The organism is Robertmurraya sp. FSL R5-0851, assembly GCF_038002965.1.
Taxonomy (GTDB): Bacteria; Bacillota; Bacilli; order Bacillales; family Cytobacillaceae; genus Robertmurraya_A; species Robertmurraya_A beringensis.
This window is the reverse complement of sequence record NZ_JBBOOE010000001.1, coordinates 3684772-3742442: the sequence shown is the minus strand read 5'-3', so window position 1 is coordinate 3742442 and position 57671 is coordinate 3684772. Positions and strand designations below refer to the sequence as shown.

Genomic DNA, 57671 nt, shown 5'->3' with positions numbered 1-57671 from the left:
TAAAGAGAGTGCGGAAGAGTTCCGCCAAACGCAGGAAGCAGCCTTTAAGGCGGAGCGTGAGAGCTGGAAAGAGCTAGGTCTTGCTGAGTATATTTCGGAACAATCCGTGTCTGAAACGGTTGAAGAAGAATTGCCAAAAGGAGTAGAAGCGGTTCGTTGTACGATGCCAGGCAGCGTCTGGAAAGTGCTGGTTTCTCCTGGTGATGTGGTAAAGGAAGGCGACGTATTAATGATTGAGGAAAGTATGAAGATGGAATTTCCTCAACATGCTCCGTTTGATGGACGTGTTCAATCGGTCCACGTGTCGCCAGGTGATGAAGTTCATGCGGGACAACTGTTTGTCTCCATTACAAAAGAAAAGCGGGGGATAGCCAATGAAAACGATGAACACGCCAAAGCAACTATCCATTCATAATCTAAGAGAAAAATATAAGTCTAACGAATTAACACCAGAAAAGCTGATTCAAGAGATTATCCGACGAAGTGAAGCTGACAAAGAGATGAATATTTGGATCACACCACCATCAATGGAATGGATCCAGCCTTACTTAGATAACTTGAAAAAAATGGCCCCAGAGAAAGCTCCTCTCTGGGGAATCCCCTTTGCGATTAAAGATAATATCGACCTAGCGGGTGTACCAACAACAGCGGGTTGTGCGGAGTTTGCTTATACTCCTGTAGAACATGCGACAGTAGTAAGACGACTGATCGACGCTGGGGCCATCCCGGTTGGAAAAGCAAATCTCGATCAATTCGCTACCGGACTTGTCGGAACTAGAAGTCCATATGGCGAAACAAAGAACGCTCTGAATCCAGAATTAATTAGTGGAGGGTCTAGTTCAGGTTCTGCCGTTTCAGTTGCCAGAGGTCAAGTAGCTTTTGCTCTTGGCACGGATACAGCAGGATCCGGTCGTGTACCAGCTGCGCTTAATCGATTGATAGGATTTAAGCCAAGTCTCGGTGCATGGCCAACGAAAGGGGTAGTTCCCGCTTGTGCGAGTTTGGATTGTGTTACGGTGTTTGCAAACGACTTGTCCGATGTAGAGATGGTTGACCAAGTGGTAAGAGGGTTAGATAAGTGTGATCCATGGTCAAAAAATATCAACCGCCAGGCAAATGTGTTACCTGAAAAAATCTATTTAATGAAGGAGCCACCAATCTTTTTTGGACCGTTCGCAGAAAAGTATGAAAATGCTTGGAAAGCGGCTATTGTAGGATTAGAAAAACTAAATATTCCTATTGAGTACATTGATGGAGGCTACTTATCAGAGGCAGCTAGTGTTTTATACGATGGTCCATGGGTGGCAGAACGATGGTCCGACTTAGGTGCATTCATTTCGGAGAATAAAGGTGTTGCATTTCCTGTAACTGAGGCCGTTTTGCGTTCAGGGGCAAAGCCAGAATATGATGCGGCATCCGTTTTTCAAGCAATGCATAAATTACAAGCATTCAAGCAAACGGCTCACCAGCAGTTTAAAGATGGAGTGTTGGTGATGCCTACCTCTGGGGGCACATGGACAAGAGATGAGGTACGAAGCAACCCGATTGCGACTAACAGTGCGATGGGCTTTTACACGAATCATTGCAATCTATTAGATCTGAGTGCTATTAATATCCCAACCCTGGATGCTGAAGAGAACCTACCATTTGGGATAACATTTTTCTCAACAAATCAAAATGAGCATTTCATCCTTGGGCTAGCCGATCTCATGCTAAATAATAAACAAACTGAACCCCAAAAAACGACAACGCTAGTAGCGGTGTGTGGGTTGCACATGAGAGGCTTTCCTCTTGAGAAGCAAATGGTAGAACATCAGGCTACGTTTGTTAAAGAAGCAAAAACAGCTCCAACCTACAAACTAGTGAAACTGGATACCATACCGGCAAAGCCGGGACTTATACGCTCCAATCATGACGGAGCTTCTATTGAGCTTGAACTTTGGGAAATGCCTGTTTCAGAATTTGGTAAATTTACCTTACTCATCCCAGCTCCTCTGGGCATGGGAAAAGTTCAACTTGAAGACGGAACGGAAGTACCTGGGTTTGTGTGTGAGGCAAATGAGATGCTAAAAGGGGATGATATAACTCAATTGGGCGGCTGGCGCTATCAACGTTGATGTCCCAAAGGTAGGAGAATACCTTGCGATTTCGCAAGGTATTTTTATATGAAATAATTAACAAATACACATTGGTAAACATGTATAACTATTCACCGATAAGAATAGTAAAACATATAAAGGAGAAGAGTATGAGTATCAGAAATAAATTATTACTAGGTTTTACTTCAGTGTTGGTATTCACCACCGTAGGGTTTTTAGTGCTTTACTATTCATTACAAACTATAGGGGATTCCTATAAAAACCTTGCTGAGAAAGAGGTAGTTAAATTAAATTTAGCGCAAGATATCCGCTTTGAAGATTTAATGCTTGCTGATGCTATAAAGGGTATTATTATTGATCCTCAAAGTGAGACACAGCTAAAATTGTATAATGAGTATGCTGAAAAAATCAATAATGATATAACATCCGTAAGAAAATTAATTAAAGATGAACGAGCAGTTAAAATATTTAAAGAAATAGATGATAATAACCAGCAACTGATTGATTTAGAGAGTCAGATGATGGAGTTGGCTGGGACGGATCGTGAAAAAACATTAGAAATTCATAATGGTGATTATCAAGAAGTTAGAGAGATTTTCTCAAGGAATCTTGAGGATTTTGAAAAGATACAAGAGGAAATCATGGAAACAGAAGTACAGGATGGAATGCAAGTAATTGAACAAAGATCAACGATCAGTATAATAGTTATTTTCTTATCCATTATATTAAGCATAGTGATTTCATTAATGATTTCTCGAATGATTACAAAGCCACTTCACACAGTGGTTAATAGATTAGTCGAGCTTTCAAGCAATGAAGGGGACTTAACTGCTAGACTCTTTATTAATAGTAAAGATGAGTTTGGAAAACTCTCTAATGCGTTTAATACGATGATTGGAAATATACAACAGATTATCAAACATGTGCAAAAGACGACTTCAGAAGTTGCAGCATCTTCTGAAGAACTGTACTCAAGCTCCGAGCAAAACTCAGAGGCAACCAACCAAATTACCATGTCGATCCAAGAAATTGCTGCTGGGGCTGATAAACAAGTAGTGAGTACACAGGAAAGCTTAACGGCTTTAAGCGAAATTACAATGGGTATTCAGAAAGTAGCAAATTCTTCTCAAAGTGTGGAAGAGTCAACTCGTGGGACTTCGGAAAAAGCGGAAAATGGAAACTTGGTTATTACCAAAACCCTTAAGCAAATGGAAACCATACAGAGCACAGTAGCGGATGCAGGTGCTAAGGTTCAAGAGCTAGGGGAATTATCTAATCAGGTAGGGCAGATTGTGGAAGTGATTACAGCTATAGCCGATCAAACCAATCTTTTAGCTCTTAACGCAGCTATTGAAGCCGCACGAGCTGGGGAATCTGGAAAGGGATTTGCGGTAGTGGCTGACGAAGTAAGAAAACTAGCGGAGCAATCCAAGGATTCAGCAGCGAAGATCAAGACTCTAATTTCTTCTATTCAATTAAATACATCACTTGCAGTAGAATCTACTAATAAAGGAATTAATGAGGTAAATCAGGGAATCCATGTAGTGAATGAGGCGAGTCTTGCCTTTCATGCAATCTTACATTCTATTAGAGAGGTAGCTAACCAAATTCAAGAAGTAGCAGCTTCTTCTCAACAAATGACTGCTGGAGCTGAACAAGTAACGAATATAATTGATGAACTCTCAAACATTTCCAAAGAGGCTTCAAACAGTTCACAGATGGTCGCCGCGGCATCTGAACAACAGTTAGCATCAATGGAGGAAATTGCCGCTTCTGCGGAGAACTTATCAAAAATGTCTAGTGATCTAGAAGAAGTAGTGGGGAAGTTTAAGGTATAAACGACTACAAGATAAAAGGATATATTTTTACTTTAAGCCTAGTTAATGAATGCTAACTAGGCTATTTCCTATTATCCTGTTTGTGATATGATGCCTAAAAGAGTCTTGTAGAGGAGGCATCTATTTGAACAAACAAGGAATTATTTCATTGGGAGAAGCAATTGTAGATTTTGTTGCTACTGGTCTTACAAATACAAATTATCAGCGCTTTTTAGGTGGGGCTACGGTTAATGTAGCAGTTGCAGTAAAGAGGCAAGAGATCCCTTCCGTTTATTTGTGTAAACTAGGTGAGGATGAATTGAGCCAGTTTGTGGCAGAAGAATTAAGAAGAGAGAATGTAGATATATCGTATAGTACCTTTAGCAAGACAAAAAAGATGTGTTCTGTATTTATTCATGAAAATGAACAAGGCGACCGTTATTTTCATTCCTATGTGAATGAAACACCTGATGACTGGCTCACAGCAGTAGAACTTAATAAACAGCCGTTTATCCAAAGTAAAGTTTTCTACTTTGGCTCGGGCACTCTTTTTCACCCGGTAGCAAGAAAAACGACGGATCAAGCTCTTGCTTTTGCTTGGGAGATGAATATGCAAGTAGCTTTTGACACCAACATCCGATTGAAACGTTGGGAAAGTGAAGAGCAATGCAGAAAAACCATTCTTTCTTACATGAAAAGGACAGATATCGTAAAGATGGCAGAGGATGAATTATTGTTCTTAACCAGATCGGACACATTGGAGCAAGGACTAGAAAGCATATCAACCATGAATATTCCTTTTGTATTTATCACGAGAGGAAAAGAAGGAGCAGTTGCTTTACATGAAAAAATTGTGGTAAGTGTTCCTGCGATGGATGTGAAGGTGGTGGACACAACAGGAGCTGGTGATGCGTTCTTGGCAGCCCTCTTAGTTGAATTTCATACTCATGGCTTGCCGAAAACAAGAGACCAATTAGAAAGATATACTCAAATTGCTAATGAGGCAGCAGCGCTTTCTACAACGAAGCTTGGTTCGTTATAATAAAAACGTTAAAATCCCTCCTTGAGGAATTTAAAAAGTAAATGTCCTTAACACCAAAAGAATATAAGAATCTCTTCTTATGTCAGGACCAATAAAAAACGCCAATATCCTGATTCGATATTGGCGTTTGTCCCTTACTTTTTACTTAGTCTATCAATTTCAACCTCTGGCACTAACGAATTACTCACTTCTTCTACAATAATATCTTTATCGACTTTGAATGTTGCTGTCCCTTTAATATTCTCTGAAGAAGCACCGACCTTCACTGTGTAAACGCCTTTTTCTACGATCCATTGATTTTTCTCTTCATCAAAGGAAGCGAGGTCCTTCGCATTCAAATTAAACTTTAATAGTTCAGTTTGATTTGGCTTTAATTCTTTTGTTTTTCCGAATGCCTTTAATTCAATTTCAGGTTTTTCTAGCTTACCATCCGGGGCAGAGACATACACTTGAACCGCTTCTTTACCAGAGACTTTCCCTGTATTCTTTATATTAGCAAATACGGTAATTTGATCTTTGAATTTACCTCCCTGATTCACTCGAATATTACTGTAATCAAAGTTTGTATAAGACAACCCATATCCAAATTCATAGGCAGGTTTGACATCAAAGGTTGAGTAATAGCGATAACCAACATAAATGTCTTCTTCATACACAACCTGAGTAGGGTTCTCTGCTGGTGTTCCAGGGAAGTTTTCAGAAGAAGGAACATCCTCATATTTCACAGGGAAGGTGGTTGCTAGCTTTCCTGAAGGATTCACTGCTCCAGATAATACATCGGCTACCGCATCTCCTGCTTCCTGTCCTGGTTGCCATGCTAGAAGGATGGAATCTACTTGATCTCTCCAACTTGCTACTTCGACAGGTCCACCGATATTCAGAACAACCGCCACTTTCTTTCCAGCATCATGATAGGCTTTGGATACGTTTTGAATCATCGCTTTTTCCGTATCTGTTAGAAGGTAATCACCTTTTACATTTTGACGATCCACACCTTCACCAGAATTTCTTCCAATCACAATGACACCAATATCGGATTCACCCTCGATTGTTTCAATCTGGTTTGTATCTAACACCATCTCAGGAATGACAGGTATTTCTTTTCCAAAGTCCTCACCCCATGGGCTCGGCTTAATTTTGTATTGTTCCATTTGTCTTAACTCACTAATGTAGTTGCTATATTGATTCACAAGGTCTTCATGGAGTGAATATCCTGCATGCTTTAATCCGTCTACAATAGACACGGTATAGGCTGCGTTTACATCTCCACTACCCGTTCCACCTTTCACCGTTTCAATCTGTGCGGTACCAAATAGCGCCACTTTGTTTTCTTTCTTAAGTGGAAGTGCCTTTTGATCATTCTTTAATAAAACCATTCCATCTGCTGCCGCCTGACGAGCCACTTTAGCATGTGCTTGCAGGTCTGGATTGTCAGAATGGTTATAGTTTTTAAAACTAGGAGATTCGACGACGAAGTTTAAGATGTTCTTCACATTTCGATCCAATAGCTTTTCGTCTAAGCTTCCGTCTTTTACAGCATTAGCAATTTGTTCGGAGCTTTGAGGGAAACCAGGCATAATTTGATCATTTCCTGCTCTCATTTGGGCAACAGGATCAGTTCCAGCAAACCAGTCAGTCATCACATAGCCATCGTAGCCCCAGTCTCCTCTTAAGACAGTTGTCAGCAATTCTTCGTTCTGTGAAGCCGGTGTACCATTTATCAGATTATAGGAACTCATAACAGCCTTCGGATGAGATTCCTTTACAGCAATCTCAAAGCCTTTCAAATATAACTCTCTTAAAGCTCTTTCTGAGACGATTGTATCAATGGTAAAACGATTGGTTTCCTGATTATTGGCTGCAAAGTGCTTGATGGTAGCACCTACTCCATTTGATTGGACCCCATTTACCAAAGCAGCAGTCATCTTACCTGAAATCAACGGATCTTCAGAAAAATATTCGAAGTTTCTTCCAGTTAATATGTTACGGTGAAGGTTTAGAGCAGGTGCTAGCAATACATCGACACCATATTCCTTTACTTCATTCCCTTGCGCTTGGCCAACCTTATTTACCACATTCGTATCCCAGGTGGATGCTAACGAGGTAGCAATTGGAAAAGCAGTGGTATAATACGTTTTTGACTCTCCAGGACGTGTTGGACTAATTCTCAATCCAGCCGGTCCATCCGCATAATACATGGCAGGAATTCCTAATCTTTCAATCGCAGGCGTTCCTCCAACCGCACCTTGAACCGGAAGTTTCGGTATTGTCATTCCAGGCATGCCCACCCCTACGACAAGTTTAGCTTTTTCCTCTACGGTCATAGCCGCGATAACAGCATCAATGGAGGCTTTGTCTACTAATTGTGGCACCTCGTTTTGGTTTATTTGTTCCGTCTTCGGAGCTCCTTGCTCTGCAGCAAATACGCTGTTTGAAAACTTAATCCGGATAAAGCAATACCTGTTGCTAGTGCAATGGAAGTTAATTGTCTTCTTCGTTTCTTCATCTTTTTTAACATCTTTTATCCCCCCCATAAAATGGCGCTAAATCATTTTTGGTAACGCTTCCGTAAACGATTTTACCAATTAAAGTGTGAATTTTCAGAGATTTTAAAAAGGATTATTTTAGTATTACTAGTAATTTTTCAAGGCAAAAACTACTGAAAATGGCCATACGACAACGTTCACTTTTAATCGACAGAGTCATCGTCTTATTTTTACCGAAAACTAAGATAATATGGGGAATTTCTTTTTGAGTTTCAAGTAAATGAAAATAAGCAGAGCACAATACAGTAAAGGGTTCCGTTTTCGGGTACTTTCTAATTAAAATAAACAAGAATTGGGATACGTCTTTCTTATATTTATTAGCGTTTCTACAATTGACCTAGCAATTGACTCATTATTAAGCCAGACAATAAGTATTGTACAATTAAAAAGAGGATCAAAACTTATGTCATTTGCAGTACCGTTTTGAGTACCGATTTTATTGATCTTGATAAGCGGTCGATAAAAAGTTGCTGTTTTCCACATCTAGGTTCAAGAGGGTCCCGCACTTATCGGTTGGGGATCAGATTAAGAATTCGAGCTGATCAATAGACGGAGAAATTCCGCTTAATTAGAAATTCTTTTTAAAAAAGGCTTAAATAGACGGAGAGATTCCGCCTATTGGCTCGAAAAATACGAAAATAGGAGATTTTGCTTTGCTTTAGCGGAAAAACTCCCCTTATTTACCCCAAAACAAGGCTCCATTCTGCAACTAACCGGAAATTCTCCGCTTAGTTTTACTTTTGCTAGTTACACGATTAAGGACAAAACATCTTACTTTATAAAGGTGTGAGTTTAATCTAAAAATCCACGAAAAACCTCATTTTGATGCATTAGGGTGAACCGTATCACAGGTAAGTGAGGTTTTAAATAAATTTTGTTTTTGTATTCATAATAAAGAAACTCACCAATTATGATCTGCCTCGTAAATATTAGATACCATTCTGTCATTTCGTACGTATTTTAAGAAAAGCACTTCAAAACGGAACTCTTTAACAATACAGTGTCTGCTTTATCTGTTTAATTTTCTTTTACCTCTGAAAGCTTTACCTTCTCCTGTCGTATCCAAAATGTCCCCGAAACTAAGAAAACCCCACTAACCAAAAACACAGACATGATACCAGCCGAGGCACCAATCACTCCAAATAATAGAGGAGCAATCAGCTGTGATAAGCGATTCGTTGTTAATCGTAGCCCGAGAACTTCTCCGGTCCTTGATTTAGGGGATGCATTATACGTCGTCGTCATGGAGAGTGGTTGACCACAACCCAACCCCAATCCCATAAGGGAGCTCAAAATACCCATGAAAATCACATTCTCTGAAAAAGGCATTAGTAGGAAGGAGGTTCCAGCAACAATGATAGAAGTAAGAAGAACCCTGTCCCTACCCATTCCTTCAATTAATTTTGGTAGAAACACCCGTACAACAATCATCGCTAATCCTTGGACAGCTATAATGATTCCGATGGTCGAGTCAGACATATGGAAGCTTTTCGCATACAAAGGAAAATACGCAACAAAAATATCTCTTGAGTACAATACTAGCGCACTTGAAAATAAGGCTTTTTGTAATAATGGATTTTGTAATAGCTTGATAGAAGATAGCATTCCATAATGATTAGCAGAACCTTGCCTTTTCATGACTGGCAGGAAAAAAGTGAAAATCACTGGGACGAGCCCAATAATTATGGAAAGCAGAAAAGAAAACGAATAAGATATATGCTCTGTAACAAATCCCCCGATAATAGGCCCAATTAATGCACCAGTTGCTACTGCCATGCCAAGCATACTAAAGTAGTGGTCCCGATTCTCCTTTGTTGCACTATTTCCAAGCACATTCTGTAAGGAAACAGGGATAAATACACTTCCGATTCCTACAAAAAACTGGCTCACAAACAAGGCCCACATGCTTGGAAAAGTAAGCGGAATAGCCATTCCCACAATAATGGAAAATAATCCGATAAAAACAGGAATGCGATCTCCGAGTTTATCCGCTAGTTTACCAGCTTGAATCGCAAATAGGAGTGGAAACAAGGCAAAGGCTGACGTAAGGATCCCTATTTCAAGAGGAGATGCTCCAAGCTCTGAGGCATATAACGTGATGACAGGTCTCGTCATATTAATAACGGTCTGAAATCCTAATGTAATGATAAATACAATTCTTAAAACCAACCCAATCACCTCGATCTAAAAAAACATCACTGTGGTCTAAGACATACTTTAAGTATACTGTTCATCTAACATAGTAAAAATTAGGAAAAACCTATCAAGGATGATAAATAAAATGAATCCACTTTACTCTGTCTTAAAAATGTGTACACAATTGTAAAAATCACTCACTATCGTTGAATGGTAGATAGAGATTAAACTATTTTTATAGGAGACCGGTCCCTCCAAGTATGAAAGCGCTTAAAAATATCTGAGAGGATGTGCTGTGTTGAAAAAAACCCGTCTTTCCAGAATTGGGAGAAAGTCGCTGTCCGTATTGCTTATTACTTCGTTAACCGCGAGTATGGTTGGGTTTAAAGCTCCAGAAAAACAAGCAGAAGAGAAAATCGTATTTAAACATCAAGTGGGTGGGGTATTTGATGGGATGCCGCTGTTTGACGGAGTTCCAGACCACCTAGAAGAATATGTTGATGCTTATTTTGAATACACTGGTCTAGAAGGACCGGCCGTTTATGCAACTGGTTCAAGAAACCATTACACCTTACAGGGTGGAGCCAATAAAGGCAAGGTGATTCCTGGTGCTCTATCAGCTGCAGATAATGTTCAGGGGGTATCAACTGATTTCCCTGCATTAGTAGGAATGGGACAAACCTGGAACAAAGAACTTCTTACGGATATTGGTAAAGTAGTAGGAAGTGAAAAAATTAGTACCTTAAAAGTGAAGCAAGGGGAGTCAAATATTCACGGTGGAACAGATCCTTCTGCGACTGTTGCCTTTACGGTTGTGAGCGATATGCGTATACATCCGTTAAGTGGTCGTTTTGATGAAGGGTTTTCTGAAGATGTTCACATGGCTTCTACGATGATCGATAATATGGCAGCAGGTCTGAGTGGAACAGATCAAGAAAAGAGTGAAGATGGATTTTGGATGCGTGCAGCTGTTGGGACGAAGCATTACTCCGTATATAATGCACAGTGGTTCCGTCAAACGGCTAATAATAGTGCTGGTGCTAGATCTATTTTCGAATATCAGACGAAAAGTCCTTTGAAAGCATTAAGCTCTGGTTCTGTTGCAGGGGTCATGACGTCATTTGGACGTACGAATGGAATTCCGAATATCCTTTCACCTTATCAAATTCATGCTAATAATCATTCTAAATACGGTGTTTACAGCTCTCCAGATTTTAATGGAGATGCCCACGTTTTTGGAGCAAATGCGCAAGGAAATGGTTATGACACTCAATATGCAACAGATCGAACAGCTGCAACCATCTTAATGATTTTAGCTGATGCGAATGCCGGACGTCCTGGACCAAATCCTCAAAATGCATTAGACGATGTGGCCGCTGTAGTTGACGCAGTTGAAAAAGGGAAATACGGTGTGACAAAAGAGGATTTAATCGATGCAGCTCGTCCGCATGTGAATCAAATGGTACGTGTGGGTATTTTTAATGAAGTTGATGAAAACGGAATTCCGAAGAACTATCCGTTTGCCGAAGAGGCGAAAGATGTAAGGGAAGAACTAGGTACATATAGTGTTCCTGAACATCAAGAAATTGCATTAAGGGCTGCTCAGGAAAGTATCGTCCTTCTAAAGAATGATGGGGCATTGCCATTAGAGAAAAACAAGAAGGCGTCCGTTTCAGGAGTGTATGCAGATTCAAGGTTTAAAACCACCTACTCAGCAAGAACAACACCAAACATTGACAACTCTGGAATCTCACCACTATTAGCCATTATCAAGGCGAATGGTTCCAATAATGTTTCATACGACCCAGCGGTAGAAGTAGTGTCATTAAAATCAAAGCTTAACGGACAGACAGTTACAGCCGACGAGAGTGCAGCTGATGTAACAAAGGGCTCTCAGCTTGTAACTACAACTGAACCATTAGATAGGAATAACCCTGCTCAATTATTTGAAGTGTATGATTGGGGCCAAAAAGGGTATAGCCTACGTTCGGTATTAAACGGAAAATGGTTAACGTCACCTACAGCTGCTAATGCATCTGTTGAAAATACAAATGCAACGGCATTAAACTTAACCAATAATGACTGGGATCTTGCCCAAATGTTAGGAAATACAAGTGCGATTCCACCAACCATCCGAGTGGAGGAAAATGCAGATCAGACCGTATCCCTTGTGGCAAGTGGATACAGAACAGGATTCTCAGGTGATTTCACCAACTGGTATTATTCAAATGGAAGAGTGATTACAACAGACTCTGATGGAAAATTAAAAACTGCATCATCAACCATTGGAAACGCTGAAAATGTAACTAATCGAAATGATGATGTGAAGTTTGAACAAACAGTGGTAAAAGAGGTAGGAGCCGAAGCGGTCAATCGTGCGAAAACGGATGACTATGCTGTTGTGTTTGTAGGTGCCATTCCACGCCATAGTGCGGGAGAAGGAAATGACCGCTCTGACTTAAATATGGGAGATGCGGATTACGAGTTGGTTGAGAAAGTGTCGGCTGCTTTTGCTGCGGAAGGGAAAAAGACGGTTGTTGTTGTTAAGTCTAGCTTCCCAGTCGGAATGGAACCTATTCAAAATAACCCGAACGTATCAGCCATTGTTTATCAACCATATGGAGGTCAGTATGATTCACATGCATTGGCTCAAGTACTATACGGGGACTATGCTCCAACAGGTCGTCTTTCTTCTACATGGTATGCAGATATGTCTAGCTTCCCAGAAATCAGTAAGTATTCCATTCCAGAAGGAAATACAAGCATAACAATGGAGGATATTGATCCAAGATTTACACTAGATATGACAAATGCCGATCCGATTGAACAAGAATTAACCTATATGTACACAAAAGCTCCAGTCACATACCCATTTGGTTACGGATTATCATATAGTAACTTTACGTATAGTGGCTTTAAAGCGCCAAAAAAGGCTAGCGATCAGTCTTCTTTTGAAGTATCCGTACAGGTGAAAAATGAAGGTAAAGTGAATACTTCTGAGGTTGTTCAGCTGTATGCCAAAAATAATAAATCTGCTTACGGGGAATATGCTCCTCAAAAGCAACTCGTAGCTTTTGAGAAAGTATCTTTGCAAGCTGGTGAGACAAAGAAGGTTACACTCAAGGTCGATCCAAAGGACTTAGCCGTTTGGGATGTAAATGCAGGGGATTTCCTTGTAGAGGAAGGAAACTATGTATTGATGATGGGATCTTCTTCTGAAGATGTGAAAGCAGAAAGTACAATTGCCATTGATGGAGAGTCACTTGCGGCTTTGCCAACCAATAAGCCTTTTAATGTGTTCGACCACTCCTTTGCATCAAATGAAGTTGTTTATCATGAAGTCTCCAAAGCAAGAACAGCTGAAAGTTTAAAGGCAGAAAAGGTTGTTGGAGAATATCATGCCGTTCGATCGAAACAAAATGGTTCATGGGTAGCTCTACCAAAAGTAGTATTAACAGGTTCAAAACAAGTAACCGCTAGTGTTGCTTCCGATGTGACAGGAGGAAAAATCACTTTGCACTCGGGATCTGTTACTAGCGAACCTTTTGCAGAATTTGAAGTACCGAAAACAGGAAAGAACTCATACACCATCGAGAATGCAGGGGTTCCTGTAAATGAGTTGGGCTACACAGATGTGACTGTTGATCTAGAAGGAAAATTGCCGAAGGGGCCAAACACAGTATATGTCGTGTTCCATTCACCAGATCTTCGAATCGATCGTTTATCTTTTGAAGGTGGTAAACCCAATAAGAAATAAATCACAAGAAGGGATCACAGCCTGTCGATTAGACGGTTGTGGTCTCTTTTTTGGTTTCGTCCTAAAAAAAGCAGACATCAACCAAAAAGATAGCGTTTTCAGAATCTTGAAAAACTTAGTAAAATAAAAGTATAGAAAAATGAAATCTATCTCCTACTGTTCTTCTTTAATAAACATCTAGTAGTTATCCTCCAAAATGATTTTGACTATTCCAGAAATCGATTTAACCCGTTTCTATTCAATCTCTGTAAAATTCTATGGATAAGGAGTTGAAAAATGTAATGGTTAAGGCATCCGCTTTCGAACTTGAGTGTAAGGTATTAACGGAAAAGGAACTTACACAAAGAAAACAATCACTTCTACGTAGTCTCCGCATGCTTGAACGTGAGACTTTTTTTCAAAAAATAGAGGAATTTAATTGTTCGATGATAGAACAGAAATTAGATCCTGAAGTAGTAAAAGGAAAAATGCTTAGACTTATTTACCTAAGTATGGAAGTGGCTAAAGAAAGTCTTTGGAATAAAGGATATTTGCCGCATATGGAAGTTGCCAACCTACACTCCACGATCGATTTATGTTATTGGTTTCAACAGCAAATGGAACAAATTTTTCAATGCGTGAAGAATAATCAGGTCGAGCCTAAACATATCGCTATTGAGAGTGCACTTCGTTTTATTCAATCCAATTACGATAAAGAGCTTAGTCTCCAAGAAGTTTCTGATCATTCAAATATGAGTAGCACCTATTTTAGTGTGTTATTTAAGGAACAAATGGGCGAGTCATACATAAAGTATGTCACAAAATTGAGAATTGAACATGCAAAGAAATTGCTAATGAACGGAGCGAAGGTAAACGAAGTTAGTGAAAAAGTAGGTTATTATAATTATCGCCACTTCTCGGAGTTATTTAAAAGACATGTGGGAATGACACCAGGGCATTATCGAGATAGACAATCACATGCTTAGTGATTAGAAAAAGCAGAGCTACCTATAGTGGCAGCTCGTTATATTTATTCACTAACCATTTTTTGTTTCTTATGCACACTGTGTTTCACGCCCCAATCATGCATAGCTCTCAATATGGGCTCTAAGCTTTTCCCGTAGTCCGTCATCGAGTACTCCACCTTTGGGGGACTTGTGGATAAACGACACGTTGTACGATGTCTTCCTCTTCTAAATCACGTAACTGATTTGTTAGCATCTTCTGGGTGATTCCAGGCATATTTCTCTTTAACTCACTAAATCGTTGAGTTCCTTTTGTTAGAAGATGTAATAAGATAATGGGTTTCCATTTCCCCGTTAAAATTCCTAAAGCATCGTCGACACGACATAACTCAGGCTTTATTTCCAATCTCAATTCCTCCTTTAGGTAAAAATTAACTGGCTATGTGAAGGTGAGCGCTAAAGCAATAGTATACATTTTGATACTATACCACTTTTAAGTGCGTACTTAACAATCATTTGACTCTGATTATAATAATTATAGTTAGGTAGTTAGTGTAGCTAGCCTAACAAAGAAGGAAATAGAGGAGAGAATATCAATGAATGTTTTAGTAGTAAAAGCAAATAACCGCCCTGCTTCTGAGGCGATTTCTAGTAAGATGTATGAAACGTTTATGGCCGAATTAGAAGGGAAAGACGTAAACGTTACTACATATGATGTGTTTGAAGAGGATACACCATATTTTGGACAGGAACTTTTTGATGCATTTGGTAAGGTACAAAATGGTGGAGAACTAACTGACATTGAATCACGTTTGTTAGCTGCGAAACAAAAAGCAATGGATGTACTTTCAAGCGCAGATGTGGTTGTATTTGCATTTCCATTATGGAATTTAACGATCCCTGCTAAATTGCAAACATTTATTGATTATGTATACGCAGCTGGTTTTGCATTTAAATATGATGCATCTGGAAACCTAGTAAGCTTAATGCCAGAAAAGAAAGCAATTTTCTTAAATGCACGAGGAGGAGTTTATTCAGCGCCTGAAGCAGCACCGATGGAAATGGCTGTGAACTATATGCGTAATGTTTTCGGTGGAGTGTTCGGAATGCAAATCATTGATGAAGTGGTTATTGAAGGACATAATGCTATGCCAGATAAAGCACAAGAAATCATTGCTGCTGGTTTAGAAGAAGTAAAAGCATCTGCACGTCGTGTAGTTGAATTAGCGGTAAAAGCATAAATAGAGTTGAAGTCATAGACCCTTGCAATCATGCAAGGGTTTTTTAATACGGAAAAAACTTTTATTTTGTATAAATACTTAATCTATCAAATAGAAAATCCCTCTTAATGACAACAAAGAATATTAATTCTTTTTTGAGAAAAAATACTTTTGTCTCTTTATGAACGACAAAGTTGGTTTTTCACTTTGTTGATAGTGTTAACTATGTAGGATAACATGTGAAGGTACAAATTTTAGACAGGAGATCGAACATGACACAATCAAATATAAAAGTGGCTGTACAAAAATTTGGTAATTTCCTAAGTTCTATGGTCATGCCAAATATTTCAGCATTTATTGCTTGGGGGCTTATTACAGCTCTATTTATTCCTACAGGTTTTTTTCCAAATGAAAACCTTGCCAAAATGGTTACCCCAATGGTTACCTATTTACTACCTATTTTAATTGGATATACAGGTGGAAAACTTGTTCATCAAGAACGTGGAGCAGTTGTTGGTGCAATTGCAACGATGGGTGTGATTGCAGGAGCAGACATACCAATGTTTCTTGGTGCGATGATCATTGGTCCGTTAGGCGGCTTTGTCATTAAGAAATTTGACCAGTTAATTGAAGGGAAAGTTAAAGCTGGTTTTGAAATGCTTGTAAACAATTTTTCTGCGGGTATTCTAGGAGCGATCCTTGCCATTCTAGCATTTTTAGGCGTTGGACCTGCAGTCGATGTGTTTACCGGATGGCTTGTATCAGGAGTTGACTGGTTGGTTGGAACAGGACTGCTTCCATTAACTAGTATTCTAATTGAACCAGCAAAAGTATTGTTCTTAAATAATGCGATTAATCACGGAGTTCTATCACCAATTGGTGTGGAACAGGTGAAACAAACGGGACAATCTATTTTGTTCCTTCTTGAAGCAAACCCAGGTCCTGGGATCGGTGTTCTACTAGCGTATATGTTTTTTGGAAAAGGAACGGCAAAGAAATCAGCACCCGGTGCAGGAATCATTCACTTTTTCGGTGGAATTCATGAGATTTATTTCCCATATATCTTAATGCGCCCTATGTTATTTTTTGCTGTCATCCTAGGTGGAATGAGTGGAGTATTTACATTGGTTCTATTAGGTGGTGGATTATTTGCTCCATCATCACCAGGTAGTATTCTTGCGATTACTGCGGTTACCCCACATCATGCAAGTGCATATATGGCAAACTTTGCTGGTGTAATCGTGGCTGCAGCTGTTTCATTTATTGTTTCTTCTTTTATTTTGAAAACGGGGAAACAGGGTGGAGATGACCTTGAAGCAGCCGCTCAAAAAATGCAAGAAATGAAAGGGAAGAAAAGCTCTGTATCAAATGTACTTACAGATCAAGGAGCACTTCCTGACAATGTTACAAAGATTATCTTTGCATGTGATGCAGGAATGGGTTCAAGCGCAATGGGAGCATCGTTGTTACGTAAAAAAGTAAAAGAAGCGGGAATGGATATCGGGGTTACCAATATGGCTATTAGTAATCTTCCAGCGGACGCTCAAATTGTCATTACACAGGAGGAGCTAACTCCTAGAGCAAAAAACAAAGTACCAAACGCTTATCATATTTCTGTTGATAATTTCCTTTCAAGTCCTGAGTACGATAAGCTCATTAGTGAGTTGCAATTTCCAGCAAGTTCCACTCTTCATGAAGTCGTTGAAGATGCAGAAGAGAATGCTACGGATCATTTGAATGAAGAAAAATCACATAACGATGATTTGCTTCGTCCTGAAAATGTCTTTATCAATCAGGAGTTTGCCAATAAGGAAGAAGCCATTCGCTTTGCCGGTCAAGCATTAAAGAATGCAGGTTACGTCGATGAAAGCTATATCGAAGCGATGATTGAGAGAGATAACATGACTTCTACGTATATGGGAAATGATGTTGCGATTCCCCATGGAACAGAAGAAGCGAAGAAGGCAGTTATTAGATCAGGTTTTACTGTCCTTCAGGTTCCGAATGGCGTGGATTTTGATGGACAGAAAGTACGTTTAATCTTCGGTATTGCTGGAAAAGACGGTACACATCTTGAAATCCTTTCTGGTATCGCAATTACTTGCTCCGATATGGAAAATATCGAAAAAATGGCTCAAGCAAAAACAGCTCAAGAGATTATCGATATTATTGGTAAAAAGTAAATAAGAAATAAAAAATAGAAAAGCGTATGTCTGCGCTTTTCTATTTTCTAGTTATTTCACTCAGGAACGAGTTGATACCGTGGATATAACCTCAAGGGAAAAAGCCATCATTGAATTGATTATTAAAACTTCTGGAAAACATACCGTTCTCTCAATTGCCTCTTCCCTAAATGTAAGTACCAGGACGATACAACGTGATTTAAAGGCAACAGAAAGGATCATGGAGAAGTTTGGACTAAGGCTAACACGTAACATGGATCAAGGTCTTTCTATTGAGGGGAAGAATGAACAGATATACAGGTTAATTCAGCATATAGCAGGGAGTACTCCAATTGATCAAACTCCTCTCGAAAAAAAGCTTCGATTACTTTTGGCTGTATATGAAGAAGAACATTTTAAAATTCAAACGTTAGCCACTCACCTTGGTGTCAGTTCAGCAACATTAGCCATTTATCTGGACGAACTGGCGGAATGGCTAGAGGTTTTTCAATTACAGTTAACAAGGAAAAGAGGAGTAGGAGTAGAACTGCAAGGTACAGAGGCTAACAAACGAAGAGCACTTGTTCATTTTTTTCTACAGTATTTTCACGATGAGTTTATAGAAAAACTATTTATTTTGGAAAAGGGAAGTCCATCCGAGGAAAAGATTCTTCATTATTTTTATCATGATGAGTTATTAGAAGTACTCACCTTAGTCAATGCTGCCTTTCATAAAACCCAAGCCCGAGTAACAGATCGAGCATACTTGGAAGTGGTTTTACATATTTATATCACTCTAAAGAGAACGGATGCTCAATTTTTGTTGGAAGACGATGTAATCTTACAAGAAAAAGAGGTTGCCATTGAATATGATCTGATGTTAGTGATTAGTCGTGAGTTAGAACGAAAGCTTGATGTGAGCCTTACTAAAAGAGATATTCTTTTTCTAGCATTGATTCTAAAAGGTACAAAGCTTCAAGGTGCTGATGCTGAGCCCGAAAACATTTTACTTGCTCAACTGATTAAAAATGTGATTCGCTCCGTTTCTAATCAGCTTCAGGTAAATTTAACAGATGACTTCTCTTTATTCCAAGGGTTACTTGCCCATATGGAGCCAGCGCTCTTTCGTATCGAACAGAAAATGGAGTCGTTTAATCCACTAAAAGAAGAAATCAAACGGAAGTATCCGGTTTTGTTTATGGCAGTAAAAAATAGTGTGAAGGAAGAGTTTAAGTCCATTGACTATTTTCCTGAGGACGAGATTGCTTTTATGGTGTTACACTTCGGTTCCGCATTATTAATGCAGGAAGAGCATTTGACCATTAAAGCCTTGGTGATTTGCCCTACCGGTATCGGGACTTCAAAGATGTTGGCTAGTAGAATCAAAAAAGAAATAGCAGAAATTGATTCAATTGATATTAAGTCGATTAAAGAAATATCGGAACATGTGAACTTACAAGCATATGACGTGATTATTTCCACTGTAAGATTGCCTTTCATCAATAAAGAATACATTTTAGTGAACCCGTTATTGAGTACAGAGAACATTGATACGATTAAAAGCTTTATACAGAATAATATTGAAGCCATTGCAAAGGGTGAAAAATACAAAAAGATCGAACGTCATTCTGTACCTTCATCTGTTGTTAAGAAAAACATCGATTTGCATGACATGCTAGAGGACATTAAGAGTATTCAACAGAGTATAGAGTCTATCATGCAAAATTACCGATTTTACAGGATGAACCATTCGGAAAGCCAGGAATTGATCCTTAATAAAATGTTGCAGATTGCCGAGAAAGAGAATCTAGTGACTGAATCTGAGGACATTCTTTATTCGCTTAAAGAGAGGGAAAAAAGAGGGGGGCTCGGGATTCCTCAGACCAATTTAGCCTTATTTCATGCAAGAAATGAGCATGTGCGTGATCTGATTTTCCAAATTGCGCATCTGCCTAATCCTTGTCTGGTTAGGGGAATGGATGGAAACATGGTCATGATGAAGAACCTATTGCTCATGCTGGCCCCATTAGAGTTAAGCAACAGACAGCAGGAGGTTATTAGCTTAATTAGTACAAATATTATTGAGACCGATGAAGCTATTTTGATTTTTTCATCGGCAAATGAAGAGCTAATTTATAAGAGGTTAGAGTCTATTTTTTCGAATTATTTACAGTCGAATTTTAAAATAAATGATAGAGGGATGATGTAATGAAACTAGCAGTACATTTTGGAGCAGGTAACATCGGGAGAGGATTTATTGGAGCCCTTTTTTCTCAGTCAGGATACCATGTTACTTTCGTAGACATTGCCGAACCAATCATTAATCAATTAAATGATGAAAAACAATATAAAGTGAAGCTTGCCACAGATGCACAAGAGAGTATTCTTATTGAGAATGTTTCAGGATTGAATAATTTAACACAGGAAAATGAAGTAATAGAAACAATCAAGAAGGCAGCTTTTTTAACGACGGCTATTGGACCTAACATTCTCCCGAGAATAGCGCCTTTAATTGCAAAGGGATTGGCTGCTAGGATAGAAGAAAATAATGACAAGTTATTTGTAATTGCCTGTGAAAATCAAATTTCTGCTACCGATCTTTTAAAAGGCTATATTTTTGAGCATCTTGATGATCAAACGCAAGAAAAGGTACTTGCTCATGTAGAATTTTTAAATTCTGCTGTTGACCGTATCGTACCGATTCAAAATAATCAAGGTTCTCTCGATGTACTTGTTGAACCTTACCATGAATGGGTGGTAGAAACGAAAGAAGAAATTCCTCCTATTGAAGGAATGATTATCGTTCCTGAACTAGCTCCATTTATTGAAAGAAAGCTGTTTACGGTTAACACAGGACATGCCGTTATTGCTTATTTCGGTTATCTGGCAAAAAAAGAAACGATTGACCAAACTCTAGCGGATATGGATATCTACAATCAGGTGAAGGCCACACTGGGTGAGACGGGTGCTTATTTAATCAAACAGTACCATTTAGATCCGGAAGAACACCAAAAATATATTGAGAAAATCATTAAACGTTTTGAAAATGCTCATCTACATGACGGTGTGACAAGAGTAGGTCGTTCCCCGTTAAGAAAGCTTGGGCCAGAGGATCGACTCGTTCGTCCAGCCCTACAAGCTCTAAAAGCGGGCCTTTCTTACGATCATTTAGCAAAGGCTATTGCAGCAGCCTTACTTTTTGATTACAAAGATGATGAAGATGCAGTAAAGCTTCAGTCAATGATTCACGAACATGGAGTGTCGTATGTTCTTCAAGAAGTATGTGGTCTTGAGGACTCAAGCCAACTTGCTAAAGAGATTATTAGACACTATGAAGGATTAAAGGGATAAATCCATTTCTTCTTGTGAAGTTTTAAGGGATTGCATGAGCAATCCCTTTTTCTGATTAACTGTTATTATTCTCTTTTTCGACAATATCTTTAAGAACCTCTTCAATAGTCACATTTCCTAATACCTTTTCTAAAGCAAATTGAGCCGCTGATAATATAGGAGTAATCGAATGTTGAATATTTCTGCCGACTGGACAATCCGGGTGGGGATTATCATGTAAACTGAATAGTTCTTTTTCCTTAACCACATCAACTGCCTTATAAACGTCAAGTAAGGTAATGGTAGCTGGTTCCTTCGCAAGTTTTGCTCCAGCAATTCCTGGTTGTACTTCTATTAGTGCAGCTTTTTTGAGCATCCCCATAATTTTTCTGATCAATGATGGGTTTGTGTTGACGCTCCCAGCTAAGAATTCTGATGAGCTAATTCCGTCTTTATTTAATTCAATAAGAGTTAATATATGAACCCCAACAGTAAAACGACTACTAATGGACATTTCATGCACCTACTTTATTATCATGTATTTAATTTGAATACACGTATTATACCTTATCATTTGAAAAAAATAAAAAAGGTTTTGTTGACAAAACAGTTAGAAGTATCTATTATAAATACATGTAATCAATATAAATACAGGTTAGAAAATAAAAGAGTGGAGGAATAGGAAAATGAAATTATTAGTAACTGGTGCAACAGGTAAATTAGGAACGAAAGTGGTTGAAACCTTATTAAAAACGGTACCGGCCAATCAACTAGCTATTAGTGTTCGTAACCCGGAGAAAGCGGAAGGATTTCAATCTCGTGGAGTAGAAGTTCGTCAAGGCGATTTTGACCATCCGGAAACATTAGATTCTGCTTTTGCAGGTATCGACAGACTTTTATTGATCTCTGCTGATGGAGATAATGACACAAGAATTAGACAGCATTCGAATGCGGTAGCTGCTGCAAAGCGTGCTGGTGTTAAATTTATCGTATACACTAGCATAGCGAATGCGTTGGAAAGTAAAAACTTCCTAGCACCAACTCATAAGGCAACAGAAGAAGCCATTATTCAAACAGGAATTCCATATTCTTTCTTACGTAACAATTGGTATTTAGAGAACGAAACCTCAAGCATACAAGGTGTACTCGCAGGCGCTCCATGGGTGACTTCAGCAGGAGAGGGAAGAGTAGGCTGGGCATTACAACAAGACTATGCAGAGGCAGCAGCAATTGTCCTATCTGGTGAAGGTCACGAAAACACAGTTTACGAATTATCAGGTAAGCTATTAACACAAGAAGAAATTGCGGCAGCTCTGGGGACGGTACTGGGTAAGGAAGTACCTGTACAACAAGTGGATGATGCTACTTATGCGGATATCATGAAAGGTGCTGGGGTACCAGATTTCCTTATCCCTTTTGTAGTGAACATCCAAAAAGATATTCGCGAAGGAACACTAGAAATTGAGAGCAATGATTTTGAAAAACTTCTTGGACGTCCTGCTACTTCGATTATTGAGGGATTAGGTCAAATAGTTAAGAGCATCTCTTAGTATATTTTAAAAGCTGGTCGATAAATAGCAGGTGATTCCCGTATCTAGGATCAAGAGGGTCCGCACTTATGGGGTGGACCAGGTTTAGCACCCGAGTTGAAATAGACGGAGAAATTCCGCTTAATTAGTAATTTTTATTAAAAAAGGGTTAAATAGGCGGGGAGATTCCGCCTATTGGCTCGAAAAATTCAAAAATGAGAGATTTTTCTTTGCATAAGCGGAAAACCTCCCCTTATTTACCCTAAAAATAGCTCCATTCTGCATTTAAGCGAAAAATATCCGCTTATTTTTCTATTAGATAATTAATTTTTAAAGGATTTCTCCGAATAACTTAGTATTTAACTAGGTAACAAGAAACTAGGAGGCCTTGCCTTTTATGAAATACCCATATGAAAGCGCTGTAATTAAAGAAGAGGTTCCTGTATTCGCATTAATGACGAGTGTGAAGTATGTAGCGATGCATTGGCATGACAGAATTGAATTATTATTAGTTTTAAAAGGACAAATACATGTGTATGTGGGAAGAGAGGAGTATGTGCTTAAGGAACATGACCTTTTGCTCATTAACAGTAATGAAGTTCATGGGGTGGAGTCAGATCAAGAGAATAAACTGTTACTTATTCAGATACCTATCACCTTTATAAAAAAATTTTACACTAATATTGAAGACGAATCTTTCCATTGTCAGTCCTTTCAGAGTATGGACCAACAATCCTATAATAAAATTCGACCTCTGCTTGCCCATCTAATGTTAGCTGTCAAAAGAAAAGAAGAAAATTATGAAATTAAGGTGCACTCTCTTCTATTAGATGTGGTGTATCAACTGGTTACTCATAAGCCCCAAAATGAACTTGGACAATAAGAGTAATATTTATTATACTGCTTAATGTACCAAGGAGGCTGACATCATGAAACGAATAAAACATTCTAAAGAATTTAAATTACAAGTCATCAAGGAAGCCCAAGACACAGGGAAGAATACCCTTGTAGCTCGCCGGTATGATCTGAATCCCAATATGGTTAGTCGCTGGGTTCGTGAATACAAAGATGGTAAATTTGGTGAAGTAGATGTGGCTGTGCTGCCAGATATAGACTCCAAAGAATTATCCAAAGAAAATGAAAAACTTAAAATGTTATTAGGTGAAAAAGACCTTGAAATAGCGATCCTGAGGGATCTTATAAAAAAGAAAAACCCTCACTTGCTGAAAAGCATGAAGTAGCTAACAAATGGATTCAAAAAGGCTACTCGATTTCAAAGGTGCTTAAAATCATAGGTATTCCTCGATCCACATACTATTATCAAAAGAATTATCGTGTTGAGGAGAAAAAAGTAAGTGAGGGACGTCCAGCACCAGGTTATTCGATCCAAGAGGACGGTCAAAAGATATCAGACGAACAGATTAAAGAATTTCTACTAGAAGAGATTGCCGGTGATTGCTATAACTATGGTTATCGCAAACTCACTAAGGTCTTAAGGCGAAAATACAAACTTAAAATTAACAAGAAAAAAGTATACCGGATTTGTAAAGAATTGGGCATCTTACGCCCACAGCGCCAAAAGAAAGTCTCATACCCTAGGAAACTAGCAAGAAATCGCATTATTACAAGATCTAATCAGCTATGGGAAGCTGACATTAAATATGGCTTTATCGAAGGTGAGGATCGCTTTTTCTTTGTCATGTCCATCATCGATGTTTATGACAGGGGCATCATTACCTATCATATGGGATTAAGCTGCACTGGAGATGATGTCAAACAGACACTGAAAAGGGCATTATTAAAACGCCAACAATATGATGAATTGGAAAAACCTGTAATCCGAACAGACAATGGACCGCAGTTTATTTCCCATACTTTTGAAAAGTTTTGTGAAGATTCCAAAATTGAGCACGAAAGAATTCCACCAAGAACACCAAATATGAATGCTCATATTGAGTCTTTCCATCGCATTTTTGAGGACGATTGCCTATCCAGATGGCAGTTTGAAACCTACACAGAAGCATATCAAGAAGTCATGAATTTTATGGAGTTCTACAACGAGAGACGTATGCATTCTAGTATACTAGATTTGTCACCAAAGGAATTCTATCAAAAACAAGATTCATTGGTGATCAAGGAGGTTCGGGTGTAATGGATGTATTCATTCAAAGCATCAGCTTGATTTGGAGTGGCGGGCATGATAGCCTCGTTCGGCGATGCCAATGTTGTAAAACAGCTGGCTTCTTGGCAGGAGAATCATGCCCGCAGAGGCTCCATGTCAAGCAACATGGCCTTTTTGAAGAATAATGAAAGAAATCTATAAAATAAAAAACTGAGGAAATGAAAGAATAAGAGAGTTATTGTCCAAAATTCGGGGGTTAATCCGGTTACACATTTTAAGGTGGATAAGAAGAATGTTATTATCAACTCTGAAAAAGATATTGAACGGATGAATCGATTAACCAATTACATACAGCAGCACTATATGAATCCCATTACACTTCAAGAGTTGGCGGATACTGAGGAACTTACGGCTCCCTATTTATCAAGGTATTTCCAACATCATATGGGACAGTCGTTTATTAAATATATAAATGGGATTCGCTTAGAACATGCGGTGCGGTTTTTGTTAGAAACCGATCGGCCCATCATCCAAATCGCGTTAGAGTGTGGCTTTCCTAATTTAAATTCCTTTCATAAACTGTTTAAAGACACATTTCACACAACCCCTTATCAATATCGAAAAAAACAAGTGCACACTAAAACTTCCATTCGACCTACGGAATTAAGCGGAATAACAGGTTATGAATTCACTGAGGAAGAGGATTACCATGAACTGTATAACCTTTTAAGCTAAAGCTTGCAGGTAGTTACATACCTACAAGCTTTTTCTTTGAGTAGGCTTGGTATATTTTCCAATTAAATAAGTTAAGATAAACAAAGAAGACTTTAGAATACTACTAATAAGGTGATTTAAATGGAATTTATGAAGTATGAAGGTGAATGGTATGTCTGGATCTTAGTGTTTATATCAATAGTATTTGTATTAACCATGCCTAAAAAAAATTTAACATGGGTAGGCATATTGATTACATTTGTTTTTTCAGCCGGTTTGACATGGACTTTTGATACGATATCAATGTCCACATTTAACCTATTTGATCTAGCTAAAAAAATATCCATTGAGCTAAGTGATGCGTTATTAATTGGCATTGTCCCTGCGAGTATAGCGACCATCTATGTTAATTTTTATAAGCCTCAAAAGAAATGGTTTTTTGTATTATCTTTTACATTGCTATGCTTTGTCTTAGAGTTAGGCTTAGTTCAGGTTGGATACATGAAAAATAACGGTTGGAACACATGGTATGGAATACCGGTGTATTTTATCATTTTTAAATTCTTGTTTCCTTGGTATTTTCATTTACTAACAAAACCATTAGTTAAATCAAGGTAATGAACCAGCAGAGGCATGCCATAAAAAGGGATGTTTCTTTTTGTCCTATGATAGTCAAGGCAGATGAAAAGGGAGATTGCGACTATAATAAAAAAGATAAGAACCAACCTTTTCTCTCCTTTTCTATGCTATTGTTGATCTTACAATATGGTGGAGTTCATAGACTCTTTTGATAAATGGTATTTTCTCCCCTTATCCTGTTCATTTCAGCAAAGAATTATCCTCTGTTGGAGCTGCATGGGATAAATTTGACGTTAGTAAATCTATTTTTCTTATAAAAGTTCATTACTTCCTTTGGATGGATATGAGGGATATTTCAATATCTAGAATGAAGAAAAACAAGGGGTTGCTGAGGCAGCTCCTTTTCAATTTTATAACCATTTTACTGCCTAATTCAAGAAAAATTAAGATACGTTAGAAACACCTCAGGTTGTTAGACTTTTAAAAGCTAACAACTGGGGTGTTTTCTATTGATTCAATTTCCCTTTTAATCCACCAAGGGGTTGGTTATAGTATTACGATAATATGTACATGATTAAGATAAATAAACGGAGGGGGTAAAAATGTGGGTAAACGAGCGGTATTTTTAGATAGAGATGGCGTCATAAACGAAGTCTTAACAGAAAGAGTGAAATTTGTAAACAAGCCCACGGAATTATTTTTCTTACCTGGTGTTTCAGAGGCAATTCGGAAGTTAAATAAAGTGTTTGGAGACAATATTTTTGTTGTGACTAATCAAGGGGGAGTCGGGTTAGGGTTCATGAAAGCGAATCAACTCGAAACGATCCATGAACACATGATAGGTGAACTTAAAAAGGAGGGAGCAGTCATTAAAGATGTGGCCTACTGCCCTCATAAACCAAAAGCGGGATGTGAATGCAGAAAACCTGGCTCCAAAATGATTACTGACTTAGCCGAAAAATATCAGATTGACCTAGCACAGTCTTATATGGTCGGTGATACGGACACAGACATCCAAGCAGGAAAGAAAGTAGGAACAAAAGGTGTTTTTCTTGGAGACAGTGACCCATTAGCTGATGCTGTCTTTCCTGATTTATTAAGTGCATCTGATTGGATTATTGAAGATGCTACAAAATCTTGATAAAAACAAGGCCCCTAACTCTTTTTAGATGGGGCCAATTTTCTCATGTTAGGATATATCTGAAATGTGTTGGTTTTGTATATCCTTTGTGGAAACATACAGTTGTCCGATCATTTTACCTAGGTTCCTAACATATTCCTCGATTTCAGGAGGGGTATATCCAATAGAATTCCAGGCGGCTTCTCTTCCTCCATACATACCAACAGCTCTCTTTGAACTTAGGATACGTTTTACTTCTCCATAATGAAGATAAACTTCCCATAACCATTGATAGTGCTCTTCTGTGCTAATTCCAACCATTTTAAGGTTTGACCAATTATTATCAGTAGCACCTAGTTTATTCAATTTGTGGATCATCGTACTCCAACTCCTTATGATTATGTCTTAATTCTTGACATATCATAGGTTGTTTATAACTGGAGAGTAATGGTCGTAGATTGTAATTGCCAGCAACATCTATTAATGTTCTAAGGACACTTTGTCTATATGTTAATAAGAATGAGCCTTTTCTAAAAAATGGATGACGCTCTTATTTATAGATAGTTGACACCAACTAAGAAGAAAAATATATTAAATATTAAAATACTTCGTAGAGAAATAAAAAGAAGTAGTTTAATATTTAATACTTAGAGATTAGCTAAGTAGGCATGTAACTGAACCGCTTTATAAATTACATAATGAAAGAAGGGGAATTATGAGAAGAATTGCTGTACTAACTAGTGGTGGAGATTCTCCTGGAATGAATGCTGCCATTCGAGCGGTAGTTTTGAGAGGGATCGATAAGGGGTTAGAAGTATTCGGTGTTTACAATGGTTATGAGGGTCTGTTAGAAGGAAATATCGTTCCGATGGATCAAAAGTTTGTTGATGGAATTATACAGCGTGGGGGAACGATACTACGTACATCAAGAAGTGAGCGATTTAAATTGGATGAATCGCAGCATGAAGCAATACAAAATTTAAAGGATTTAAATATTGATGGACTTGTTGTAATAGGTGGAGATGGATCTTTTCAAGGTGCGTTGAAATTATGTGAAAAGGGACTACCTGTTGTGGGCATACCTGGAACCATCGATAATGATATATCTGGTACAGATTATTCAATAGGTTTTAATACAGCAGTAAGTACTGCAATTGATGCGATTGATAAAATTCGTGATACTGCTTATTCACACGAAAAAACTTCAATTGTGGAGGTTATGGGACGTGGTGCGGGGGACATTGCCTTATGGGCTGGACTTTGTTCGGAAGCAGAATCAATCATTATTCCGGAGGCAACTTACGATATTAAAGATGTCATTGCCCGTATTCATACGGCAAGGGATCGTGGACAAAAGGATTGTATCATCATTGTTGCAGAGGGTGTGTGTAGTGCTGAGGATATAAAAAAAGAGTTACAAGACCACATACAACTAGATACTAGGGTGGTTGTACTAGGATTCTTACAACGTGGTGGGACGCCTACTGCCTATGATCGGATGATAGGTAGTCAAATGGGAGCAAAAGCTGTGGATATCCTAATTAGTGGGGAACATGGAAGTATGGTTAGTGTAAAGAATGGTAAAATCACTTATACCACTTTTGAACAAGCTTCGACAGAAATACACGAAATTGATATGTCATTGTATCAATTAGCACTTAGTTTATCCATGTAGTTATTAGGAATAAAAAAATGAAATTCAAACTCGAAGGATTGTAAGTTTGGCTACTGTCTTTGTGAAACCTCTTCATTTAATTGAAGAGGTTTCATTATTAGTATTGTACAGGTGCAACTCTATCAACTGCTGGTTTGTTCTGTTCCAAAGATATCTGGTAAATCTCCCGCCATTGTTGTGAAATCTGCGACTATCTGGCCAGAACCTAGTATTGCAAGTTTAAAGTGAATGACCTCTTTCTTATGATAAATAGCGAACAAATAATTTTATTCGTTGATAAGGTTTATTCCTTCTTCTAAAATTTCCATTTGCCGTATGGTTTCCTCATCCTTAACAATTTTCTCTTTTCCATTAATGATCGATTCATATACTCCAGTGTAAATTCGCCCGTAGTCACCAACTTCAGAAATGACTTTTTCTTCATGGTAGTTTCCATCATCATCCACATAGGTTAGAACGCCATAGTGTTCTGGTAAATCAATCCCGAAATCCTTATTGGTTGGCATATAAAATAGTTTCAAGTGTTCTTCTTGTCTATCTTTTGTTTGTTTCACAAACACACCTTTTTTACCATATACGATAAAGCTAGGACGTTCTTTCAGACGGAAATAACTAGATTTAACAGAAACCTTTGTGGAGTCATAAAAGAAATCCAAATCAAAATAGTCATTAAAATGTCCTTTTCCAAGAAGTTGTCTCACATCATAAGTAATATGATTTGGATTACCAAAATAAGAGAGTACTTGATCGATTGTATGGCATCCATGTCCATACAGATAGCTGTTTTCTCTAGAAAACTTTAAAGACTTTGGTACTTCAGGTCTGAAATAATCATAGTGCATTTCCACTTCTAAAATATCTCCTAATACACCACTATTAATTACCTTTTGTACGGTTAGGAAATCTGAATCAAACCGGCGATTTTGATAGCATTGAATAAATAGATTCTTTTCTTTTGCATAGGCAAATAACTCTTTTGCTTGGTCAGAAGTCTGTGTGAATGGCTTTTCGACTAATACATGTTTACCGTTTTCAAGTGCCAATTTAGCATATTCATAATGTTCTACTGGGGTACAAATGACGACTAATTGAATTTCTTCGTCGAGCCAGATTTTATTTAAATCATGAACATAATTTACTTCTGGTATTTTATCCCAAACGCTGTTATCTCGTCGAGAGTAAATAGTTTTCACGCGAATGTTTTCGTTTTTTAATGAAAAAGGTAGGTGATAGCGGTTCGTACTTTTTCCATTTCCAATATAAGCAATCGTTAACATAAAAAAACCACTCCAATTCTCTTTTGCTAGCTTGATTATAATTGAGATGATAAGTATTGAGAACGCTTATATATCTAATAGGACCTCATTTTCAACAATACTTATATTCGGTGAAATTTGGCTGAACATAATGTTTAAAGAAGAGTTCACCATTGTGATTTGGTATATTAGTTATGAAATGAATCGATATAAATAATTATTTATTGTCAATCCAATGGAGGGAAATATGACATTATTAGATAAGCTTGAACACAAGCAAGGGTTTACTGACACTGAAATAAGAATTGCTGATTTCATTTTAATAAACCAAGAAGATGTCCCAAATATGTATATCCAAGAGCTGGCAGAGAATACCTTTACATCCCACTCTGCAATCATTAGGCTTTGTCAGAAATTAGGATTTTCTGGGTATAGAAATTTCAAAGGAGCATTGATCCATGAAATTCAAAGTAATAAGCATACTATTACACATGTTGATCCTAACTTTCCTTTTCTCCCAACTGATAGTTCTATCAACATTGCCAAAAAAATGGCTGATTTGACGATTGAAACTATAAGAAAAACGATGGGGAAATTGGATAAGGAAGAATTAAATAAAGCAGTAGAAATGATTAGGAATGCGAAACGAATTTATCTATTTGGCAATGGAGATTCCCAGATTCGTGCTCGTAGCTTTCAAAACAAATTTATTAAAATTAATAAGCACTTAATTATCGCTGATGAATATGGAGAAGGAATATGGAATACGTTAAGCATGGACAAATTGGATTGTGCCATTTTTATTAGTTATACTGGGAATTCAGTTTCACACATGAAAATAATCAAATATCTCGCTTCAATGAAAATTCCTTCAATCATGTTAACTAGTAATTCTGAATCAACAATGTCTAAACTATGTAATTTGACAATTGAGGTCCCACATGACGAATATGACAATTTCAAAGTAGGAACATTTTCTTCTCAAATATCGTTTGAGTATATCCTTGATACGCTTTTTTCAATTATCTATGCGAAAGATTACACAAGTAACCTCAATGATTTAAAGAAAAAGGAAGAGGCAATTAAAAAATGGGACCTACTTTAAGTAATTAAGAGGAATAAAATCAGAAAAACCGCCTTGGCGGTTTTTTGAAATGAATTAGATCAAGCCATATTTTTTGAAACTATTATAGATACCATCATCATCATGTGTATCTGTCACATCATTAGCTATTTTCTTAACTGCTTCATTTGCATTTCCCATTGCGATTCCGTAGTGGACGAATTCTATCATTTCTAAATCATTCCAGCTATCGCCATATCCGAAGGTATCCTCTTTTTTTATGTTTAAGTGATTAATGATCTTTTCGATACCTGTCGCCTTATTTACACCAAGAATGGATATTTCACCACAATTTTCTCCGAAAGCAGCTACTGTACTAGGAATGACCGTGAATTTAGATTCGAATTCTTCTTTTATCCTCTCGAGTGGTAATTTTGACCCAAAAAAGGAAATCTTATTAATATCATCTCTAAGTAAGTCTTCACTCTCAATAATTGTATCGAAAATAGACTCAAATCCTTTTTCTAAGTCTATTTTTGAATTAGGATCAGCTTTATGTAATTGTTCTAAAATGGAACGCATACGAGTGTTACCGTTTTTACCAGTAAATATACCGATGTTTGATTCGAGATTAAACTCGATGCCATGATGGTTAAAAAAGTCTACAACATGCTTTACATCCTCTTTTTTAACATTTACGTGTAATAACACCTCTTGGTCCATTTCTATGTACCCTCCAGCAGAACCGATAATCCCATCAAACCCAACTTCCAGTATATCAGGGGAAATTAGCGATTTTGGCCTTCCTGTACAAATAAAAACAAGGTGGCCATTTTCTTTAGCCTTTTGTACGGCAAGTTTGGCTGATTCAGGGATGATAAGTTTATCGTTAACCAAAGTTCCATCGATGTCCAAAAAAATAGCCTTTTTCATTATTTAGACCTTCCTATTCTTCATCTTAAAGTCAGCTTATTTGGTATCTCTTCTAATTTTTAGAGAGTCAGATTATATCTATTCTATTTATGTTCTGTGGATTAGAAAATAGGTCAAGCTTTTATTGTAATGGATAACAACTAAAAAAATGAGTTACAGAAATGAAACGCCTTGTGACAAAAACAAAATAGAAATATGTCAGTGTATCAAAAAGGGGTTGTATAGAATAATTGTAAAAAACAATCTATCCAAAAAAAAAACCATTAATAGTTAGAAAAGCTACGCTTCATATCCCAAACTTTGTTTTTTCTTCTTTGTTATTTCATATTGTAAAAAATGGTGAACAAACTAGTAACAATCGTATGGCTTTACATGTATTAGAAAGGAGGCAAAATCAAATAAGAAAGGTTAGGAGAGCGGCTATGATTATTCTCATTTTTTATCTACTGTATATTACCATATTCGGAATTGTTATTTTTAAATATAAACATCCACAAGTTAGTAGTGCCTATAAAGAACAGCACAAAGTGGAAAGATTCTATGGAAATGACACATTCCAGGATCGCGTGATTCTACTGGAAGAAAAAACGTTTTCAGGGATTGCCCGTGTCAACTTAATGGAAAATGCACAGGAGTCTATTGATATCGCCTATTATGCGATTCATAAAGGATACATTACCGATTTAATATTCGGAATGATTCTGGATGCGGCCGATCGCGGCGTAAAGGTACGAATCCTCTTGGATGGAATTTTCCATGGTTTTAGATTTGGTCTAAAAGATCTTCACTATGCCTTGGTCAATCATCCAAATATCGAGGTTAAATTTTACGAACCCTTCAATCCTTTACTCCCTTGGACTTGGAATAATAGACTTCATGATAAAATATTTGTTGTCGACAATAAGTATGCACTGATCGGCGGCAGAAATATCGGAAATCGTTATTTTGTTGAAGAAGGAGAAAAAAACCCTACGAATGATCGGGATGTTCTGATCATTAACACGGATCCCAAGACAAAGGAAGGCGGTGTGTTGTATCAAATGGAAGGCTATTTTAATGAAGTCTGGGACCATCCCATTACAAAGACTCCAATTGATAAGCTTTCCTCACGCCAAGAAAAGAAAGCAGAAGAAACTACCCAACAATTAAAAGAGAAGCTCGAGAATTTAAGAAAAACGGATAAAAAGTTATTCAATACCTATTATGATTGGATAAAAATGTCCCTTCCTACTAAAAAAGTCACCTTTATTCATAACCCAATACAAAGATTTAATAAAGAGCCTTGGGCTTGGTATGATTTAACGAATCTCATGAAAAATTCGAAAAAGTCCTTAGTCATCCAAAGCCCGTATGTGATTCCTACGAAAGCTATGCGCGATTATATGGGTCCGTTACAAGTACCTCCAGAAAAGACAACTATTTTAACGAACTCAATGGCATCAACAGCTAATGTGATGGCTTATTCAGGACATATTAAACATATCAACGGGATGGTCAAAAAGGGTGTCAATGTACTGGAATATCAGGGGCCTGACTCCATCCATGCCAAAACATTTATCTTTGATGATCGCTTAAGTGCCATTGGAGCATTTAATGTGGATTCCCGGTCGGCGTTTGTAAATACCGAGTCCATGGTCGTCATTGACAGCGTGGAATTTACCAAAGATCTCGGAAAGGAAATGGACCAATACTTTAAAAAGAGCTTAAAGGTAGCAAAGGATCAGTCGTATATAGAGGACCCTGACTTAAAGCCTGGTAAAGTAAGTGGGGTTAAGTCATTCGGAATAAAAGTACTATCCTATATAACGGGTTTATTTCAGCATTTATTATAGGGCAACGCTATAATCAACTCAGATAGAATAGTTAACAAAAAAGCCAAGCGATATTTGTGTATGCTTGGCTTTCAATTATATTGGTTTCTTGTTTTCTGAACATCAGGTTAAGAACCCTATCTGATAAATAGACGGAAAAATTTCGCTTAAGTTGTAAATTAAATAAAAAATAGTCCTAATAGACGGAGAGTTTCCGCCTATTGGTTCAAAAAACGTGTAAATAGGGGGTTTTGCTTTGCATAACCGGAAAATCTCCCCTTATTTGCCCCGAAATGAGCTTCATTCTGTATCTAAGCGGAAAAACTCCGCCTATTTTTGCTGGATACCTCAAATGCGTAGTGGTAAACCGGATCATAAAGTCTAAGCAAAAAAAGCCTAGCAAAGTGAAGGCCAGACCATTGAAGGGGACGCTATTTCAGTTATTGGTCATTTTTATGATTTCGCTTTGGGCTGTATGAGCACTTCGTCCTGCCACAATTGATACAGATAGATGATAAGCGAAAAACCGACCATCATAGCAACAATAGCTATTGTAGATAAGGTCGATTCACTTGAAACAAGCCCGATTCGTTGCCATACTGGATAAACGATATACATAAATGACCCGTCCAACAGTATATTGACAGTCAGATACAACCAAAATCTACCAAAGGTAAAGTGGAATACCCAGATAACAATAACTAAATATGCGCCATATACCCAAGGAACCGGGACGACTTTATCCCACCCGAACAGACTGGAACCTGTCTCTTTCCACCATCCGTAATGGTAAGCCGCTTGATATGCCAAGGTATGAATAACAGTCATAAATAGAGCGACCGGCATGTACCTCCGTACAGTATCCATTTTCAAAAAAAACAAGGACGCCCAAGGCAATATCAAGAGTGACCAGAGAATAATCTGTTTCATGTAATTAATACCCCACACTAGTTTTATATATAGTGTTACTCTCGAGTCACATATTTATTCCATTTATCCGATAAAAGTAACTGAAACAGCGATGGTTAAGTTGAATAACATTCAACACTCTCACCAATTCGCATAATACCTAATAACGCTATTTGTAGAACAAAGTTAAAAAGCCTCAAACCATGGCTATTACTGGGTTGGAGGCTTTTTTATTATTGGATGGGTACCCAAAACTTCTATTAACAAAAATATCACGTATCACAAAGTTTATTCTAAATTAGCATGCTTTCCGTACATCTTATTAGAGTCTAATCCGTTAATTTCCATAACCTTTAATATTAAAGAATCGTAGAATAACAGCATGGTCTGTTCAAATAGAGAACCCATCGGTTGGATGGAATGGTAATCACTATTTGTTTTGTCTTTCGGTGTACCGGGAAGAGGAACGATCAAATCTGCAATTCTTCCAAGAGTAGATTCGGAGGAGGTTGTTATTAACGCAACTACTCCACCTAGCTTTTTCGCTTTTTCTGCAATGGCAATTAACGTACTTGTTTCTCCTGAGCCTGAACCGATAATCAGTAAATCACCTGGTTCTAAATTCGCTGTTACCGTCTCTCCAACGACATAAGCATCAATTCCCATATGCATCATTCGCATTGCAAATGATTTTCCCATTAAGCCAGATCTTCCTGCGCCAGCTACAAGGATTTTTTTCGATTTCAAAATGGCATCTAATAACTTTTCAGCTTCCAGTTCAGGCAGTAATTCAACGGAACTATTTAATTCCTGAACTATTTCCCTTAAATATTGCGTAATATTCATGTGGACTATCCTTGTACAACTGCTTCTTGAATTAGTTCTTGCATCTTAGCTGCTACTGCCTTTTTATCCTCTTTTCCAGTAATCCCACCACCAACAATAACTAGATCAGGTTTTTGTTCAATTACCTCTGGTAGAGTTTCTAGTTTAATTCCTCCCGCAACTGCTGTTTTCGCATTTTTAACAACACTTTTTATGGTTGCTAAGTCTTCAAACGAATTTTTACCAACAGCTTGCAGGTCATAGCCGGTATGGACACAAATATAGTCAACACCAAATTCATCTAATTGTTTTGCGCGTGTGGCAATATCCTTCACAGAAATCATATCTACTAAAATTTGTTTTCCTTGTTTCTTGGCTTCTTCTACCGCTCCTTTAATTGACTCATCCTCTGCAACGCCTAGAATTGTAACGATGTCCGCTCCAGCAGCTGAAGCTTGGCTAACTTCATATCCAGCAGCATCCATAATTTTAAGATCGGCTAAAACCGTTAAATTAGGAAAAGCAGCCTTTACTTCTTTTACTGCTCTTAGACCCTCGTTGATTACCACTGGAGTTCCAATCTCAACTACATCAACATGTTCCTCTACTTCCTTCACTAATTCAATGGCACCCGGGATATCAACTAAATCTAATGCTAATTGTAATTTCATAAAATTTTACAGCTCCTTTTTTGTAGTGTTCTAGCATGAATTTATTATAAATACAAAATATCCAATAAGAGAAGTACGCACATTAATCTCATATAGTAACAAAAAGTATACTGTACAGACATAAAAAAACATGTACGCTTTAGCGTACATGTACTGATCATGATTTCAATTGTATCTCTTCGTCTATATTTGTTTCTATAAAGTCTTTATACTCTTTTCCCCATTCATACATTGCCTCTAGAATAGGCATTAATGTTTTTCCACGCTCTGTTAGGGAATACTCCACTCTCGGAGGGACGACTGGGTAAACTTCGCGATGAACAATAAAGTCGGATTCAAGTTCTCGTAGCTGGTTTACTAACATTCTTTGAGTAATAGAGGGCATTAAGCTTTTTAATTCATTAAAGCGTTTGGTACCTTCTTTCCCTAGATACCACAAGATGAGCATTTTCCACTTCCCACCAATAACCGCTAACGTTAGTTCTTTTTCACAGTTATACTCTCGATAACAAACGTGTCCCAATTTTCCCACTCCTTTATCTATAAAGTATATATTTAATGACTATATGATATTAAATAGCGTACTTACAGGAAGTATAGCAGTAATAATCAGCAGTGTATAGATTTTTCCATTCATACCCATTAGCGTTTTAACCAAAAAAAGGAGATAGATATATGGGTTTTTTTTGTAAAAAGGGAATCCATTTTGGGATGTAATTATTATTTTATTGTATCTGCGATGATAGTAGTTAATAATTAATAATTAAATATGTTTAGTTGTTTGAGAAGGGGAATTGATAGATGCTTATCAAAAAGATGAAGTTTATGTATAATTTAACGTCTCAAGAACAGTATATCGTTAATTATATTTTGGAGAATCCTTCAGTTGTATTTCATTCCACAGCAAATGAACTCGCGAAACTAACTTATTCTAGCTCATCAACTATAGTCCGCTTATGTAAAAAACTAGGATTAAAAGGATACCCCGATTTTCAACTGAAATTTGCACTCGAGTATAAATACGATCAAATAGATGAAAGTAAAAGAGAAGTTACTGAATCTGGAGATAAAAGTCTCGTTAAGGAAATTGATTTGGTTCCCGCTATTTATGAACAGGCGCTCCTTGAAACTAGGAAAATGTTTAATGAAAAAAGCATGATAAATATTATTGATTGGTTGAAAACTGCGGAACGTATAGATGTTTATGGTGTAGATATGAATTATTATGTGGCCCAACAAGCATGTGCCAAGTGGAATGAAGTAGGAGTGATGGCAGTTGCATACAATAGTGCCAATCAGCACTACTTAACGAATCTTAAAAATACTTCGTCTACTGTATCCTTTGTTATTTCACATACTGGAAAAAACAAAGCAATGATTGATATTGCTAAAAGGCTCAGAAACAACAACATGAAGGTAATAGGAATTACAGGTAGCCGTGATTCAACCATTGCTAAAATATGTGATGAATGTATTATTACTTATTCCTCCGAGGAACAATTAAATCTATCAAAAATCTATAGTATGATGTCATCACTTTATATTTTTGATGTTTTATATATGAGTTCATTTACCTTCCAGCAGGAAGAATAAAAGGAGAGCTATTTATGAAAAGCTCTCCCTTGCAAAATTACATTTCATCTGCGTCAAAAACGATATTAGCATCCTTGCGAGCATTAACCAGTATTTCCATGACAGAACGACTGTAGTCAAGAAGCTTATAACATTGATTAAAATCTTTTGTTTTGAAAATCTCGTTAAAAACAACCATTTCGTAGTATAAATTATTCATTGAAGTTTGGCTGTTTAATATCACTTCTGATTCCCCAATGTGTAAAATAATCTGTCTACAACCATTTGCACCATTTTCTACATGAATATACCCTTTTTCCCCTTGGATAAGAACAAAGTTCATACTACGGGTATCTTTCGCCCCAACACACTCTGCAATAAATTCAGGATATTCCATTACTAGTACCCCTGACGTATCTATACCATTTGTGTGTTTATTTGCAGAATAGCTTATTTTTTTAGGTGATCCAAATAAGTTCATAACAAAATGTAAGTTATAGATATTAATATCAACGAGAGAACCGCCTGAGAATTTTGGACTGAATACATTTGGTGTTTCACCAGCCAACAAAGCATTGTATTTGCTTGAGTATTGGCTATAGTTACACTGAATGAGTTTTATTTGTCCCAGTTTCTCAATATTTTCTTTTATTAATTGATAGTTTGGTAAATGAATAGTTGTAATGGCTTCAAATAACATTAAATTCTTTTGTTTTGCTAATGAAATTAATGTATCAGTTTCCTTAAGGGTTGATGTAAATGGTTTTTCACAAATCACATGTTTCCCGTGTTCAAGTGCCCGGTAAACGTGTTCAAAATGTAGACTATTAGGTGAGGCTACATAGACAAATTCTATAGTAGGATCAGCATACATAGCATTTAAGTCAGTATAAATAGTGGATATCCCATATTTTGCTGCTAGTGGTTTAGCTGTTTCTTCCTTACGAGAATACATGGCCACACATTCTGTATCTTTAATTTTATTCAATCCTGAAAGGAAAGCATCAACAATGACACCCGTACCTATCGTAGCTATTTTCATAGAGAGCACTCCAATTTATTAGAAGCGTTTTTAGCAGCATTGACACCGTCATTTAGTATTTTTAATACTGCTAGTACCTCTTCATCTTTTACTGGTTTCTCATCCCCCAACTTAATACTTTTATATAGCTTTTCGTACAGAATCCCATAATCAGTTACTTCAGAGGGCACATGCTCATTATGTTCCACTCCGTTTGTATCTACATAAGAAAGTTGTCCCCAATTACTTTCTGATTCAGTTTCAAACGTAACTTGAGTGGGTCCGTTTGGATTTTTCTTTTGATGACCGCTGCTGTATTTAATAAAGCTTCCCATATCACCATGAACGACAAATTTAGGATGATTAATTTTTACAGCTAAGCTGCATTTTACTGTTGTCTTTAATAGACCATAATGGAAATCAATATCAACATAATCATCTGATTCACCTGGGTGGTAAACACTTCTGACATCATAATGAATCTTTTTAGGTTCTCCAAACAATGAATATAACTGATCAATCGTGTGAACAGCTAATCCATGTATTAAGCCGAATCCTTTTTGAATGTGTTGAGGTTGAAAATAATCATAATGAGATTGGATTTCAATGATTTGACCTAGTACACCACTTTCAATTACCTTTTTCAATGTTAAAAAGTCCCCATCAAATCTTCTGTTTTGATTGGCCATGGCAATTAATCCTTTTGACTTAGCTAGATCAAAGATTTCTTTTGCTTCATCCACACTAGATGCAAATGGTTTTTCAACAAGAATATGTTTATTATTTTCTAGTGCCAGCTTAGCATAATAAGCATGACTGTCTACATGTGTACAAATAACAACTAATTCAATTTCTGGGTCATCTAGTACCTCTTGGAAATTGGTAGTGAATTGAATGGAAGGGTACCAAGTTTCACGTTCTGTATCCCCCAATCGATCTTCTTCTCTCCTAAAAATACTCTTTACCTTGATATTCTCTCTTCTTTCAAGATACGGTAAATGATAATTAACTACCGCATTTCCAAATCCAACAAAAGCAATTGTTAACATATGAACTCTCCTTTGCCATTTCTTAAAGTAATCATAGCACCTCATTTTCTTTTGAAAACCTTATATGAATAGTTTGGTAACCGCTTTCAAAATATCATATTTCTTTATAGAATCGTGAAATCTAATTTCATTTCCCGAGTCTTTATCGAGGCTTTAATGAATAGAAAGAATGGGGTTGAAGCTTGATTTCTTAATCTTTAGCTAGAAGAAGAGATGAATAATGGTTTTGGGGAATAATAATAGTCTTTAGGATAACACCACTGTTATGTACCAAACGTCAAAAACGATCTATGGACAATTATCTGAATAGTATCTATAATCCGAGTTAAGTAAGAGAGCGCTTTCAAAGGTTGTTGTCGACAAATAACCAATTGCATTATTAGTTGAAAATAGGGGAGGGCCTTTCGTGGAAAAACAGAAACCATCGTTTTTAGAGAAGATTTCAAACTTTGTAGTTGATCGGTTAGCTGGACCAATGGCTAAGTTTGGCGGGATTCCTGCTGTAGCCGCTGTGAAGGATGGATTAGTTGCTATTGTACCTATTGTAATTATTGGAAGTTTGTTTTTATTAATAGCAATGCTAGGATTACCTGGTACTTTTAGTGAAAATGCTCTTATACCAGCACTCTCAAGTTTTTCACCAAAATTACTTGTATTCTTTAATATCACTATGAATTTCCTTTCGTTATATGCTGCGGTTGCGATTGGAATGAACTATGCTAAACACTTTAACATTGATTCTATTAATGCTGCATTACTAAGTGTAGCTGCTTTCTTCTTGATTAATATTAACGATTTATCTAATGGGATGGAAGTTACAAATTTTGCTGCTGGGGGATTGTTTGCAGCAATCATAAGCAGCTTAATCAGTATTAGAATTTACCGGTAATTTTTAGAAAAGAAAATTACAATTAAAATGCCTGATGGAGTACCACCTAATGTTGCGAATGCATTCGTTGCGCTTATACCTTTCTTTGTAATATTTACACTCCTATGGGTCGTTCGTTCTATACTTAACTTTGACATTACTGCTTTTCTTAATTCAGTCTTGGGACCAGTGTTTAGTGGTACCGATAGTATTTTTGTATATGTTCCAAGGGTATTTATTGGTCTATTACTTTGGTCTGTTGGAATGCACGGAGATAACATGATTGGCCCTATCTTTGAGCCTTTAAAGTTGCAATGGGTAGCTGAAAATGCGGAGGCACTTGCAAATGGGGTAGACCTTAAAAATCTACCACACGTATGGACAACGGTAGTAGAACGTATAACAGTTTGGCCTGCTGCTGCTTGGGGAATTTTGTTCTGGATGTGGAGATCTAAATTAAAACAGGCGAGGACTATGGCAGGTATTGCTACACCTGCAGCAGTATTTACGATTATTGAACCAATTGTTTTTGGATTACCTATTGTATTAAACCCATTTTTCATTATTCCTTTTATCATTTCAGGAACTATTGCAGCGATCGTAACCTATGGCGCCTTTTCACTTCATTTAATTAATAGAGTGTTTGTGGAATTACCATGGGCCACTCCTCCATTTATATCGGGATACGTTGCGACAGGGGGAGATTGGAAAGGGGTACTCATGGTTTTTATAAACTTTGCAATAGGGATAATAGTTTATTATCCTTTCTGGAAAGCTTATGAAAAAGCTGAAAGACAAAAAGAAAGTATGGAAATTAAAGAAGTTGATTCAAACTCAACCTTATCCGTTTAATGAGAGTCATAAAGGCATTGATCCAAAGGGATTAATGCCTTTTTCTTTGTAGGGTTTGTCATTTAGTTTCGTTATCATATACTTCGTCTGAAACAGGTTCCAACCATTCTGGTGTACCCGCAGTGATTGCAATATGTTCAAATTAGATCAGCAACTAATGATTGAAGATAACTTTGTCCTATAAAAAATTGGCATTATATGCAGATTAAACTCCCGGTGTAGACTAGGGAGTTTTTTTAGATAAGTTTATAGAAGAGAATTTACAAAATAGAATGTCCAGAACTAGAATTCTATTATTTTTTTAAAAATCATGTTGAATTAAGTGATATTTGAAATATATTTGTAATCTATATTGTCAAATTTTGATGATATAATACTATTATCATAGGTATTTGTCGAAATGCCTAATTATACATATAAATTGTGTCGCTGCATAGAAGCAGGGAGGATTATAAATTGAAGAAAACTTCATTAATTACTATTATTACAACATTTACATTAGGATTTAGTAGCTTACTTACTGTTTCATCAGTGAATGCCGAATCCATTCAAAATATTCAAAGTAATATTGTAAGCGCTCAACAACAGCTTACTAGTTTACAAGCACAGCGTTCGGAAGTAGAAGTACAAATACAAAAAAATGAACAAGCCATTGCTGACAACAGCGCTAAAATTGAATCTGCAAATGCTCAAATTGCTGAATACCAGGCTGAAATTGACCAACTAAACAAAGTAATTTCCGAGATTGAAGAACGAATTACGGCCCGTAATGAAACATTGAAAGCCCGTGCTGTTTCGTATCAAGCTAGCGGTGGTCAGTTAAGTTATTTCGATGTAGTATTTGGTTCAAAAAGTTTTGGTGATTTTATTGACCGTGTTGGAGTAGTTGCTACAATACTAGATGCTGATCGGGATATGATAGAAGCACATGAAGCGGATAGAAAGGAAGTACAAGAAAAATACAAGGAAGTCGAGCAAAAGCTAAACGACCTGAACAGTATGAAGGTTGAACTAGAGGGAATGCAAGCTCAAATTGCTGAGCAAAAGGCAAATAATGAGGCTCTAAGAGCACAGCTAGTAAACCAAGAAAATGATAGTAAAGCAGAAATTTCAAGTCTTCAAGAGCAGAAAGCAGAATTACAAAGAGCTGCGGAGGCTGCGATAACAGCGGTTTCTGTCTCACCGAATTCACAAACTGGGACAAGTAAAGGAACTTCAGTTAGCAACTCTAATTCAATACCTGTTTCAAATACAGCAGTCTCATCTGGTTCTATTTCGACTGTAATAAATGCAGGCAATAAATATATAGGAAATTCAGTGTATGTATTTGGTGGTGGAAGAACAGCCTCTGACATCGCGAATGGACGTTTTGACTGTTCTGGATTTGTCTCTTGGGCATTTTCACAGGCTGGGGTTCGCGTTGGTGCTAGCACGGATACTTTAAAAAATACTGGTACACCTGTATCTGTAAATGAAATGCGTCCTGGTGATATGGTATTCTTTAATACATACAAACAGGATGGACATGTTGGTATTTATATCGGCGGAGGCAAATTTATCGGATCGCAAAGCTCAACAGGTGTAGCCATTGCTAATATGTCGAGTGGATATTGGGCAATTACGTTTAATGGTAGAGTTATGAGAGTTATTCATTAATAGATTAAAAGACAGGGATCTTTCCTTGTCTTTTTTTTGTGCGTCCTGGGTTAAATGATTAAGAGGTTCCTAATTTAATATTTCCCTTTAATGGCAATGCCTACACCATTTGAGGTAGAAAGGTGAATAATACATAATTGTTAAAAAATACCATTAATCGTCATATTTCCATCTCTTGCAACATCTAGAAAACAACCCAAAACTCTTATGTCCATCTATCATTCTATTAGCATATCAACAGTCAATGTTTTAGATATGCCTATTGGGAATATCACGATATAAGATATAAGTAATTGTTATATAAAAGGAATACGATAGAATAATTAACAAATGGATGGTAAATAAGGTTCATTGGAAAAGCAAGAAAGGGGCAGTTATAATATGTCAACTATTCAAGATAAAGTGGTTATATCACGGGTCCCTTAGTTGTGGAATAGGTGAGGCATCCACAACTAAGGGAACTTTTCCTATACGCCCCCATAACTCTTTGGGGGTAATTTATTTAATCGATAAAATTAAAGATAGGAGTTGTGATTTTTTGACTAAACGAAATAATTTGCTCATATGGATTTTAACTATAGGAGTTTTCGGCATTTTAAATACTGAAATGGGGGTCATTGGGTTAATGCCTTCTATTGCTGATCAATTTAATGTCAGCATAGCAACAGCAGGGTTAACAGTGAGTTGTTTTGCTCTTGCGATTGCTATATCTGGACCGACGATGCCGTTATTGTTCTCGGGTATCAATCGTAAGAAAATCATGTTACTTGTATTAGGTATTTTCACTTTAGGAAACATTGCATCGATATTTATTTCTAATTTTACGATTCTATTAATTGTTCGTATCATTCTTGGTTTGTTTCATCCACTTTATTGTTCTATGGCATTTTCCGTAGCTGCTTCCTCAGTAAAACCTGAAGAAGCTCCAAAAGCTGTTTCTAAAGTGTTTATTGGAGTATCGGCTGGAATGGTAGCAGGTATACCGATCGCAAGTTTTATCGATAGTACCTTTTCGTATGAAATGGCGATGGCATTCTTTGCGATTGTTACTGCTCTTATGTTGATTGCAACATTGATTTTTGTACCATCTATGCCCGTTAAAGAAAGACTGTCGTATGGTACACAACTTTCCGTATTAAAAAAACCGATATTATGGATGTCCATAGTGACTGTTGTTTTATTAAATGCCTCTGTATTCGGGGTATATAGTTATATTGCTGAGTATCTGGAAACTGTCACTGAAATGTCTCCGAATACCATTACTTTAACTTTATTCAGCTTCGGTGGAGCGAACATAATAGGAAACATTGTCTCTGGAAAGTTACTTACTCAGAGTCCCATTAAATCTATCCTATTTTTCCCTTTAATAATGAGTGCTCTTTACATCATTTTATTCTTCACAGGACAGTTTGCCGTACCTATGGCAATGATCACTTTCGTTTGGGGAATCGTGGCTGGAGGAATCATGGCAAATATTAATCAATATTTGATTGCGTCTGTAGCTCCTGAAGCACCTGACTTTGCCAATGGTTTATTTATATCAGCTTGCAACGTAGGAACAACAGTGGGTGCAGCTGCAGGCGGGTTATTTATTTCACAAATGGGTACACAATATGTTGTATTGGTGGGAATCCTATCATTGATTCTAAGTTTAGTAGCCATTTTACTAAGAAACTATATGATTAGTCCTACAAAACACCTTTCTAAATCTGCTATAGTCCATGAATGATACGATATAAACATTGTATCAGAGGTTAGTAAATGTTATTAGATGAGGAGTGGGGAAATTTGAATAAAGTAAAAATTGCTGGAAGGGAAGTTTTTCCCATTGGCTTAGGTACTTGGAATATGGGAGAAAAAGCAGATAAATTTGAACAAGAAGTAAATGCCATGAGGGTTGGTCTTGATCATGGTGTTCAAGTGATTGATACGGCTGAAATGTATGGGGATGGAAATGCAGAGAAATTAGTTGCACATGCTATTAAACCTTATAGCCGTGAAGAATTATTTCTCATTTCAAAAGTTCTTCCTTCAAATGCCTCAAAAAAGCAAATACCGATTAGTTTAGATAAAAGTTTAAAGAGATTAAATACAGATTATTTAGATCATTACTTACTCCATTGGAAAGGGAATATTCCTATTGAAGAAACGATTGAAGCCTTGGAGAAAGTTAAAAGTCAGGGGAAAATTAAGTCATGGGGTGTTTCTAATTTAGATGTGGATGACTTAGAAAAAATAATAAAATTGCCTGATGGAATTAAATGTGCATCAAATCAAGTGCGTTATAATTTGGGAGATCGTGGGATTGAATTTGATTTTAGTACCTATGATGAATCAATTTGAAATCCCCCTAATCGCCTATGCCCCAGTTGCTCGGGGTGATAGCTTGGGTACCAATTTAACGAAACAAAAGGTTTTAAAGGACATTGCTGAAAAACATCGTTCAGATACTTTTCAAATTTTATTAGCATGGTGTATTCGAAATGGTCAAACCATTGCTATACCACAATCTAGTAATACATCTCATGTGATAAATAATGTGAAAGCAGCCGAGATTCAATTAACACAGCAAGATTTGGAGCAATTAGATTCAATCTATCCAAAACCAAGCGTGAAACAGCCACTGGCTTTATGGTAACAAGAGAATGTAAATGAAAAATTTCATAGAGTAGCAGATGAAAATTAATAATTTAAAAAGACTTGCAGGAGTTACATCTGCAAGTCTTTTAGTCATGTAAAGAGTAAAACAAAAACCATGAAAACTTTTGCTATTTTATTAATGAATTTGTACGATATTGCAATCAATAAGTGAACAGATTAAATCAAGCATTATTGCTTCTAACCTTACCGGTTAAATATTTTATAGATGGAATAATCGCAATAGAGATTATTAGAACACGGAATAATTGAAATGCTGTAACAATGGTACTGTCAGCATGAACTGACGCAGAAATGATCCCCATTTGATCAAGACCACCAGGCACGATACTTAAAAAGCTTGTTTTAAAGTCTACCGGATAAAATTGCATCATTACTAGAGCGAGGCCGAACGCACTTGCGATATATAGAAACGACGAAACGAAAGCATAGAAAATCAGCTTTTTCGATAAGTGAAGATCCTCTTTTTTCAAAAGCAGCCCAATGTAAATCCCCATCACAATTTGTGCAACATGAAGTGCGCTCACCGGAATTTCTGGAATATCGATTTTTGCAAGTTGTAAGCCCATAAACAAAAAAACCGGACCAAGCATATAGCCGGTAGGGATTTTTATTTTCATGGCAATAAAGCCAGCAAGGTAACTTAAAACAAAAAACAATAAAAACATAAACGCGTAATGTGCGTCTGAGATAGATATGCTCGAGCTACCACTACCTACAAGAAGTAGTGGGACAAAGCCGATAATGCAGATTACACGGAGCACCTGATAAAACGTAATCATCGCAATATTTTGACTAACTTGTTCTTCAGCATAAGCAACAATTTGTGTCATACCACCAGGCACACAGCTAGTAAGTGCTGTAAGTTGGTCAACTTTCACACGTTTCACTATAAGCCAACTGATGCAGATAAATAAAATGATATATAGTACATTTAGTAAAATCATAACAGGCAAATAAAGCCTAATATCTGCAAGTGTTTCAAGAGTAAAGGCATGACCAATGGAATACCCAGCAATCACCAGACCAAAATTTCGAAAGTGCTTATTCCATTTTAAAGGAAGTTGCGTCGTTAATTTTAAAACTAATATAGTTAGCAATGGCCCAAGAAGCCAGGGCATAGGGATATGTAACGATTGAAAAACATTGGCACCAATAATACCAAGTACTGCGGTTAAAAAATAGTTTCTTGCTATTGCCATAAAGGATACCTCAATTCATAAAAAGCTAGATTTATTATTTCATATTCATCCGAGTTATTAAAGACATTGCAATGAATCTTTGGAATGCGAACAGGCTAAAGAAGACTTAGAAGGTACTATAGGCAAAGGGATGTTATGGACAACAGAATAAGTATTTGTGGTAAACCGAACAGTGTTTTTAAGAAGGGAATCTATAAATAATAAGTCTTTTTTGAGTATTTATAAAAAGGAGAAACCCTTGCTAATATGCAAGGGTTTTCGTGTATGAGCATAGGGGGCTCGAACCCCTGACCTCTACGCTGCCAGAGGAAAAACTATCGAACAATTGAGTAAAATAAATTCAAATCAATTAAATAAAATAAGTCTGTGCACACTTTTGTGACACATTTGGTCCACGAGTGGGTTTTAGTCCTATTTATTTATAGAACTTCTATTAACACTAATAGGCCTTCGTAAACATCCTTATTGAACAAACTAATCGTTATCTACAGTATCAACGAAAAAAGGTTGATAGAATGCATCTTTTATCTTTATGTACATGTATGCAAAGATAAGTGGTTAAGGACTTGACGTGGAGCCTCTGTGGGCATGATTGGTCATGAAAGGCTGAAGCCGTTGTTTCATCTGGCATCCAAGCCTATCATACCCACCTCTCCACGTAAAGTCCTATCTTTGTGTACGTTTAATACTATAAATACTTACTGTTGATAATGCGTCTACAAAGATAGAAAACTGGCATTTTTGGTATCTTTACATACGTTAAATACTGTGAAAAATCATACTGTAGATAATAGGAAGGTTAGTTGAAGAAACAACTAGAAAGTGAATTTTTACATGATATTACCCAATTTACATCAAGTAACAAGCATGCGTTGGCGTACGTAAGCCGTTCAGATGTAAAATCTAGTATTGAAAATCATCATCCATATATTAAAAATGTTTATGAACCCAATCATATGCCCTATCCGTTTTTTGATCCCACCCAATCATTATCATACCCATCATATTTACCAACTGTTACTGTTTTTTCAGGATCCAGATCAAACTTTATATCAAGAACGTTATGAAGATAAGAAGTTGTTCGCTGGAACCCTTTTGTGCTGGATGTTCTACCAAAGGGCGTGTCAAAAGCCACGGGGATTTCAAAGTTTCTTGAACTAGCAGGAATTAAATAGGAAAATACGTATGCCTTTGGCGATGATATTAACGATATGGAAATGTTCTCTTTGGTTGGAACAGCCATTGGAATGGGAAATGACATTCCCGAACTAAAAGAAATTAGTGATTTTGTTACGTCTTCTAACGAAGAAGAAGGAATACTAAATGGACTAAGAACATTGATTTAATTGAGTAAAACTAAACACTACCATTTATGGTGGTTTATCGACCAATGAGAAAGAACAGTTGGAACATGTGATTAGGAAAAATCCTAAAAAGATATTTAATATTTTTTGACATAATATATAGCATCTATTGTAATTAAATCTTTACAAGTGAAGAATAGGTTAAACAAATGCAAAAAGAGGAAAAGTAATTACTTCTTCAGGATTAACTTATTTAAGTGAGGAGAGAGAATCGTGGAATACAAAAGATTTGGTTCAAAAATGGTGATTTGCCTTGATGATGGCGATGAAATTATTACCTCCATAACCGAGGTATGCGAAAAAGAGGATATTAGCTATAAGTAGGGGGTGAACTGTTTAGTTGTCGGGTAACCTGTTAAAAAACGTATTAACCCGTTGGTATCACTGGGTTGATACGTTTTTTATTTTGTTTAAATGCTACGCAAAATTTATATTAACACTAATCATCTTTGGTAGGCATTCCCTTTGAACAACAGGGGCATTCACTTATTGATGGATTGAAATAAAATGGAAAAAATAATCGTAGGATTGGTGTCAACAGGTCATTATTGGCATTATTTAGCTCACTTCCTTAACGAATAAATTATTTAGTTTGTAGTTGTAAATCCTATGCAGGTAGAGAAAAGTAATGATTTAGATGATCATTCTCCAACAAAATGTTGTAAAGGATGCAAGAGTCTTTTGCACGGATGGTTAAAGATTTAACAGTGGGAAAAAATTTTTTTATATGATTTTATGGCTTGTTTAAAGTATTTTGTAAAACTTTTCATCTCAAAAAGACAGAAAATATAAAAAATAAAGTTGACAGCAATTATAGTGCCTTTTATTATAATAATTGTAAGTGGTTACAAATTAGAAAATTCAAAAAAATATTTTTACGTAAATGAGTAATCGTTTAACCTTTATGGGAATATGTGGACCTTCCGATTGACTGTATAATGGTTAATCGATTACCTACTTTTTCACCATTGGTTAATCGATTAATCAGAATCGCGTGGAGGTGAAATTTGAAGATTTAATACTGAGGAAAAAAACAGATCATTAAAAAGGGGAGAATGAATGATGAAAAAATTGAATCTAATGTTTGTTTTCTTGTTAATCTTTGCTTTGCTAACCGCATGTAATGCAGGACCTACTGCTGGACCAACACAGTCAGATGATAGTAAGGAATCAAGTTCAGGAGATGAAAAGATCAAGGTTGCAGTAATTTTGAAAACGTTGTCAAATCCTTTTTGGGTTTCTATGGAAGAAGGAATTAAAGAAGAGGGTGAAAAATTAGGTGTAGATGTTGAAATCTTAGCCTCACAGTCAGAGGAGGATCTACAAGGACAATTAAGAATATTTGAGGATTTATTAAACAAAGATTATGACGGCATTGCGTTTGCACCATTATCACCAGTAAACCTAATTCCACAAGCAGTAAATGCATACAAAAAAGGTATTCCAACTGTAAATATTGATGAAAAGGTAGATATGGAAGAGTTAGTTAATGCAGGCGGAAATGTAAACGCTTTTGTAACGACTGATAATGTAAAGGTTGGAGAACAGGCTGCTAACTTTATCGTAGAAAAAATCAAAACGGGTAAAGTGGCAATTGTTGAAGGGAAATCCGGAAATGCATCTGGTGAAGCTAGAAAAAATGGAGCGAGTGGAGTTTTTGAAGCAACTGAAGGAATCGAACTAGTCGCTAGCCAACCTGCTGATTGGGATCGTAACAAAGCGCTTGATGTGGTGACGAATATGATTCAAAGATATCCTGATTTAACTGCTATTTACGCATGTAACGACACGATGGCATTAGGTGCACTACAAGCAGTTCAAAACGCTGGAAAACAAGATCAAATCATTGTAGTAGGAACAGATGGAGCACCAGAAGCTGTTGACTCTGTCAATGCAGGACAATTAACAGCAACCATTGCTCAAGATTCTGCTGAAATTGGAAGAGAGAGTTTAAGATTACTAGTTGATGCGATTAAAGCTGGGAAAGTGCTAGAACTTGATAAGGAAGCAGAACTTGTTACAGTTCCTTCGAATGTAGTTAGCAAATAAAAGGAAGTGTCTACATGGATTACTTAGTAAAAATGGAGAACATCAAAAAAGAATTCTCTGGTGTCGCAGCATTAAAGGGCGTGCACTTTGAATTAGTTCCTGGAGAAGTCCATGTTCTCTTAGGTGAAAATGGTGCAGGAAAATCAACACTGATGAAAATTTTAAGCGGTGTTTACGAGCCTACATCAGGAACCATTGAAATTAGTGGATACCAGTACCCAAAACTATCGCCAAAGGAAGCTGCAACTCTTGGAGTCAGTATAATCTATCAAGAACTAAGTGTTATTAATGATCTCTCCATTGCCGAAAATATCTTCGTTGGTAAGTTACCAACGAAGGTATCCTTCGGGATTCGGACGGTTGATTATCAATATATGAATGACGTCACGGTGAAACTCTTAGAGAGAGTTGGTTTAAAAAAAGATCCTAATCAACTTGTATCTGAGCTTTCTATTTCAGAAAAACAGCAAGTAGAGATCGCAAAGGCACTTGCTGCTGACGCAAAAATTTTAATAATGGATGAACCAACTTCCTCTTTAACAGATGGAGAAATTACGAAGCTTTTCAAAATCATCCGTCAGTTAACAAGTGAGGGTGTTGGGATCGTTTATATTTCTCATAAGCTAAAGGAAATTAAGATTATTGGTGATCGAATTACTATTCTAAAAGATGGTGCATTTGTTGCAACAAGAAACTTGGCAGTAACAGAGACAGATGAGCTAATTTCTTTAATGGTTGGGCGAGAGTTACAATCCAAATACACAAAAAATCAAAATGAAAATGTTGGGTCAGATGAGGTAATTTTTGAGGTGAAAGATCTCACAAGAAAAGATAACAAGGTGAGAAATATAAGTTTTCAACTGAAAAAAGGAGAAATTCTAGGATTTGCTGGATTGATTGGTTCGGGTCGAACAGAGTTAATGAATGCCATCGTTGGCTCTGCGCCTACTAGCTGTGGTGAAATCATACTCAATCAAAGGGTGTTAAAAATAAAAAATCCTTATGATGCAGTAAAAAATAAAATTGCCTATATTACTGAAAATCGAAGGGAAACAGGATTTTTTCATAATTTTGAAATTTGGAAGAATATATCAATCTCTAATCTTATTAATAACTCTAGATTTGGTGGTTTATCTGGTTTAGTTAATAAAAGGGAAGAGCTAAAATGGGCAGAAAAGCAAAAAGAAAACCTTTCAATTAAATGTTCTTCTATTCATCAAAATATTACGGAGCTTTCGGGCGGAAATCAACAAAAAGTTATCATAGGAAGATGGCTAGCAGCTGATTCAGACCTTTTCATTTTTGATGAGCCCACTCGTGGAATAGATGTAGGGGCAAAAAGTGATATCTATAAGATTATGCGGGAGTTAGCTGAGAATGGAAAAGGGGTCCTTGTCGTCTCATCAGAGCTTCCAGAACTGCTGGCAATCTGTGATAGAATCGCAGTGTTCCATGAAGGAAATCTCAATGGCCTATTTACAAGTGAGGAAGCGACAGAAGAGAAAATAATGGCGAAAGCAACATCGTAAGGAGATGTGTGATATGGAAAAATTCAATCAAATTTGGCAAAGATATGGGACCTTTGGAATTCTAATCATCATCGTGATTGCTCTTGGAATTCTATCACCTCAATACTTTTTTACGGTCTCAAATTTAACTCAGGTAATTTTACAAAGCGCTATAAACATTATTGTTGGAGTTGGTGAGTTTTTTCCGATATTAATAGCCGGTATTGACCTTTCTGTAGGCTCTATGATGGCTTTAACTGGAATGATTACAGCAAAGCTACTAGTTGCTGGTGTACCTGTTATCCTATCTGTAATTATTGGAGGAATAGTAGCAGGGGCATTACTTGGATTTATTAATGGGTATCTTGTTGTAAAGACAAATCTACACCCTTTCATCATTACTTTAGGGACTCTTTCCATATTTAGAGGATTAACACTTATTATTTCAGATGCTCGTCCTGTATATGGGTTACCAACTGAATTTACTTTAGGTGTGGCAGGATGGATATGGTATTTACCTATTCCTATTATCATCGCTTTAGTAATTGCCATAATATTAATGTTTGTGACCAATAAAACCAAGCTAGGAAGAAATATATATGCACTTGGGGGCAATGAGCAGGCTGCATGGTTTTCAGGAATAAATATTAATTTGCATAAAATAGTAGTTTTTATGATTTCTGGTGTTTGTGCGGGGATTGCAGGTGTTGTTTTAACGGCACGATTAGGCGCAGCTGAACCTCTTGCAGGAACAGGTTTTGAAACATTTGCGATTGCTGCAGCTATTATTGGTGGAACCAGTTTCTTTGGTGGGAAAGGAAAAATTGTTGGAGTTGTAATGGGAGCATTAATCATTGGAGTTATTAATAATGGGTTAAATATCTTAAATGTTCCAACTTATTACCAACAAATCGTTATGGGGACACTCATTATTGGTGCAGTAGCACTTGACCGTTTATTTGGTGGGAAAACAGCTTAAAAATTAATTTATGACGAAAGGTCGGATCGAACATGACGAAATATTCACCTTCATTAATGTGTATGGATTTAAGTAAATTTAAAGAGCAAGTAGAAGTGTTAAATAGAAAAGCAGACTTTTATCATGTAGATATTATGGATGGACATTTTGTAAAAAATATCACCCTTTCACCTTTTTTTATCCAAGAGCTTAAAAAAATTTCAAAATTGCCCATTGATGCTCATTTAATGGTCGAAAACCCATCAGACTTCGTTGATATGACGATTAATGCTGGTGCGGATTATATCAGTTTACATGCTGAGACGATAAATGGAGAGGCATTTAGACTTGCACATCATATAAAGGATAAAGGGAAAAAATTTGGAGTTGTATTAAATCCAGAAACTCCGATTGAGGCGATTCGTCATTATATTCATCATGTTGATAAGCTGACCATTATGACGGTAGATCCAGGCTTTGCTGGCCAGAAGTTTGTTGTTGAGATGATTGATAAGATTAAAGAAGCAAAAGACTTGAAGGAAAAGCATGGCTATAAGTATCTCATTACGATTGATGGCTCTTGTAATAAAAACACCTTTCAGCAACTGTTAGAGGCGGGGGCAGAGGTATTAATCGTAGGAAGTTCAGGCTTGTTTAATCTTAATGATGATGTGGAGAAAGCATGGGATCTCATGTTAAAGGATGTAAATAATGAAGAAAACCATCTTCTCCAATCATAATTTTTCAAGTTAAACAATTTGTCGGTTAGAGGTGAGGTACAAATGGAGGAAAGTTTAAAGCAGTATGTAATAGGGTTAGATATGGGTGGAACACATATAAGAGTTGGCGCTGTTACCCAAGAGGGAACATTGCACTATTTTTCCAAGGTTAAAACAAAGGACGTTATGGATCCATTTAATCCTATTAAATCTTTGGCCAATTTTGTAAAAAACTATATTGATAGTCAGATAGTTGACGGGCAGGTTGTTGCTGTTGGCATAGGGTTTCCCTCAGTGGTGAGTAAGGATAAGAAAAGCATTTATTCAACACCTAACTTAGACTATTTAAGTAATATAAATATCGTTGATCCTCTTCAAGAGTTAGTCGAGATGCCCGTTTTTATAAATAGAGATGTAAATTTTTTAATGCAGTACGAACTTTCTCAGCGAGAACTAAACCGTGAAGAAATTGTTTTAGGTTTTTATATCGGTACGGGTTTTGGCAATGCCATTTACCTTAACCAACAGTTTCTAGAAGGGAAAAATGGTGCTGCTGGGGAGCTTGGACATATACCTATTTTACACAATGATGTGGTATGCGGCTGTGGGAATGTTGGATGTGTAGAAGGAATCGCATCGGGGAAGAAACTAGTTTCGATTCATCAAGAATTCTTCCGAGATATTCCGTTTGAAGAAATATTTGTTTCTTGTTCAAATGAACCTATTATAGATGATTTTTTACAATCACTTGCCATACCTATTGCAACCGAATTAAACATTTTTGATCCCCATGTTGTTATTTTGGGGGGGGGGGTAATTGGAATGACGAATTTTCCGAAAAAAAGTCTCGAAGAATATATCATTAAATATACTCGGAAACCTGTTCCTGCTGAAGGGATAACGTTTGAATATGCATTAGATACTAGTTCTGCAGGTGTACTTGGTGCGGCCAGTTATATCTATGAAAAATTGCGTAACAAAACTGTACAGTTCATGTAGAAGGAAATAGGCAGACCATTGCTTTTGTATGATCGCCTCTTTATACTATACATGTAGCGCATAAAAAACTAATAGCGAGGCATGTTATGGAAAATGAAAGGTTAACTATAAAAAAAATAGCTGAGCTAACTGGTGTTTCTACTGCAACCGTTTCCAAGGTTCTAAACAATACGGGTAGATACTCAAACGAAACGAGGAAGAAGATCTTGGACGTAGTAGAAAAATATGATTACCGACCAAACGCTGTTGCAAAAAGCTTAAGAACAAGTAAATCTAAAACAATTGGTGTAATTGTACCGGATATTACGAATGAATTTTTTGCTCATATCGTATTAGCCATTGAAAGGTACTGTGGTCCCATTGGTTACTCAATTTTTATCTGTAATTCAGATGAAAACGAGGAAAAGGAAATACAGTATTTAAAAGAATTAGAGAACAAAGGCGTAGACGGATTAATCTATTTGGCAGCCAGTAACCAATTAATAGAAGCAAGAACCAACCTGCCGATTGTTTGTATCGATCGGAAGCCGAATCTGGAAAATACGATGATTATTTCCTCTGATAATATTCATGGAGGTTATCTAGCAACTTTAGAACTTATCAAACATGGATGTGAAAATATCCTATTATTGAGAGATTTTAGAGATGTGTTACCGACTGTAGAAAGAAGTATTGGTTTTCATAATGCGCTTAAGGAACATGGTATAGACGTGAAGGAGAACCAAGTCGCCCTTTTAGAAGTAGGAATAGAGCAAGGAAAAGAAGCAATCCATAGTCTTATTAAAAACAATAAATTTGAATTTGACGGAATATTTGCCACAACGGACGGTTTAGCATATGGTGCTTATTTAGCTCTAAAGGAAAATAGAATATCCGTTCCAGACCAAGTGAAAATTGTCGGGTACGATAATATTAGCTTAGCCCGATATAATTCCATATCCTCGATTGATCAAAATAAGCAACTACTCGGGGAGCTTGCAGCGGAAAATCTTCTATTATTAATTGAAAAAAAGACTCCGAGACAACATAATACCATTAAAATACCTGTAGAGCTTGTAAGAAGGGGTTCAACTAGTAAAGGATAAATTATAAGAGATAGGCAAGAAAGAACATTATAGGTAAAGGTTAATCGATTAACCAGAAAGAGGAGGGAATATCGTGAAAATTGCAATTGCCACTGACCATGTAGGAATAGAACTAAAGCCGATTATCATTGATTACCTAAACGAACTTGGTCATGAAGTAGTTGATTTTGGTCCTCAAAGCACTGAACGAACTGATTACCCTTTATACGGAAAAAAAGTAGCCGTAGAAGTAATAGAAAAACGGGTAGATGCTGGGATATTAATTTGCGGAACAGGAGTGGGCATCTCTATTTCTGCCAATAAAGTAAAAGGAATTCGTGCGGTGGTTTGCAGTGAACCATATACTGCTAAACTATCAAAAGAGCATAATAATACCAATATACTAGCATTTGGTTCACGTGTGATTGGCAGTGAACTTGCCAAAATGATAGTAAAGGCATGGTTGGAAGCTGAATTTGAAGGTGGAAGACATGCCAATCGGGTGAATATGATTTCTGAGATTGAAGAAGAGTTTTTATTTTAATAAATGAAGGTGATGACTTCAAAAGAAGCCTTTTCTTTTGCTCAAAAAATTCAATTTTATTTTTTAACATAGTCTCTTCAGCTAATGAAAACCTTCCGCACATATTATTGGGTTATTGAAGAAAAAGAGTTGATAATTTCATAAATTAACTACGTAATCAAAATTTGACTGAACAACTTAAAAAGGACTAGAGATAAAGAAAAGGATCGCTGCGCGATCTTTTTTTCTTTTTGTAAAAACGGGATAGTAGGTGGACCAGGTAAAAAAAGGTCAGTATAGTCGTAGAAAAATGAATCCACAACAATTCGTATAACACCAATTAACGCTAATTACCGATTTAATGTAAACCGCTTAAACCTATCAAAGGATTTGGGCGGTTTTTTCTGTGCTTAGGTTCTTCGAGAAACTTCTATTAACACTAATCGACCTTACCAAACATCCTTATTCAACAAAAGAAGCAGGTTTATGCAACAAGGACATCCAATTTAATATTTATTAAGTGTTAAAGTATTGGTATAATTTGGTTAAGGAGAGATTATTTTATATACTTAAGGGCTTGTTCAAATGATTAAACAAAACAATGCTTAGTGGATTAATTATCTTTATTGCTCTCTTACTTAGTTTTTCAATGGGGAATGTAGTATCAATACTATCTTATTGGTTTCTGTCTGCTTTATTGATTTACAGTGTATTTCGGGATAAAGATATTGAAAAAAAGGAATAATCATAACTTATATCTAAGAATATGGGTCTTAATCTTAAGGATTATGACCTTTTATTTTGTACTTTTTAAAACACAGGTTATCGTACAAAAGGTACATTTACTTGAATAACCAACAATATTGAAATGCAATGAAGAGATAAAAGTCGATTTAACAAAGAGGGTGATGAAATTAGGGATGTACTCAGAAATTTTAAAATAAATGATAAGCCAAAACGTACTGAAAAACATTCTTTCACTTATTTAGGTGTTTATTTTATTTTTGGTATTTTCTTAGGAACGATAGCCAAATACAGTGATACTGTGTCATTCAATAGTGAAAGTGGAATGGTTTTTACTATCATTAGTGACATTACGACTAGTATAGGTATGTGGGTTATTTTGGCGACTCTCATTTCCGTGAGTAGTAGAAGTCCTAAATATGCTGCTATAAAAGTACTCGCATTTTTTGTAGGAATGTTGTTATCATACTATATTTATTCACAAGTGTTGTTTGGATTTTTCCCAACCTATTATTTTTTACGTTGGTGTGCTATTGCACTTGTTTCGCCTATAGGGGCTTACATCGTGTGGTTTAGTCGAGGTGAGGGGTGGGGACCAGCAATTT

51 protein-coding genes and 2 pseudogenes (2 of these 53 only partly in view) are annotated in these 57671 nt (G+C 36.8%); 38 read left to right on the top strand and 15 right to left on the bottom strand.

The genetic code is table 11. The features are described from left to right. The 4 genes from uca to MKX65_RS19195 all read left to right on the top strand — a co-directional run. Positions 1 to 415: the 3' portion of an urea carboxylase gene (gene uca / locus MKX65_RS19210; RefSeq protein ID WP_340905122.1), read on the top strand. It extends 3230 nt beyond the left edge of the window; only the last 415 of its 3645 coding nucleotides appear in the window; the start codon falls outside the window, past its left edge; it ends in the stop codon at positions 413 to 415. After that, complete coding sequence (gene atzF / locus MKX65_RS19205; protein ID WP_340905121.1) at positions 375 to 2117, top strand: allophanate hydrolase; 1743 nt, start codon at positions 375 to 377, stop codon at positions 2115 to 2117. Before uca ends, atzF begins: the two co-directional genes overlap by 41 nt. 131 nt (positions 2118 to 2248) lie before the next feature. Next, positions 2249 to 3937, top strand: a complete 1689-nt coding sequence (locus tag MKX65_RS19200; RefSeq protein WP_340905120.1) for a methyl-accepting chemotaxis protein — start codon at positions 2249 to 2251, stop codon at positions 3935 to 3937. 124 nt (positions 3938 to 4061) lie between these two features. Continuing rightward, the gene (locus tag MKX65_RS19195; RefSeq protein WP_340905119.1) at positions 4062 to 4958 is read left to right on the top strand and encodes a carbohydrate kinase family protein; all 897 of its coding nucleotides are present in this window, start codon (positions 4062 to 4064) and stop codon (positions 4956 to 4958) included. Between the two features lie 134 nt (positions 4959 to 5092). Here MKX65_RS19195 and MKX65_RS19190 read toward each other — a convergent pair whose 3' ends face one another. The 3 genes from MKX65_RS19190 to MKX65_RS19180 form a co-directional block, all read right to left on the bottom strand. Further along, the gene (locus tag MKX65_RS19190; protein ID WP_340905118.1) at positions 5093 to 7231 is read right to left on the bottom strand and encodes a beta-glucosidase; all 2139 of its coding nucleotides are present in this window, start codon (positions 7229 to 7231) and stop codon (positions 5093 to 5095) included. 110 nt (positions 7232 to 7341) lie between these two features. Then, positions 7342 to 7476, bottom strand: a complete 135-nt coding sequence (locus MKX65_RS19185) for a hypothetical protein (protein ID WP_340905117.1) — start codon at positions 7474 to 7476, stop codon at positions 7342 to 7344. A 1045-nt stretch (positions 7477 to 8521) separates the two neighbouring features. Continuing rightward, positions 8522 to 9673 carry an MFS transporter gene (locus MKX65_RS19180; protein WP_340905116.1) on the bottom strand — a complete coding sequence of 384 codons (1152 nt, stop codon included), beginning with the start codon at positions 9671 to 9673 and terminating at the stop codon, positions 8522 to 8524. Positions 9674 to 9935: 262 nt separating this feature from the next. On the opposite strand from MKX65_RS19180, the gene MKX65_RS19175 reads away from it, so the two are divergent. After that, complete coding sequence (locus MKX65_RS19175; protein ID WP_340905115.1) at positions 9936 to 13397, top strand: glycoside hydrolase family 3 C-terminal domain-containing protein; 3462 nt, start codon at positions 9936 to 9938, stop codon at positions 13395 to 13397. Between the two features lie 281 nt (positions 13398 to 13678). After that, positions 13679 to 14362, top strand: a complete 684-nt coding sequence (locus tag MKX65_RS19170) for a helix-turn-helix domain-containing protein (RefSeq protein WP_340905114.1) — start codon at positions 13679 to 13681, stop codon at positions 14360 to 14362. A 44-nt stretch (positions 14363 to 14406) separates the two neighbouring features. Here the strand turns inward: MKX65_RS19170 and MKX65_RS19165 are convergent. Continuing rightward, positions 14407 to 14747, bottom strand: a pseudogene (locus MKX65_RS19165) (winged helix-turn-helix transcriptional regulator). Positions 14748 to 14937: 190 nt separating this feature from the next. On the opposite strand from MKX65_RS19165, the gene MKX65_RS19160 reads away from it, so the two are divergent. From MKX65_RS19160 to MKX65_RS19145, 4 genes are all read left to right on the top strand, one after another. Then, entirely contained in the window at positions 14938 to 15582 is a 645-nt protein-coding gene (locus MKX65_RS19160; protein WP_340905112.1) for an FMN-dependent NADH-azoreductase, read from the top strand. Positions 15583 to 15833: 251 nt separating this feature from the next. Then, positions 15834 to 17744 (top strand): PTS mannitol transporter subunit IICBA, encoded by a 1911-nt coding sequence (locus MKX65_RS19155; protein ID WP_340905110.1) that lies wholly within the window; start codon positions 15834 to 15836, stop codon positions 17742 to 17744. A gap of 79 nt (positions 17745 to 17823) precedes the next feature. Continuing rightward, the gene (locus MKX65_RS19150; protein WP_340905108.1) at positions 17824 to 19932 is read left to right on the top strand and encodes a BglG family transcription antiterminator; all 2109 of its coding nucleotides are present in this window, start codon (positions 17824 to 17826) and stop codon (positions 19930 to 19932) included. Next, positions 19932 to 21074 (top strand): mannitol-1-phosphate 5-dehydrogenase, encoded by a 1143-nt coding sequence (locus MKX65_RS19145; RefSeq protein ID WP_340905106.1) that lies wholly within the window; start codon positions 19932 to 19934, stop codon positions 21072 to 21074. The genes MKX65_RS19150 and MKX65_RS19145 overlap by 1 nt, the downstream gene beginning before the upstream one ends. A gap of 55 nt (positions 21075 to 21129) precedes the next feature. On the opposite strand, the gene MKX65_RS19140 is transcribed toward MKX65_RS19145, so the two are convergent. After that, positions 21130 to 21567: an Rrf2 family transcriptional regulator gene (locus MKX65_RS19140; protein ID WP_340905104.1), complete on the bottom strand. Its 438-nt coding sequence runs from the start codon at positions 21565 to 21567 to the stop codon at positions 21130 to 21132. Positions 21568 to 21739: 172 nt separating this feature from the next. On the opposite strand from MKX65_RS19140, the gene MKX65_RS19135 reads away from it, so the two are divergent. The 8 genes from MKX65_RS19135 (at position 21740) to MKX65_RS19105 (ending at position 27138) form a co-directional block, all read left to right on the top strand. Beyond that, positions 21740 to 22603 carry an SDR family oxidoreductase gene (locus tag MKX65_RS19135; RefSeq protein WP_340905103.1) on the top strand — a complete coding sequence of 288 codons (864 nt, stop codon included), beginning with the start codon at positions 21740 to 21742 and terminating at the stop codon, positions 22601 to 22603. Between the two features lie 376 nt (positions 22604 to 22979). Continuing rightward, positions 22980 to 23465: a cupin domain-containing protein gene (locus MKX65_RS19130; protein ID WP_340905101.1), complete on the top strand. Its 486-nt coding sequence runs from the start codon at positions 22980 to 22982 to the stop codon at positions 23463 to 23465. Positions 23466 to 23511: 46 nt separating this feature from the next. Continuing rightward, positions 23512 to 23823: a transposase gene (locus MKX65_RS27145; protein ID WP_016205489.1), complete on the top strand. Its 312-nt coding sequence runs from the start codon at positions 23512 to 23514 to the stop codon at positions 23821 to 23823. Positions 23824 to 23834: 11 nt separating this feature from the next. Beyond that, the gene (locus MKX65_RS19125; protein WP_040344397.1) at positions 23835 to 24734 is read left to right on the top strand and encodes an IS3 family transposase; all 900 of its coding nucleotides are present in this window, start codon (positions 23835 to 23837) and stop codon (positions 24732 to 24734) included. A 45-nt stretch (positions 24735 to 24779) separates the two neighbouring features. Then, on the top strand, positions 24780 to 24905 hold the full coding sequence (locus MKX65_RS19120; RefSeq protein ID WP_263479876.1) for a hypothetical protein: 126 nt from the start codon (positions 24780 to 24782) through the stop codon (positions 24903 to 24905). A gap of 78 nt (positions 24906 to 24983) precedes the next feature. After that, on the top strand, positions 24984 to 25439 hold the full coding sequence (locus tag MKX65_RS19115; protein ID WP_340905100.1) for an AraC family transcriptional regulator: 456 nt from the start codon (positions 24984 to 24986) through the stop codon (positions 25437 to 25439). Between the two features lie 120 nt (positions 25440 to 25559). Next, entirely contained in the window at positions 25560 to 26036 is a 477-nt protein-coding gene (locus tag MKX65_RS19110) for a hypothetical protein (RefSeq protein WP_340905099.1), read from the top strand. Positions 26037 to 26601: 565 nt separating this feature from the next. After that, positions 26602 to 27138 (top strand): D-glycero-alpha-D-manno-heptose-1,7-bisphosphate 7-phosphatase, encoded by a 537-nt coding sequence (locus MKX65_RS19105; protein WP_340905098.1) that lies wholly within the window; start codon positions 26602 to 26604, stop codon positions 27136 to 27138. 48 nt (positions 27139 to 27186) lie between these two features. Here the strand turns inward: MKX65_RS19105 and MKX65_RS19100 are convergent, their stop codons facing one another. Next, positions 27187 to 27495, bottom strand: a complete 309-nt coding sequence (locus tag MKX65_RS19100) for a hypothetical protein (RefSeq protein ID WP_340905095.1) — start codon at positions 27493 to 27495, stop codon at positions 27187 to 27189. A 337-nt stretch (positions 27496 to 27832) separates the two neighbouring features. Here MKX65_RS19100 and pfkA point away from each other — a divergent pair, with 337 nt between their 5' ends. Further along, positions 27833 to 28792 carry a 6-phosphofructokinase gene (gene pfkA, locus MKX65_RS19095; protein ID WP_340905093.1) on the top strand — a complete coding sequence of 320 codons (960 nt, stop codon included), beginning with the start codon at positions 27833 to 27835 and terminating at the stop codon, positions 28790 to 28792. 266 nt (positions 28793 to 29058) lie between these two features. Here pfkA and MKX65_RS19090 read toward each other — a convergent pair whose 3' ends face one another. Continuing rightward, a complete protein-coding gene (locus MKX65_RS19090; RefSeq protein WP_340905091.1) occupies positions 29059 to 30069 on the bottom strand; it encodes a Gfo/Idh/MocA family oxidoreductase in 1011 nt (336 codons plus the stop codon). A 226-nt stretch (positions 30070 to 30295) separates the two neighbouring features. On the opposite strand from MKX65_RS19090, the gene MKX65_RS19085 reads away from it, so the two are divergent. Further along, entirely contained in the window at positions 30296 to 31153 is an 858-nt protein-coding gene (locus MKX65_RS19085; protein WP_340905089.1) for a MurR/RpiR family transcriptional regulator, read from the top strand. A gap of 54 nt (positions 31154 to 31207) precedes the next feature. Here the strand turns inward: MKX65_RS19085 and MKX65_RS19080 are convergent, their stop codons facing one another. Continuing rightward, on the bottom strand, positions 31208 to 32044 hold the full coding sequence (locus MKX65_RS19080; RefSeq protein ID WP_340905087.1) for an HAD family hydrolase: 837 nt from the start codon (positions 32042 to 32044) through the stop codon (positions 31208 to 31210). Between the two features lie 422 nt (positions 32045 to 32466). Between MKX65_RS19080 and MKX65_RS19075 the strand changes: the two genes are divergently transcribed. Next, entirely contained in the window at positions 32467 to 33876 is a 1410-nt protein-coding gene (locus MKX65_RS19075) for a phospholipase D-like domain-containing protein (protein ID WP_340905085.1), read from the top strand. Between the two features lie 432 nt (positions 33877 to 34308). On the opposite strand, the gene MKX65_RS19070 is transcribed toward MKX65_RS19075, so the two are convergent. From MKX65_RS19070 to MKX65_RS19055, 4 genes are all read right to left on the bottom strand, one after another. Further along, positions 34309 to 34785, bottom strand: a complete 477-nt coding sequence (locus MKX65_RS19070; protein ID WP_340905083.1) for a hypothetical protein — start codon at positions 34783 to 34785, stop codon at positions 34309 to 34311. 267 nt (positions 34786 to 35052) lie between these two features. Further along, positions 35053 to 35610 (bottom strand): 6-phospho-3-hexuloisomerase, encoded by a 558-nt coding sequence (gene hxlB, locus MKX65_RS19065; protein WP_340905081.1) that lies wholly within the window; start codon positions 35608 to 35610, stop codon positions 35053 to 35055. Between the two features lie 5 nt (positions 35611 to 35615). After that, complete coding sequence (gene hxlA, locus MKX65_RS19060) at positions 35616 to 36260, bottom strand: 3-hexulose-6-phosphate synthase (protein ID WP_340905080.1); 645 nt, start codon at positions 36258 to 36260, stop codon at positions 35616 to 35618. 157 nt (positions 36261 to 36417) lie between these two features. Beyond that, positions 36418 to 36783, bottom strand: coding sequence for a winged helix-turn-helix transcriptional regulator (locus MKX65_RS19055; RefSeq protein ID WP_340905078.1), 366 nt, complete (start codon positions 36781 to 36783; stop codon positions 36418 to 36420). A gap of 278 nt (positions 36784 to 37061) precedes the next feature. Here MKX65_RS19055 and MKX65_RS19050 point away from each other — a divergent pair, with 278 nt between their 5' ends. Then, complete coding sequence (locus MKX65_RS19050) at positions 37062 to 37853, top strand: MurR/RpiR family transcriptional regulator (RefSeq protein WP_340905077.1); 792 nt, start codon at positions 37062 to 37064, stop codon at positions 37851 to 37853. A 37-nt stretch (positions 37854 to 37890) separates the two neighbouring features. On the opposite strand, the gene MKX65_RS19045 is transcribed toward MKX65_RS19050, so the two are convergent. Continuing rightward, the gene (locus MKX65_RS19045) at positions 37891 to 38874 is read right to left on the bottom strand and encodes a Gfo/Idh/MocA family protein (RefSeq protein ID WP_340905075.1); all 984 of its coding nucleotides are present in this window, start codon (positions 38872 to 38874) and stop codon (positions 37891 to 37893) included. After that, positions 38871 to 39902 (bottom strand): Gfo/Idh/MocA family oxidoreductase, encoded by a 1032-nt coding sequence (locus MKX65_RS19040; RefSeq protein ID WP_340905073.1) that lies wholly within the window; start codon positions 39900 to 39902, stop codon positions 38871 to 38873. The genes MKX65_RS19045 and MKX65_RS19040 overlap by 4 nt, the downstream gene beginning before the upstream one ends. A gap of 406 nt (positions 39903 to 40308) precedes the next feature. On the opposite strand from MKX65_RS19040, the gene MKX65_RS19035 reads away from it, so the two are divergent. The 6 genes from MKX65_RS19035 to MKX65_RS19010 all read left to right on the top strand — a co-directional run bounded on the left by MKX65_RS19035 (position 40309) and on the right by MKX65_RS19010 (position 45916). Further along, complete coding sequence (locus MKX65_RS19035; RefSeq protein ID WP_340905071.1) at positions 40309 to 40791, top strand: hypothetical protein; 483 nt, start codon at positions 40309 to 40311, stop codon at positions 40789 to 40791. A 15-nt stretch (positions 40792 to 40806) separates the two neighbouring features. Continuing rightward, on the top strand, positions 40807 to 41622 hold the full coding sequence (locus MKX65_RS19030) for a PTS transporter subunit EIIC (RefSeq protein WP_340906316.1): 816 nt from the start codon (positions 40807 to 40809) through the stop codon (positions 41620 to 41622). Positions 41623 to 42078: 456 nt separating this feature from the next. Beyond that, on the top strand, positions 42079 to 43278 hold the full coding sequence (locus MKX65_RS19025) for a coiled-coil domain-containing protein (protein WP_340905069.1): 1200 nt from the start codon (positions 42079 to 42081) through the stop codon (positions 43276 to 43278). Between the two features lie 538 nt (positions 43279 to 43816). Beyond that, entirely contained in the window at positions 43817 to 45007 is a 1191-nt protein-coding gene (locus MKX65_RS19020) for an MFS transporter (RefSeq protein WP_340905067.1), read from the top strand. 32 nt (positions 45008 to 45039) lie between these two features. Then, complete coding sequence (locus MKX65_RS19015) at positions 45040 to 45621, top strand: aldo/keto reductase (RefSeq protein ID WP_340905065.1); 582 nt, start codon at positions 45040 to 45042, stop codon at positions 45619 to 45621. Next, positions 45584 to 45916, top strand: a complete 333-nt coding sequence (locus MKX65_RS19010) for an aldo/keto reductase (RefSeq protein WP_340905063.1) — start codon at positions 45584 to 45586, stop codon at positions 45914 to 45916. Before MKX65_RS19015 ends, MKX65_RS19010 begins: the two co-directional genes overlap by 38 nt. Before the next feature lie 184 nt (positions 45917 to 46100). Here the strand turns inward: MKX65_RS19010 and MKX65_RS19005 are convergent, their stop codons facing one another. Further along, positions 46101 to 47138 carry an AbrB family transcriptional regulator gene (locus tag MKX65_RS19005; protein ID WP_340905062.1) on the bottom strand — a complete coding sequence of 346 codons (1038 nt, stop codon included), beginning with the start codon at positions 47136 to 47138 and terminating at the stop codon, positions 46101 to 46103. An 803-nt stretch (positions 47139 to 47941) separates the two neighbouring features. Here MKX65_RS19005 and MKX65_RS19000 point away from each other — a divergent pair. The 10 genes and pseudogenes from MKX65_RS19000 to MKX65_RS18955 all read left to right on the top strand — a co-directional run. Continuing rightward, complete coding sequence (locus tag MKX65_RS19000; protein ID WP_340905060.1) at positions 47942 to 48205, top strand: hypothetical protein; 264 nt, start codon at positions 47942 to 47944, stop codon at positions 48203 to 48205. A 120-nt stretch (positions 48206 to 48325) separates the two neighbouring features. Next, positions 48326 to 48484: pseudogene (locus MKX65_RS18995) on the top strand (HAD hydrolase family protein); the annotation flags it as partial. 1080 nt (positions 48485 to 49564) lie between these two features. After that, positions 49565 to 50551 (top strand): D-allose transporter substrate-binding protein, encoded by a 987-nt coding sequence (alsB, locus tag MKX65_RS18990; RefSeq protein ID WP_340905059.1) that lies wholly within the window; start codon positions 49565 to 49567, stop codon positions 50549 to 50551. A 14-nt stretch (positions 50552 to 50565) separates the two neighbouring features. After that, positions 50566 to 52080: a sugar ABC transporter ATP-binding protein gene (locus MKX65_RS18985; RefSeq protein ID WP_340905058.1), complete on the top strand. Its 1515-nt coding sequence runs from the start codon at positions 50566 to 50568 to the stop codon at positions 52078 to 52080. A gap of 13 nt (positions 52081 to 52093) precedes the next feature. After that, positions 52094 to 53038 (top strand): D-allose ABC transporter permease, encoded by a 945-nt coding sequence (alsC, locus tag MKX65_RS18980; RefSeq protein WP_340905057.1) that lies wholly within the window; start codon positions 52094 to 52096, stop codon positions 53036 to 53038. Between the two features lie 32 nt (positions 53039 to 53070). Then, on the top strand, positions 53071 to 53757 hold the full coding sequence (gene alsE / locus MKX65_RS18975) for a D-allulose 6-phosphate 3-epimerase (RefSeq protein ID WP_340905056.1): 687 nt from the start codon (positions 53071 to 53073) through the stop codon (positions 53755 to 53757). A gap of 42 nt (positions 53758 to 53799) precedes the next feature. Next, complete coding sequence (gene alsK / locus MKX65_RS18970; protein WP_340905055.1) at positions 53800 to 54735, top strand: allose kinase; 936 nt, start codon at positions 53800 to 53802, stop codon at positions 54733 to 54735. A gap of 86 nt (positions 54736 to 54821) precedes the next feature. Next, positions 54822 to 55820 carry a LacI family DNA-binding transcriptional regulator gene (locus MKX65_RS18965; protein WP_340905054.1) on the top strand — a complete coding sequence of 333 codons (999 nt, stop codon included), beginning with the start codon at positions 54822 to 54824 and terminating at the stop codon, positions 55818 to 55820. A 73-nt stretch (positions 55821 to 55893) separates the two neighbouring features. Beyond that, complete coding sequence (gene rpiB, locus MKX65_RS18960) at positions 55894 to 56343, top strand: ribose 5-phosphate isomerase B (RefSeq protein ID WP_340905053.1); 450 nt, start codon at positions 55894 to 55896, stop codon at positions 56341 to 56343. 1048 nt (positions 56344 to 57391) lie between these two features. After that, on the top strand, positions 57392 to 57671 hold the 5' portion of the coding sequence (locus MKX65_RS18955) for a DUF6518 family protein (RefSeq protein WP_340905052.1). The gene runs 218 nt beyond the window's last position; only the first 280 of its 498 coding nucleotides appear in the window; it begins with the start codon at positions 57392 to 57394; the stop codon falls past the right edge of the window.

Bases quoted from the DNA above. Each gene is read 5' to 3' on its own strand.
- atzF (WP_340905121.1), top strand. From the start codon at position 375: ATGAAAACGATGAACACGCCAAAGCAACTATCCATTCATAATCTAAGA.
- MKX65_RS19200 (WP_340905120.1), top strand. From the start codon at position 2,249: ATGAGTATCAGAAATAAATTATTACTAGGTTTTACTTCAGTGTTGGTA.
- MKX65_RS19190 (WP_340905118.1), bottom strand. From the start codon at position 7,231: ATGACAATACCGAAACTTCCGGTTCAAGGTGCGGTTGGAGGAACGCCT.
- MKX65_RS19185 (WP_340905117.1), bottom strand. From the start codon at position 7,476: ATGTTAAAAAAGATGAAGAAACGAAGAAGACAATTAACTTCCATTGCA.
- MKX65_RS19170 (WP_340905114.1), top strand. From the start codon at position 13,679: ATGGTTAAGGCATCCGCTTTCGAACTTGAGTGTAAGGTATTAACGGAA.
- MKX65_RS19160 (WP_340905112.1), top strand. From the start codon at position 14,938: ATGAATGTTTTAGTAGTAAAAGCAAATAACCGCCCTGCTTCTGAGGCG.
- MKX65_RS19155 (WP_340905110.1), top strand. From the start codon at position 15,834: ATGACACAATCAAATATAAAAGTGGCTGTACAAAAATTTGGTAATTTC.
- MKX65_RS19145 (WP_340905106.1), top strand. From the start codon at position 19,932: ATGAAACTAGCAGTACATTTTGGAGCAGGTAACATCGGGAGAGGATTT.
- MKX65_RS19140 (WP_340905104.1), bottom strand. From the start codon at position 21,567: ATGTCCATTAGTAGTCGTTTTACTGTTGGGGTTCATATATTAACTCTT.
- MKX65_RS19135 (WP_340905103.1), top strand. From the start codon at position 21,740: ATGAAATTATTAGTAACTGGTGCAACAGGTAAATTAGGAACGAAAGTG.
- MKX65_RS19130 (WP_340905101.1), top strand. From the start codon at position 22,980: ATGAAATACCCATATGAAAGCGCTGTAATTAAAGAAGAGGTTCCTGTA.
- MKX65_RS27145 (WP_016205489.1), top strand. From the start codon at position 23,512: ATGAAACGAATAAAACATTCTAAAGAATTTAAATTACAAGTCATCAAG.
- MKX65_RS19120 (WP_263479876.1), top strand. From the start codon at position 24,780: ATGATAGCCTCGTTCGGCGATGCCAATGTTGTAAAACAGCTGGCTTCT.
- MKX65_RS19110 (WP_340905099.1), top strand. From the start codon at position 25,560: ATGGAATTTATGAAGTATGAAGGTGAATGGTATGTCTGGATCTTAGTG.
- MKX65_RS19100 (WP_340905095.1), bottom strand. From the start codon at position 27,495: ATGATCCACAAATTGAATAAACTAGGTGCTACTGATAATAATTGGTCA.
- pfkA (WP_340905093.1), top strand. From the start codon at position 27,833: ATGAGAAGAATTGCTGTACTAACTAGTGGTGGAGATTCTCCTGGAATG.
- MKX65_RS19090 (WP_340905091.1), bottom strand. From the start codon at position 30,069: ATGTTAACGATTGCTTATATTGGAAATGGAAAAAGTACGAACCGCTAT.
- MKX65_RS19085 (WP_340905089.1), top strand. From the start codon at position 30,296: ATGACATTATTAGATAAGCTTGAACACAAGCAAGGGTTTACTGACACT.
- MKX65_RS19080 (WP_340905087.1), bottom strand. From the start codon at position 32,044: ATGAAAAAGGCTATTTTTTTGGACATCGATGGAACTTTGGTTAACGAT.
- MKX65_RS19075 (WP_340905085.1), top strand. From the start codon at position 32,467: ATGATTATTCTCATTTTTTATCTACTGTATATTACCATATTCGGAATT.
- MKX65_RS19070 (WP_340905083.1), bottom strand. From the start codon at position 34,785: ATGAAACAGATTATTCTCTGGTCACTCTTGATATTGCCTTGGGCGTCC.
- hxlB (WP_340905081.1), bottom strand. From the start codon at position 35,610: ATGAATATTACGCAATATTTAAGGGAAATAGTTCAGGAATTAAATAGT.
- hxlA (WP_340905080.1), bottom strand. From the start codon at position 36,260: ATGAAATTACAATTAGCATTAGATTTAGTTGATATCCCGGGTGCCATT.
- MKX65_RS19050 (WP_340905077.1), top strand. From the start codon at position 37,062: ATGCTTATCAAAAAGATGAAGTTTATGTATAATTTAACGTCTCAAGAA.
- MKX65_RS19045 (WP_340905075.1), bottom strand. From the start codon at position 38,874: ATGAAAATAGCTACGATAGGTACGGGTGTCATTGTTGATGCTTTCCTT.
- MKX65_RS19040 (WP_340905073.1), bottom strand. From the start codon at position 39,902: ATGTTAACAATTGCTTTTGTTGGATTTGGAAATGCGGTAGTTAATTAT.
- MKX65_RS19015 (WP_340905065.1), top strand. From the start codon at position 45,040: ATGTTATTAGATGAGGAGTGGGGAAATTTGAATAAAGTAAAAATTGCT.
- MKX65_RS19005 (WP_340905062.1), bottom strand. From the start codon at position 47,138: ATGGCAATAGCAAGAAACTATTTTTTAACCGCAGTACTTGGTATTATT.
- alsB (WP_340905059.1), top strand. From the start codon at position 49,565: ATGAAAAAATTGAATCTAATGTTTGTTTTCTTGTTAATCTTTGCTTTG.
- MKX65_RS18985 (WP_340905058.1), top strand. From the start codon at position 50,566: ATGGATTACTTAGTAAAAATGGAGAACATCAAAAAAGAATTCTCTGGT.
- alsC (WP_340905057.1), top strand. From the start codon at position 52,094: ATGGAAAAATTCAATCAAATTTGGCAAAGATATGGGACCTTTGGAATT.
- alsE (WP_340905056.1), top strand. From the start codon at position 53,071: ATGACGAAATATTCACCTTCATTAATGTGTATGGATTTAAGTAAATTT.
- alsK (WP_340905055.1), top strand. From the start codon at position 53,800: ATGGAGGAAAGTTTAAAGCAGTATGTAATAGGGTTAGATATGGGTGGA.
- MKX65_RS18965 (WP_340905054.1), top strand. From the start codon at position 54,822: ATGGAAAATGAAAGGTTAACTATAAAAAAAATAGCTGAGCTAACTGGT.